We start from the raw sequence: 48,486 nt of genomic DNA on the forward strand, positions 1-48,486 counted from the left end.
CGGTCGCAGAGGTCCCGGGATTTCACAAAAATCAATGAGAACAACAGGTTTCACACAAAAAACTAAGGTAGGAGGATGCGGCTTTCGGGCCTCCTGTTGGCCAATTCCCAGGCAACGGCGAGTCCGATGATTCCTCCGCCTACGATGATGATCTCGACTCTTGATTCCATACTAGCTCTCCTTACGACAGACCCAACGCTTGAAGTCCGACACTCACGACCAAGGCGCCAACCACGGCGAATCCCAAGTTGCGCGTTCGCCAGCTAATCAGGCCGGCCGCTACGATGGCCGCCATGGCGGGGACGGTAAAATGGGCCAAGTCCTCGACCATAAGTGTAGCGAAGGCGGCGGGAGCGACGAACCGCAGCCACTGGACAACGGCTTTGGGCAAGGGATGGCGGCTGGCTAACATCCATGGAAGACTCCGCTGCGCATAGCCGAGCGCGCCGACAATGACCAACCAAGACCAGGGCATCAGCCGTCCTCCCGGCGCTGGCGGAACCATCCCATCGTCGCTCCGCCCGCGATAGCTATCACCGCATAGGCTTCAGGCCAATGCAGAACCCGTCCGATCAGCGCGACGACCAGCGCCGTACCGGCGGCAAATATGTCTGCCCGTGCCTTGATGTGGGGAATCAGCAAGGCGAGAAACAGTGCCGGCAACGCTAATCCCAGCGCCGGCAGCAAACCGTTCGGCACCAGACGGGCACCCAATGCACCTACGACCGTGCCAAAAATCCACCCGCCATACAAAATGAGGCCCAGCCCAAAAAACCCCCGCTGCGACACCTGGCCGCTAATAGCGGCCGCGTACAGTTCATCCGTGAGAAAGTAGCTCATCACCCATCGGTACCACCGCGGCCATTGAGGTCGTTCTGCCTGGAGGTGCGGTCCGTAGAGCATATGTCGGAGGTTTAATGCCAAGGATACAAAAAAAACCACCGCGAACGACGGATTGAGCACCATTAGACCTAACAGTGCGGACTGCAAGGCGCCCGAATAGATTACCAAGGACAGGCCCAAGATGAGAGTTAACGACCAATGCAGCGAGGCCGCCAAGGCGCCGATGGCAATGGCCGCGGGGATATAGCCGAATAGAGCGGCTGCCATCATGGCCGGACCGCTCCTTGGCGGATCGCCTGCCAGATAACCTGCCAGGCGGCTTGAGCTCCCTTAATCACGGCGTCCGAAACGAACCCCGGCCTCCAACCATGCGTTAATTCATCGCTGACCACCATCAGCGCCGCCACCTGCAACCCGAGTGCCGCACCTACATGAAAATAACAACTGGTTTCCATGTCTATCAACGCTGCCCCTTGGGAGCGAAACGCGGCGAGCTTGGCTGCGGTTTCGCGATAGATGGCATCTGTGCTGCAAATAGCCGCCGGGGTCTTATGCAGGTAAGGCTGAAGTTTTGCCAAGAGATTGGGGTTGGCGTGCCCCCAACCAAAGGCGCCATAGTGGCGGGACGTACCCTCGTCGCTCCATGCCCGGTCAATGAGCGCAACATCCCCCAGGTGAAAGAGGTCAGTGAGACTGCCGGCGTAGCCCAAGACCCAGATCCGCCGAGCGCCAAGCGCGTTGAGCTCCTCGATGACTGAGGCTACATGAGGGGCGCCAACCGGCCCGCGAATAATGGTGATGCGGCCGTCGGAAAGTACTGGCCGGGGAAAAATGGAGAGCTTGGGGGGCTCCAGGTCCCAGTCCGCGATGTTCTGGGGGAGGCCCGCGTAAGTGAGAATCACATCCTCACCGATTGCGAGATCAGCTCGGGTGGCGTGGCGCTCATTCAAAATGTAATCGATGAAGTGTTGGGCTGTAACATGAGTCTCCATTTGCGCAGGTCCTCCTTGTGTTGGGAGGATCCATTCTCCGGCCGATGTCCGGAATCCTTCGTTCCGGGCAGCAGGAATCCAGCGCCTTCAAAGAGAATGGCAAGCCCTGGGGAGGGATCGTGTGGCCCAGGCTCTTTTTCATGGATTGGCGCTGGCACTCGCACTGATTTTGCCGCTCGGGCCGCAAAATACTTTCGTGCTAACCCAGGGGGCCGCGCATTCACGGTATCGCGCAGTGCTTCCGGTGGTGTTGACTGCGGCCCTGTCCGATACGGCTCTAATTACCACGGCCGTGTTGGGGGTAAGCTTGGTCATTTTGGCGCTGCCGATTCTTCAGACGCTCTTGACCCTCGTGGGGGTAGGCTTTCTGGTTGTGATGGGGTACCACAATTGGCGGGACATGCCAAACGGCGCCGATCCGGAGGGATCAACCAGCGCCGCCTGGCCCCTTCGCCGGCGGATTCGCTACAGCCTTAGCGTATCCTTGCTAAACCCCCATGCCATTATGGACACGGTGGTGGTTATTGGCAGCGGAGCCGCCTTGTATGCGCACGCCTCGGAAAAATTGAGCTATGCGTTGGGGGCGGCGCTGGTGTCTTGGGTGTGGTTCTTTGGCCTTTCGCTCGCTGGTCGGCAAATCGGACGCTGGGGACGACGGGCCCGCAGCCTGTCCATCATGAACAAGGCGTCGGCGTTGATTATGTGGGTTATTGCCGCCAAATACTTGTGGCAATTAATTCAGATTGCCATGGGCAGCTAATAGTTGAAACCGCCCCAGCCACCATTACCCCATCCGCCGCCATTGCCGGCCCAGCCACCGGAACCCCAGCTGTAACTATAACCATATCCCATGCCGCCGCTATACCCTTCAGAGCCATCGCCGTATCCGTATCCGCCGTTTGAAGGCCAAGGCACGGTCGACGATCCGGGGTTGATTTGGATGGTTCCCGGGGCACTGCTTTCCCCCGATGAGGGCAGGCTGCCGTAGACGGTATTCACGGTGATGTGGTTTTGACCGGAAAAGCTGGCCGGCTGGGCCAACAGCTGCCCGTTCTGACTATAGAGCGCCACCGTTTGTAGTGAGGCCGGATTCATTTTGCTTAACGGCACTCCGTTGGCGCGAACCCCAGTCATGGTGGTGCCGGCGACCGGAGCCAGGGGAGCCACGCCGCTGTTGGTTGTGGGAGCCTCCGTAATCCAGTCTGCCGAAGTTTGGATATCGGCAGCTTGGGTGGCCGACAACGAGATGACTTTGTCAATCAACGGCTTGGCCTGGCCTTGTGCGGTCAGCAATAGCCGCCATTGGCCATGTCCCGCAGGTTCAATTTTTGCCGTTACTTGTGTCCCGGCCGGTACAGTGGCCGACTGCACGGCCGCCGACGGCAACTCTTCCCAGAACACCGTGGTGGTCGCTGCCCCTTGACGGTTGGGCGTGGTGATAGTGCCGATCTGAATCAGTTGGCTAGACTGCATGCCCCCGAGACCAATCCACTCGGCTACTGAGCTGTTGGGGTCAGATGCTGTCTGCGCAAACGTCGGGGCTTTCCAGGAAGCCTGGACGCTTGTCTCATGGCTTCCCTCCTGGACCACGCCCGCCCAATTGTAGGAGCTGGCGGTTGTGCCAGACGGGGCCGGGCTAGGAGGCCCTCCGAGGCCGGTCGAGCCGTCCTGACCCGTTTGTTGTGGGAGCGGAAAGATCTGGTTTGGCGACCAGCCCGTGGTGGTTGTGCGGACGGTAATCCGAGGCAATTCGGCAGTCCGGTAGTTTTGGATAATCACAGGCAGGAGGTGGGAAGATAGGCTGTAGGCGCCTAATGCAAGTGCGCCAAGTCCTGCCACGGTGATCAATCGACTGACTGGCATCAGCATCCCCGTCCTTTACATCCCTTTTGCCCTTTAGTAAACCACCAAATTGTTGCCAAATCGTTTCGGGATAGATTTTCCGTCGGTGGGCGTGAACGGGACAATGAGGGGAAATAGACGATCGAGTGAGGGAATGGTGAAATCTGGTTGGACCGTCGAGGGACAAAGGGGATCGAGCCGATCCAGTTCTTGGCCCGGGACGCCTAATAAAATACCTAGCCGGTGACTTCGCCGGGCAACCAGCACGTCGTGGAACAGCCGGTCGCCAACATGCGCCAAACCAGGGCTGACATCTGCCATGATGGCCGGCGATGGCTTGGCAAACCCTGCTCGGTCGGGGGTGATAATCGCGTCAAACCAATAGTTCCAGCCGAGGGCATCAAGATACGGTTTTTGAAAGCGCCATAAACCATTCGTGACCAATCCCAGTCGGATAGGCAGGCGGCGAAGCTGCATGAGGGTGGCCTCAGCGCCAGGAAGAACGAGTGGCCGCAATGCCGATTCTTGGGGACGTGGTGGATCAGGCAACGGGGTCAATCCCAAGTGGTTGGCAATGTCAACCCAGTCGAAGGACGCGACCCAATCTCCGGCGCGCCAGCGGCGCTCACCCTCGAGGCGAAACTGCCCCCAAAGCGACCGCCAGTCGGTACCTTGGCGTATGGCCTCTGCGTCCAACCAGGGACGGAAGTGAAGCCGCCAATAGGGGTTTTTCACCAAGGTGTTGTCAAAGTCAAAGGTGACCCACGGCGTCATGCGTCACGCCTCTGGTAATGGATTAGACCGTTTCTTTCAACGGCAAGGACGAGGCCCTGACCGGTTAAATACTCGAGGTGGGCTAGCGTTTCCCCAATGGCGAATCGGAGTTGGTAATCGTCCAAGGGGCGGCGTGAAAAGAGCCGAGGCGTGAGCTCAAAGGCGTTTTGCGAACCAGATTCCAACAACGCAAGTATCTGGGCGCTCCGCTTTTCATGGTGCTTCTCAAGTTCTTGGATGCGAGCTCGAACATCGGCAATGCGTTGTTCGTGGGCCGCCAATCCGATGACCGGTCCGAGTGTCTTCAATTGGCTCAAGGAGTGTAAATAGCGTTGCAATGGGTTCGGATCGGCCTCCGGCCAGAGGCTCACATTAGGCGTGATGCGGGCCAGCACCTGGTCGCCGGTGAATAATGTTCGGGCTTCCGGCAAGTATAGAACGCCCTGATGGTCGGTATGCCCGCCTTGCTCAATAAAGGTGAGCGTGGTGGAACCGATGGTTGTCGTTTCACCATCATGCAGCCGCTGGAACGACTCGGGCAAAACCAGCGTTTGACGCAATAGGTCATCTAGCCGCAGCCAACTATTGACCAACAAAGACGGCACCCCGTGGCGGCCGTAAAATCGGTGAACGATGTCTTCATGCTGAGCACCCGGATTCAGATAGCGTTCCGCTGTGTCGGCGTCGCCGGCCATCATGGCGACCGGGCACTCGAGCTGTTGGCTCAACCAGGCGGCTAGTCCTACGTGATCCGGATGGCAATGGGTGATGACGATGAGGGCGGTCTTGCCCCGGTCGAGCTGATGCTTAGCGATAGCGTCCGCCCACGCATTGCGGGCGTCGGGTGTATCCATGCCCGCGTCCACAATGACCCAGCCGCTTCCGGTGTCAATCGCGTAGCAGTTGGTATATTTGACCGGTAGAGGAACCGGAATCGGTATTTCAATGATGGTGGCGACATGGGAGTTAGACATCGGGCCACTCCTTTTGTTTGATCTCGTCAAATATATTTTAATACAATCGTCGGGACGATGGTGAATGAAAAAATTACGCATAAATATACAATAGTGTGGGGGCGAAAACGCGACATTTCTTCTTGATTTGTGTATAATTGTACTATTATCTCAGTTTCACCTAACTTTGGAACGAATTCGTTCCTTCCGCGACTCATCTGGTTCCTCATGACACGACATCAAGTCCAGCCAGTCGGCCGGATCTTTTGGCATATCGTTTTCGTGTCCCTTAAAAGGAGGGCGGCGCATGCTACAGCGTATTGTAAATCCTGTCGAATTTGACTCATGTGCGGTTTTCGCCGCCGTATTAAAAAGCCCTGGCGTTTCAACCCGCCCTCTTTGGATTCAAGCCCTACAGGCGTTAGAGACCATGGAGCATCGGGCCGGATGGATTGACGGTGCCTCGGACGGCACTGGGCTTCTCACGGAGATTCCTTGGCACGTGTGGAAACACCGCGGGGTTGGGAGAAGTGAGCGTCCTTTGCTGGTCAGTTTGGCGCTTTCCATGGGCGAGGAGCGTATGGCCCAGGAGGTCATGCAGCATCTGGCGCAAGAAGGGGGGCTTGTCTACAGAGGCGGTTGGTTGGATGTCGCAGACCAAGATCAGGGGTTATGGTCTTTCGCCTTGCTGCCTCGGTCTGGTGCAGAGGTCCATGCCACCGACTTCTTGGAACGGTTGGAAGAGCGTTTCCCCGGACAGGTGGCTGCTTTTGGCGATCGGTTGGCTGCCTTTAAGGGGCGCATGGCCAGCGCGGAGTTATACGCTAAAGCTGAGAAGTATTGGGGTGCTCAATTTCAGCCTCGTTTGGTCGTTGGACACAATCGCTTTTCAACCAACACAGCTACCGATCTAAAGCGGGTGCAACCCTTTTTGCGCCTAGCCCACAACGGCGAAATCAACACCATTGAACGGATGCGGCAAGAATTAGCCAGCCTCGGAGTGAATCCCGTCGCATCTGGCAGCGATTCACAGTCTCTAGATAGGGCCATCGCGCAATTGGGCGGCCTGTGGGAACTATCCTTGGCCGAGGTGGTTCGCCTGCTGTCGCCCCCGTCGCCGGCCATCACCCGGCGCTGGCCTTCTTCATGGCAGGCCGCATGGACTCGTCTTGAGGGACTCTGGCAACCGGTTGTACAGGGGCCACAAGGCTTGATTGCCACCGATGGACGCTCACTGGTGGCGGCCGTGGACGCCCTCGGGCTTCGTCCGCTTTGGGTCTTAGAGACGGCGGAGGCCATCATTTTGTCGTCGGAACCCCACGTGGTCGGACCAGAACGGTGGGTGAGAGAGCCATATATGGTGGGGCCGGGAGAGGTGTTGGCCTGGTCCTGGGAGGATGCTGGGGATCTTCAATTCGAAGATGGCGACACTATTTTGGAACGGCTGGTGGCCCGCACCGAACGTCTCTCTGGGCCAACGTTGTGGGATCCGGCTGATGCTCGAGGCAAAGCAGGGGCTTCGGCCTCGGGCCGCTTAGCTGCGGATGGTTGGACACGCGACGATCTGAGTTTTCTCAAGAGCATCCGGGAAACCGGGCAAGAGCCGATTGGGTCGCTGGGATTTGACGGACCGCTGGCCGCGCTTTCCGATGGTGTGCCCACCATCGCTGATTTTCTGCAAGAAACGGTGGCGGTGGTGACGAATCCGGCTCTCGACCGAGAGCGGGAATCCGAGCATTTCCGCATTGATGTCCGGATAGGGGCCAGACCACGCCATCCGAATCAATCATCGGGGCCGGCAGTCACATTGCCTCATCCTTGGCTTGACGAGCCGGACCTAATACGGCTTGAGCAGGTTTTTCAATCCGGCATGGCTACGCTGCCCCTGCTCTGGCGTCAAGGGACCAGCGAGCTGCACGCGGCCCGCGATTTAGCCCACAAGGCTTCCCTTTTAGTGCGGCAGGGGACTTGCGTGGTGGTGCTGGATGACCACGATGCCTATCAGGCGTCCGAGACGGTAGCGCTTGATCCCAGCCTCGCGACCGGGGCGGTGATAGCCCAATGGCGTAAGGAGGGGTTGTTGCGGCACGCCTCCTTGGTGGTGAGAAGCGGCATGATTCGCCATTTGCATGACGTGGCCACGCTGCTGGGGCTGGGTGCTGCCGCCGTGTTTCCCTATGCGCTGTGGGAGCAGTTGGGAACCAACGGAAGGATAGACGTTTTGAACCACGGCCTCGAGAAGATTATGTCAACCATGGGCACGCATTGGCTGGCTGGCTGGGGACGGAATCTCTCGGCCATTGGCTTGCCCTGGGAATATGCGGAAGTGCTTGGTGTGCCGACTTATGCAGCCCCACGGCTTGAGGACTTTGAACGCGGACGCCAAGAGCTATTTCACGTGCGGAGGAAACTGGTTGACGAAAATCTCGCGCCCCGCTTCATTCCGCGAGCCAACCCGCGTATTTATAAGCTGTTGCACCAGCTTGTCGACGGGCGGTTGGATCGGATCGGCTTTCATCGCGCCGTACGGGATTTGGAACGGCAAATGCCCACGCAAATCCGTCACCTCATGCGGGTTCCGCCTGGCGATGGGACGCGGTCGGGTCGTGCGTCGCTCGCCGTCGGGAACCACAGCTACCCGTTGTTGATATCCTCGATGTCCTTCGGATCGCAAGGGGAAACGGTGTTTCGGGCCTATGCGGAAGCCGCTCAGCGCTTGAATGTACTGGCAATGAACGGTGAGGGCGGAGAAATTCCTGACATGATTGGCCGCTACAAGCCGTGGCGCGGATATCAAATCGCCTCAGGTCGGTTCGGCGTCAATGCGGCCTTGTTGTCCGGGGCATCGTATGCGGAGATTAAGATTGGGCAGGGAGCAAAACCGGGGGAGGGCGGACACCTCCCTGGAAAGAAAGTGTCTCCGCGGGTGGCAGAGGCGCGTCGGGCACAAGAAGGGGTCGATCTGATTTCCCCCAGCAACAATCACGACCTTTACTCGATCGAGGACCTAAAGCAACTGATTGACGAACTTAAGACGGTTAATCCCGAACTGAAGGTGGTGGTGAAGGTTCCTGTCGTGCCGAACATTGGCACCATTGCCGTGGGCATTGTCAAGGCGGGGGCGGATGTCATTACCTTGTCCGGTTTTGACGGTGGCACAGGGGCGGCGCGGCTGCACGCACTGCGGCATGTCGGCCTTCCAGCCGATGTCGGAATTCCGCTGGTTCATCAAGCCTTGCTCGAAGGTGGCGTTCGAGACCGCGTGGAGATTTGGGCGGACGGTGGAGTGCGCACCGCTGATGATGTCCTTAAATACATTCTCTTGGGCGCCAATCGAGTGGGATTGGGCACCATGGCCATGGTAGCCTTGGGCTGCACCATCTGCCGACAGTGCCAGAAGGATACCTGCCATGTGGGCATTACCACCCAAATTGAGAGTCGCGAGGAAGCCCAATCGCGCGGCTTGAAGCGGTTTGAGCCCCAGGAGGGAGCAGTGGCGGTGGAACGCTTGGTCCGCTACTTTGAAGCACTGGGAGAAGAGTTGAGCGAACGGTTGGCGCAATTGGGCTTTGCACGAGTCGAGGAGGCGGTCGGGCAATGGCGCTGTCTCCGTCAGTGGGGCGCCCATGAACGCTTGGATTATCTCGGTTGGATAGAGTCCTTGACGTTTGGATCTGCCATGCTTCGGGAAGTGAACGGCGCTGAGGTGATGGTGGAGGGTGCAGGAAACTGGACCGCGTCCACGGAGCCGCGCACCCGTCTCGCCGGCGTGGCACTCGCCGGAAGGCGTCATTCTGCGCCCCACCGGCTAACCATTAACGGTGTCGCTGGCCAGGGATTTGGGGCCTTTTTGACTGAGGGCCTGTCTTTGATGGCATTGGGAGGGGCGCAGGACGGAGTCGCGAAAGGTGCGTCGGGAGGCCGTGTGTGGGTGATGAAGCATCGAGGCATGGGCGGACATGTCGGGAAGAGCTTAGCCTATGGGGCGCAAGGGGGAACAATTGTCGTCCAAGGATCTGCCGATGCCCGTGCTGGGGTTCGCTTGGCTGGCGCTCGCATCATTATCATGGGCGACGGCCTTCCTGTCCCAAAGGAAGGGCAGGGCTGGCGAAGCGCGGCTATTAAGGGGTTTGGGTTTGAGTACATGACCCGAGGACAAGGACTGGTGCTAGCCGATCCGGGCCCTTGGCTAGCTTCCGGGATGACCGGCGGGGTGATCTATCTGTACAAAGATGATGCCGCCGGACTGACCGAAGCATGGCTTCGATCCCGCCTTGCCCAGTCAGCTCGGGTATCGTTGACGCCGGTGGTCGAACAGGATGAGGCTTCCTTACGCGATTTGCTTGGAGAGGCTGAATCCGCCCTCCGCCATACCGAGCAGCATGAGCGGGCTGACATCATCCGGAGATTGGCAGGCGATCCCCTCGGGCACTTTCTGAAAGTGGTGCCAGAGGTTGCACAAACCGATCAGGAGGTGTCCACCGAATAGATTGCGGGTCTGCGGATCCGGTCACATGTCGCGGGTGTGTCCGGATCCGTAGGCGATGGTTTTCACGGTGGTGAGCGCCTCGGGACCCATAGGGCCGCGGGCATGAAGTTTTTGCGTGCTGATTCCCATCTCCCCGCCGTAGCCGAATTGAAAGCCGTCGGAAAACCGCGTGGAGGCGTTCCAATAGACGACGGCTGCATCCACTTGGGCCAAAAATCGTTGACCCGCCGAATAGCTGTTGGTGACGATGGCTTCAGAATGGTGGGATCCATAGCGGGCAATGTGATCCAAGGCATCATCCAGGCTATCGACCACTCGGGCGGCTAGGTGAAGCCCGAGATATTCCTCTTGCCAATCGGCTTCGGTGGCTTCCACGGCGTCCGGGACCAGGGCCATGACCTCGGCATCGCCATGCCAAACGACGCCATACGGGGACAAACGCTCATGGGCTTGAGGCACCCAACCATCTTTCACGGCCCGGTGAATCAACACGGTTTCGAGTGCATTACAGACGGCGGGGCTTGAGATCTTGCCGTCTTGCAAAATGTTGAGCGCCATTTCCCAGTCTGCCGCTTCATCCACGTAGAGATGGCAGTTGCCAACCCCTGTTTCGATAACGGGCACGGTCGCTTCAGACACCACACGCTGAATGAGTCCTGCACCACCGCGGGGAATCAACAGATCGAGTCCTTTCAGATGCATGAGCTCTTGTGCCAGGCTCCGATCGGGGTCATGCAGAAGGGTCACTAATGCTGAGGGCCATCCCACATCCTTCAGGGCTTGATGCCAAAGGGATGCCAAGGCCTCATTGCTGTTGTGGGCCTCGCGTCCGCCGCGAAGCAAAATCGCGTTGCCGCTTTTGATCGCCAACCCTGTCGCCTCTACGGTGACACCGGGACGGCTCTCATAGATGATGGCAATAACCCCCAGGGGCACACGGGTTTCTTGGAGAATCAAGCCTCGGGCCGTCTGCCAGCGACGGCCCGCCCCGAGTGGGTCGGGGGCTTGTCGCAGCGCCGCGAGACTTTCTCTCAGCCCAGCCAGCTTCTCCGGTGTAAGCTTAAGACGCGCAATTCTCGGAGGATCGAGATCGCGCGCCTGGGCTTCGTCAACATCGCGGGCATTGGCGGCCAGCACCTGGTCTTGATATGTAACCAGTAGATGTTCCATGGATTCTAAGAGGGCGTTTCGCTCCGCCAGTGGCGTCATCGCGAGAACTTGCCCAGCCTGTTTGGCGTCAGCTAATTGTGCCGTCAGCATGACAAAACTCCTTTCGTGCTTCGAAGCGGGTGGCCAGGTGGTAACGGCCTGTGCGCAACCAATCCCAGACCTCTGGATGGCGGCCACTGGTCAATATGGTTTCAATGCCAAACTCCTGGGCGAGTGCGGCCGCGGCCAACTTTGAGACAATTCCGCCCGATCCCAGTGGACCCGGGTTGCCCGGACCGAATTGAGACAAGTGGTGTTCGGTGACCCAGGCGAGGCGGGCAATGCGGCGCGCTTTGGGGTTGGTTCCGGGATTGTCGCTATAAAGGCCATCAACATCGGACAAAATGACCAGCTGATCAGCGCCCCATACGCGAGCCACGCGTGCGGCCAGCACGTCATTGTCGCCCACATGGCACTCCGTGGCATCATTGCCATTAATGAGCGGAACGATGCCGGCTTCAGTTAAATCGTCCAATGTGGAGGTGAGTTGAGTGGCGCGCCCAGTCTCCTCGACATCTGACCCTAGCAGCATTTCGGCACTGGGATACGGTAGCAGCGCGTCTTGGTAATAGGCCATGAGGCGGGTTTGACCGAGCGAGGCCAATGCGGATCGGCTTAGATGGCGGCTTTGCGGTAGCGTCCTCCCGAGAGCAACCGCCCCCGATACCACTAGCACCACACGTTGATTGTCCTGCATGAGTTGCTTGACCCCGCGGCTTATGGATACCAATCGATCGCGATCAACTTGCCCTTGAACATCCATTAAAGTCGAGGTGCCAATTTTGATGACGCGCCGCATCCCAATCCCCCTCACTATGATGAATAAATATACAATAGGTGGCATCAAATTGCTACCATGATCTTCGCTTCAGTCATGATTCCCGAAACTATGGGCGTCGGGTCAACAGCGGCTTTTGACGAGCACCCTCGGATTCGACGCTTTTTAGCGACACCGGCTGCCCACAGCCAGAAGGCGTTATCAAGCTGTTGACACATTCGCGGGCGGTTGCCTTGTTCTGACTGGTCCCTCGTGGACATACCTTAGTGGCGAGGATGGACAGGAGGGATTTCGTTGGCTGCCCTATGGCATACCCTGAAACCCGACGAGGCCGTAATCCAGCTTCGGTCGGACAGCGAACGGGGACTCACCCCCCAGGAGGCGGAACGGCGACTGGCGGAGTACGGGCCGAACGCCTTAAAAGAGGCTCATAAAACCTCGCCCGTAGAGATTTTTATCGCCCAGTTCAAGGACTTCATGGTGATGGTGCTGTTGGCCGCTACCGTGATCTCCTTTTTATTGGGTGAGACCGGCGATGGCATCACAATCGTGGCCATTGTGATTATGAATGCCATCTTAGGCTTTATGCAGGAATATCGGGCCGAGAAGTCCGTCGAGACGTTGCGCGCGCTGACCGCGCCTGAAGCGCATGTACTACGAGGCGGAGAACGTCAGGATATTCCCGCTCGTGATTTGGTACCGGGCGACATTATTGACTTAGAGGCTGGAGACCGGGTTCCGGCCGACTGCCGGCTGATTTTCCAGACAAGCCTAGAACTTGAGGAGGCGGCATTGACTGGGGAATCGACGTCGGTGAAAAAGATGGTGGCAGACATTGCGGATCCTAATGCACCGTTGGCGGATCGGACCAACATGGTCTTTATGGGGACCACCGTCTCCCGTGGGCGGGCGCGCGCGCTGGTGACGGCGACCGGAATGTCGACCGAGATGGGAACCATCGCCCATCTCATCCGCGAGGCGGTCGAGGACCAGACCCCGTTGCAGCGGCGCTTGGAGCAGCTCGGCAAAGTGTTGGTCATTCTTTCCCTCTTGATTGTGGGGGTTGTGGTTATTACGGGACTCCTGCGCGGCGAACCACTCTACCAAATGTTTTTGACCGGGGTGAGCTTGGCAGTGGCGGCTATTCCGGAAGGGCTGCCTGCGATCGTTACCATTGCCTTGGCTCTGGGGGTGCAGCGTATGATCCGGGCCCATGCCATCGTACGGCGCTTGCCGGCCGTCGAGACCCTGGGCTGCACGACCGTTATTTGCTCGGATAAAACGGGGACCCTCACCCGCAATCAGATGACGGTAACCGACGTGTGGGTCAACGGCCAGCGTATCGCCCGGGATGCGGACGAGGGAGTGTTGTCGGGTCCCGACGAGGCTACTAAGAAGGGACTGCACCATCTGCTGCGAGGCGCTGTGCTGTGCAACAATGCTCGCTTGGCGAAGGAGGATCGACCAGGGGATGGCACCGGACAAGGAGATCCGACGGAGTTGGCGCTGCTCTCGGCGGCCGTCGAGGCGGGCCTTAAGCCATCACAGCTCGCTCGACAGTTTCCTCGCGTTGGCGAAATTCCCTTTGAGTCGGAACGGCAGCGGATGGCGGTTGCGGTTAAGAATGCGGCCAACCAGTCTTTTGTGTATGTGAAGGGTGCAGCGGACGTGCTTTTGCCCCGCTGCCGATTCATTGAGTTGAATGGTCAGGTGCTGCCGCTTGATGATGTGCGCCGACGCGACGTCATGCTGGCCAACGATGCCATGGCCAGAGATGCTTTGCGGGTTCTTTTGGTGGCTTATCGTCCACTCCGTTTAGACGACGCCGAAGAGCACTGGGAGAGTGAACTGGTCGTGCTGGGATTGACCGGTATGATTGACCCACCGCGACCGGAAGCGGTTCAGGCCGTGGTCCAGGCCCACCGCGCCGGCGTCCAAACAGTGATGATTACCGGCGACCATCCCAACACTGCCGCCGCCATCGCACGACAGCTAGGGATGTTGGACGCCGGGGATCAAGTGGTGACGGGGCGTGAACTGGACGCCATGACCGACCAGGAACTAGATCGGCGGGTCGACCGGATACGTGTCTACGCACGCGTCTCACCCCCCCATAAGCTCCGGGTAGTGCGGGCTTGGAAGGCCCGTGGCCATGTGGTGGCAATGACGGGGGATGGTGTGAATGATGCCCCCGCGGTCAAAGAGGCAGACATTGGCGTCGCCATGGGACTGACGGGGACCGACGTGACCAAGGAAGCATCAGCCATGATTCTTACGGACGACAATTTTGCCACCATTGTGCGCGCCATTGAGGAAGGCCGTGCGATTTACGACAATATCCGTAAATTTATCCGCTACCTGCTATCCTGCAATGTGGGGGAAGTGCTGGTGATGTTTCTGGCCGCCTTCATGGGGCTGCCCTTGCCGCTCTTGCCAATTCAAATTCTGTTTGTCAATTTGGTGACCGACGGGCTTCCCGCAATGGCCTTGGGCATCGACCCGCCCGCCCCTGGCGTGATGGATCGTCCGCCCCGTCCCCCCAGCGAGTCCATTTTTGCACGGGGACTGGGGACCAAGATTGCGTTCCGTGGTATTTTAATTGGTGTCAGTTCCCTGATGGTGTTCGCGTTGGCGCTTGGCCCTTGGGGCCTTGGGCTGCGTGAGGCACGCAGCATGGCGCTCGCCACCCTTATCTTAAGTCAGTTGTTTCATGTATTTGATGCTCGCGCGGAGGATCGCAGCTTTTTGGAAGTGGGGCTGTTTTCCAATCCGTGGGCGGTGCTCGCCGTGTTGTCGTCAATTGCCATGCTGCTGGCAGTCATCTATGTGCCGTGGCTGAGCCAACTGTTTAAGACGGATCCGTTGGCGCTGGGAGATTGGCTTATTGTATTCGTTGCGTCCGCCTTCGTACAATTGTTGGCTGCCGTCCGGGATGTGCTCTTGAAGCCGCTGCGGCGCTTCAACCGGGCTACCGTCCGGTCATGAGGGCAAGTGTGGAAAGGGTGGTTTCGGGTGCGTTTGCGCTTTTGGAAAATGCACGGTTTAGGCAATGACTACCTCTATTTTGATCTGCGTGAGCCCATCGCCACCGCCGTCGATTGGGCCGCACTATCCCGTCAGATTTGCGATCGGCACTTCGGGGTAGGGGCCGACGGTATTATTCTCATCGGGGAGATGCCGGGCGTGGATGCGACCATGCGGATCTTCAACGCCGACGGCAGCGAATCGGAGATGTGCGGCAATGGCCTTCGGGCGTTGGCCAAGTGGTTGTATGACCGTGGATTGGCTGGATCAAAACAGGTGATAGCGACTGGCGCCGGCAACCTGGAACCCGAAGTGGTTGAAACTCAGGCGGGGCGGGCTACCCTGATACGGGTCAACATGGGGCACCCTAGCTTTGATGCTGCAAATTTGGGTGGAAGCCCGCTTATCGAGGACCTGCTCATCGGTGAAGACTACAGCCTCGTATGCAGCGCCGTATCTATGGGGAATCCTCACTTGGTGGTTTTTGGTCCCTTGTGGGACGATGACAGGCTCTACCGACTGGGCCCTGTACTGGAACGCCATCCACGTTTTCCGGACCGCATCAACGTGCACACGGTGGAAATTACGGGGAAAAATCAGCTCGCCATGCGGCATTGGGAGCGTGGTGCCGGTCCGACCTTGGCGTGCGGTACTGGCGTGGCGGGCGCCACGGCGCTGGCCGTGCGTTTGGATCGGGTAACCTCGCCTGTAACGGTTGAGGTGCCAGGCGGCCAGATTATGGCGGAATGGAATGGGCCGGGAACCCCGGTATACCTGACCGGCCCGGCGGAAGAGGTGTTCGAAGGGTTCTTTCCGTGGCCATAAAGGCGATGGTTACTCGGGCGACGGCGATTCCTGCCGTCGCTTTTTTCGTCGGTCGTACCAATACCAGAGCGCTGCCAGCACCACGAGGCCAACGATTACCGGGAGCTCGTAATGCTTGGTGGCGTTCAAGGCCTGCACCACGTGGGGGCCTAAAATGACGCCTACGGTGACGGCCAAGAGCGCCCAAATGAGCGAGCCAATCACGGTGTAAATGAGAAACCGCCAGTACGGCATGTTGAAGAGACCAGCGGGATATGAAATGACAGCTCGAACCCCGGAAATAATGCGGCCGATCAAAACCACGATGTCCCCGCGCCGTTGAAAGTATTGCTCCCAGTATTCCAACCGCTCAGGCGTACGGAAGAGAAAGCGGAAATACTTCAGCATCACCCGTCGTCCGCCCAGTCGAGCCAGAAAATAGGCACCGGTGGCGCCCAGCGTACTGCCCGCGACAGCCGCGATAATTACCACCGGATAGCTGAACCGGTGTGCGGAGACCAGGTACCCGGAGAAGAGAAGAATTATCTCATCAGGGCTGGGAACGCCGAAACATTCCACAAATAGCACCAAAAAGATGGCTGCCACACCCACGCTATGCAACAGATTGCTGACAGAATGGAATACGGTAAGCAAAGGCGATCTCCTTTGGTGACAGTATCTGGACTCGCGTGTAGAACGAATGAAGTCGCCCAAGTATAGCATACCGCGGAAGAGGAAAATTTTTCCCCGCCGAGTGAGAAATTGGATGCCCGGGTAAACTATGGACAGCAAAGGAGGCTCTCCCCATGGACCGAAAAAAATGGTATGCCATCGCTGTTCTGGCGGGCGGCGCGGCGGCGCTAACAATCTATCTCGCACCCTATGCTGAAGCCCGGCAGAGCTTGGCGCCGCTTGGTGTCAATGCCATTTTGACGAAGAGTTGGAGTTCGATGGAGAAGGTCTCTTTCGGTGAAACGTTGAGCTATCAGAATAGTCTTCTGCCCCCGGGCACGAATTTGGCAGGATTGTTTAATCTGCCCCTTCCCGGTGTAAGTGTCACGACCATCAATCTCTACCAAAACGCTCCGACCAGTTGGCGATTGGAGGAATTGAACCAAGGGGGAACGGTTGTGGGGGTGCTGGCCCGAAGCCACAACGCGTTGGTCACCTATCGAAGTGCCTCCAATGAGCGCACGATGAATCATCTGCCATCGTTCCTACGATCGCCATGGAGTGTATGGCAGATTCCCGAACCGACGGTATGGCAGAAGGAGTGGGTTGGCCGGGCGTCGCGCACCCGGGTAGCGGGGGTGCCGGCCTACCAGGTCACCTTGACCCCGAAAAATCACAAGACTCTCTGGGGCACGATTACCTATTGGTTCCAAGGTCAATATTTTGTGCCGCTAGGGGTGCAGGTGACAGATCGCCGCGGCGACACGGTGTTTGAAGCGAAGGCTACCATTTACACCCAAGGGGCGCCGGGTGCGTCAGCTCGTCCGCCGTCGGCCGGCCGGCTGGTTGATTGGCGGCCAACGCCAGCACTGGCCAACCTGTCGCATACCTTGAGCGGCCCTAAAGTCCCCTTCACCTTTCCACCGCAGTTAGGGTCGCTGGTGCGCGTCAGCCAGCGTCGCGCCGGCGGCAACGCGTTGGCTGTCTATGGAACGGGCCCGGGTCGCGTGGTGGTGTTAATTACGGTCGCCCGACCCTTTCACGGCAAAGACGCGTCCCGCATCTTAAAGCCGGTCGCAGGAGATCCCGGGTTTCGCGGGGTGACCGACGGCGTATTTAGCGTGGTGACGTTTCGGCGCCATCAGCACGAAATCACGCTCATCGGTAGCCGATCCCAATCTCAGTTAGCAAGGTGGGCAAAAGAAGAATGGCATTAGCGGTTGAGGTGCGAAACCTGTCGAAGTCTTATGGTCGGAAACAAGCCCTAGACCATGTTTCCTTCGTGCTCCCGCCAGGCGCCATGCTGGGTTTGGTGGGCCCCAACGGCGCCGGAAAGTCCACCCTGATGCGCATGTTGCTGGGATTGGTCCGGCCGACCTCCGGTTCCATCGTTTATAATGGGCGACCGTTGTGGCCTGACCCAACTCCCTTGATGCCGGCCGTTGGTGGATTTGTGGATACCCCTCAGTTTTATCCGTATCTCAGTGGGCGAGAAAACCTCGCGCTGTTGGCGGAAATGGCTTCGATCCCCGTAAGCCGCGTGGACGAAGTGCTGGAGTATGTGCATCTGCGCCAAGATGGTGCTGAGCGCGTGGGCGGCTACTCCCACGGCATGCGTCAGCGATTGGGCATTGCGGCCGCTTTGATGAAGCGACCGGGGCTACTCATCTTGGACGAACCCCAGGACGGCCTCGATCCCGCCCGGTTAAAGGAGATGCGGCAGTTGGTCGGGGCGGTGCGGCTGGAGTTCGGCTGCACGATCATCATGTCGAGTCATGCGATTGCCGACGTGGAACGCTTGTGCGACCGGATTGCGGTTTTTGATCAGGGGCGTGTGCGCTATGTGGGACCGGCCAGCCAACTGGGCGGCACACCGATTGAAGCGATTGTATGGGAGGCCCGGCCGATGGATCGCGCGCTCGACGAGTTGCAAGCCTTGGGCGTTAATGCCCATCCCATCGATGAGGGCCGCATTCTCGCACCCTTGGATGCCCGATGGGATTTGGCCGATATTAACGCAGCACTCATTGGACGGGGAGTGCGCATATTCACCGTAATGCGGCGTGCGGAAAGTCTAGAATCGCGCCTATTAGCGTATTTGGAGGATCAGCATGTGGACGTGCGTTAAATGGGAGGCGCGCCGGTTGGCCCGTCAGTCGCGCTTTTGGGGATCACTCGTGGCAGTGGCCGTGCTGGGCGGGCTCTTTTCCTACGGATACCGATTGATGCATGGCCAGGCCTTCGTGGTGCCAACGGTGGGACGGGGGCTGGCTAATGGGTTTTTCGTGCCAATTTTAGCCCTAACCCTCTCTTCCAGTGTCCTCTTGCCGTTTTTTGTGGCGCTGGTTGCGGGCGACAGCGTCGCGGGAGAGCGGCAGTCCGGAACTTGGAATACGCTGTTGACGCAAGGCATCAGTCCCTGGCGGTTATTTTGGGGTAAAGCCCTGGTGTCCTTCGGCTACGCCGCTCTCGCGACATTAATTTTGTGTGCATCGAGTCTTGCGGGAGGCTGGGTGATTTTTGGCCTGCATGGATCGGCGCTCCCATCCGGTGTGGTGGCGTCGACGGGTCAATTTTGGCGTCTCATAGTCATTGTCTGGGGATATGCCACTGTCAGTCAGATGGTGGTCGCCGCCTTTGCCCTGCTGGTAAGCGCCTTTAGCCGACACAGCGTCTCGTCCCTCTTGGTAAGCATGGGCACCCTAATCGTGCTGGCGATGTTAGGGGACATGCCGATTTTGGCAGCGGTACGCCGCCTTCTTTTCACCAGTTACTTTTCCCGCTTGGGAGACACCTTGACCTTCCCGCCAAACTGGATCGCTCTGACCCACGGCTTATTGGTTTATGGCCTGTACCTTATCCTTTTCTTGGCCGCGATTCTGTGGTTCCAGCCGTTTCGTGACTAATGGCAAATGGCGACACCTCGGGTGAATCTAGAGTATGGGGTGTGGCGCCCCATGGCGGTGTGCGCGGGCTCACCCTTTACACTACCGGTAAGTTGTGACTTCCACGAGATGGATTTTCGGGCCAATGATCTGATAGGTAAATTGCAACACCTGGGCCTGTCCGTCAACCGTCACATTGGGGGCCAGCAGAACTAACCCGGTGGGACGGTCAGACGCTCCTAAGGCCATCGTAAGCCTAACGGGTGCACGAAACGCGACCGATTTGGCGCCCCAAAAGGGGTCAGACGATGGGGCGACCGAGGGAATAATGGACCGAAGCCAAGACAATTGGCGGTGTTGACTGGTATAGCGATAAGCCTCCAGGAGGCGAATCGCTTGGGGGGTGATGTCCAGAGGTGCCGGGCTATGGACGAACAGCGCCAATCGTTCGGATAAGACGCCACGATAGTTGAGGGTGCCCATGGGCAGGGAGTTTTCGGAGAGCCACAGGGGATAGCGGCTGATAATCCAGGGAGGAATGTCGGCGTGATACGCGTCGGAGGACCGAGGCGCTGCACTGGCCAGGCTCTGGCTGGTGAGGCGGGCCGCCATCAGTTTGGCAAACACGACGTAGCGATAGGGCGTAAAGTAGCGTGCCATCTAAGAGGTAGCAGGTTTCTAAGGCGAGAGTGGGCGCGCTCGAGTCCGGAAGCCCTGGATTTGCCGGCACAATGGCGTGGGATGCGACGCGAAAGAGGAACACGCCTTGTTGGGTGGTGACGATGATGGTCTGCTAGGTGGCATTATGGGCAGCGATGACGGAAAGTCCCGGTTCGCCAGGCAGTACTGACGCCGTCCAGTGCCCCTGTACCATCAATAGCTGCGTGTCGAACGTGCTCTGAATGACGGCCACGTGAAGTCTCAATGAGGGAACGTCAAGCATCCGAACACATGTCCGTGGACGGCTCCGGCAGCGGGGGGGCGGCTAGGGGTCGGTTTGGCTGGGATGGCACGGGGGCCATGTTTGGGCGTGGGGCGGATGAAGCGTACTGAACCTGCTGCCATTGGTCGACGCCCCGCAGGGCCAGGGGTCTTTAATGGCATGGCTCAGCTCAGCCCCATGGCTTACGGGCGCAAGGGGGTTGGGAGTAACTGTGCCGGATGGGGAGACATGGAGATACTGGCTGCCGGAACCGATTTGACTCGAAGTTACGGTGGCGAGCACAGGGGCGTGGAACAACCCTACCAAGCTCCCATCAGACGTGGTCAGCACCTGAAGGCGCAAAATCGGTGACAACACTTTCTCCGCGCGCAATGCGGGCGGAAAACGACGGGGCTGGGCCCTGCAGCAATTCCACGGTGGTTGCAACGCTAAAGGCGTTGGACGTCAAGACAGCAAGAGAGTCGTGTTGGCTCCATACGACGCGCAATGTGTCTCAGGCTGGGGCAAGTGGTATTACGATAGAGCGGACATCGGTACCGACGGGTGCTCGCATGTGTTTTACCAAGATTCGCTGAGTCTAACGGTCTGGCCTAATCTCCCGCGGTGATCTCAAAGTCGCGGGGGCTGGAGATCTCGCGGGCTTGGAATTGACATTCCGAGAGCGATTCCGTACGATTACCAACGAGAAATGGCGAGACGCACCGCGTTGAGGGAGGTTCCTTTTGGACATCAAGCTGGTCAATATTGGCTTCGGCAACATTGTCTCGGCCAATCGCATCGTGGCAATCGTGAGTCCGGACTCGGCGCCCATCAAGCGCATTATCACGGAAGCACGAGACCGCGGGGTCCTGATTGATGCCACATATGGCCGCAGAACCCGCGCCGTGATTATGACCGACAGCGAACACGTGATTCTGTCGGCGGTGCAGCCGGAGACCGTCGCCAATCGGCTGACCAGTCGTCCGGCTGACAGCGACGATGAGGACGATGAGGAGGACGAGGATTAAAGGTGGCCCAGGCAGCCTCAGTGGAAGAATTGGTAAGTCAAACCAAGAGCAAGTATGCTCTGGTTGTAGCAGCGGCGCGTCGCGGACGCGCCATTATGGACGGATATCAGCCGCTGGTTCAGGTCAACGCGACTAAGCCCGTAACTATTGCGTTGGAAGAGATTCAGCGCGGCCTCGTATCCGTTGAAGTGCCGCCATCTGGCATTAAATAAATGCGTATCATTGTTGGAGTGGCCGGCGGGATTGCTGCCTATAAGGCGTGCGAGGTCGTGAGTCGGCTTGTTAAGGCTGGCCACTCTGTACGGGTCGTCATGACTCCGGCGGCGGCACAATTCGTGGCGCCGCTCACTTTTCGCGCCCTGTCGGGACACGCCGTGGGGATCGAAGCCGCGGACGAGCCGGCGGGTCCGCTTTCGCATGTCCAGTTGGCCCATTGGGCGGAGGCGCTGGTCATCGCCCCGGCCACCGCTTCGCTCATGAGCCGTTTAGCCCATGGACAAACGGACGATCTGTTGGGGCTGGTGTATTTGGGGATCCGCGGACCGGTTGTGGCGGCTCCGGCAATGGAGCCAGAGATGTGGTCCCATCCTCGAACCCAAGCCAATGCCAGCGTTTTAAGAGCGGACGGGGTGCGGCTGGTCGGTCCCGCCGTGGGGCGCATGGCGTCGGGGCAAGAGGGATTGGGGCGTATGGCCGAACCGGCAGAGATTGTGGCGGCGCTGGAGGACGCGCTGACCCCGAAGGATTTGGCCGGCACCACCATAGTGGTCACGGCGGGTGCAACCTGGGAGCATTTTGATCCGGTGCGAGTTCTGACCAACCCTTCCACCGGGCTCATGGGGGTCCTTATCGCCAATCAAGCGGCGCGCCGTGGCGCTGACGTGAGGTTGGTCACGGGACCGGCCGTCCCGTACGCTGTGGACGATCGAGTACGGCGGGAAACGGTGGTTAGCGCCGAGGAGATGCAACGGGCCGTGATTGCCATGGCACAAGACGCTGATGTGGTGGTTGGCGCGGCCGCCGTCTCGGATTTTCGCCCTCGCGAGCGACTAGGGTCCAAAGCCCATAAGGATGACGTCGGTCTGAACTGGGAGATGGTCCGAAATCCTGACATCATTCAGTCGATTGGGGAGCGCTACCAAGGCCAGAAGGTATTGGTGGGGTTCGCCGCGGAAACCGAGGATGTGCTGGCGCAGGCGGAAGCCAAGCGACGGAAAAAACATTTGGATGCCGTGGTCGCCAATCTGGTGGGAGTTGGGCGTGGTTTTGGCGCCGGCGAATATGGCGCTTGGCTGGTCACAGCGGAGGGTCCGCGGGAACTCGGTGGCAGTAAAGAGCACACGGCTGCCGCTTTGTTAGATTGGATTCGTGAGAGGCGGGCAGCCGGCCATGGCCATATTGGCTGAGGTTGTCATCGATCAGGTTGCGCCTGGTCTGGATCGGCCCTTTACCTACGTTGTTCCCGATACTTTCGAAGAACAGGTGGCCTTGGGCCAATGGGTCGAGGTGCCGTTCGGATCCCGGGTGCTCCATGGAGTCATCACGCAACTCGCCGCGGGAGATCCGGCGGAGGGCACCAAAGCTATCCATGCGATTGTTGATAGGAAGCCGGTGGTGACCCCGGTCCTTTTGGAGATGGCTCAGTGGCTTTCGGGGCGGTATCTCTGCTACGTGTCCCAAGCCTTGCGGTCCATGGTCCCGGCTTCCGTGCGGCGCCGTCAGTCGGCGCGCCCTAAAATGGTTTGGTACCGAGTGGTGGGTGCGCGCAGCGGGCGACCGTCCACGAAGCAGGCCATGTTTGAATTCGTGCGGGATCATGGACCGGTCGATCGGCGCACGCTCTTGGACCAGTTCAACAATGCCCAGCAAGCGCTGCGGGCCCTGGTTGCGGAAGAGGCGCTCGAGGTGCTGACCGATCCACCCCAAAGTCCGTTGCCCCAGGAGGCGCTCCACCAGCTGACGGCAGCTCAGCAAGCGGTCTTGCAGACTATGGAATCTGAACCGGGACGGGCCTGGCTTTTGGAAGGGGTGACCGGTTCGGGCAAGACCGAAGTGTACTTAGCGCTCATTGAGGCTCGGGTAGCGGCTGGTCGGCAGGCCCTGGTGCTGTTGCCGGAAATCGCACTTACCCCTCAGGTGCTGCTGCGTTTTCGGGAGCGGTTTGGGACCCGAGTAGCCGTTTGGCATTCCGGGTTAGGCCATGGGGAGCGGCGCTTGATTTGGGAGGCTGTACGCGACGGCCGGGTGTCGGTAGTTGTGGGGGCACGATCGGCGGTGTTTTTGCCCTTTCCTCGTTTGGGCGCCATTGTTGTCGACGAGGAGCACGAACCAAGCTACAAGCAGGAGGAGCATCCCCGTTATCATGCCCGCGAAGCGGCCTTGTGGCGTGGAAAGCGCGAGGGCGTGACCGTGGTTCTGGGAAGCGCGACCCCATCGGTAGAAACCCGATTCTGGGCTGAGCAAGGTGCAATCGGCCATCTGAGATTGCCCGAACGAGCGATGGGGAGGAGCTTGCCGGCGGTCGAACTGGTCGACATGCGGGAGGAACTGCAAAAGGGTAACCGTCAGATGTTTAGCCACGCGTTGACTACCGCCCTGGACGAGGTGTTAAGGCGCGGCGAGCAGGCCATTTTGTTTCTGAATCGGCGGGGCTATTCGACCTTTGTGCTCTGCAGGGCTTGCGGACAAGCTTTACAATGCCCGGACTGCGCCGTCTCCCTTACGTATCATCAGCGCGACAATCGCTTGGTCTGCCATTATTGCCTGAAGGAACAGCCGTTGCCGAAACGGTGCCCAGAGTGCGGCAGTGACAAAATCCGTTATTTTGGTGCGGGTACCGAGCGGGTAGCTGATGAGGTCGGGCGTCTCTTTCCCGGTACACGGGTGATCCGCGCCGACCGAGACACCCTGACGCGGCCCGATGACTACGCTGAACTTTATCAAAACTTTTTGTCGGGACAAGCCGATGTATTAGTCGGAACGCAAATGATTGCCAAAGGCATGGACTTTCCCCGGGTTACACTGGTAGGGGTGGTGGCAGCTGACACGGCGCTCCATCTGCCCGATTATCGTGCGGCAGAACGCACGTTTCAGTTGTTGGTGCAAGCCGGAGGGCGTTCCGGACGGGGAGATCAGGCGGGGCGGGTCGTGATCCAGACCTATAATCCGGATCATTACGCCATCTTTCACGCGTATCGCCATGATTATGCGGCATTCTATCAAGAGGAAATCAGCTTTCGTGAACAAGCCCATTACCCGCCGTATTCTGACCTCTGGCTACTGGTCCTTGAAGGATCGGAAGAGTCCGACGTGAAAGCCCGGGCGGACGGCGTGTATAGGGATTTGAGAGCTGTTTGGCCCAACGGAGAAATATTGGGCCCAGCGCCCGCTCCCTTGGCCCGTATTCGTGGACAATACCGCTACCATCTTTTGTTGAAGAGCACCCATAATGATGACTTGGCAGTGGTTCTCCGAACCTTGCAAAGCCAGCATCGCGGGGTGAGCATCACCCGGGATCCGTACTTTTTGATGTAGTGAGGAGGAGTTTATGGCCCGCATCCTCTTTATGGGCACTCCCGAATACGCCCGCCGTATTTTGGAGCGCATCTATCAACCCGACGACCAGTATCTGGTGGTGACTAAGCCGGACATGCCCGTGGGGCGCCGGCAAATTCTCACCCCCTCGCCCGTGGCGGTTTGGGCTGAGGCTCAGAATCTTCCGGTTATGAAGCCGGTGAAGCTCAAGGACTTTCGGGGAGCGTGGGAGTCGTTCAAGCCCGATTGGATTCTTACCGCCGCCTATGGGCGCATTTTGCCGCCTTGGCTACTCGCCTTGCCGCGCGTGGGCGCGTATAACTTACATGCCTCTTTGCTGCCGCGCTGGCGCGGGGCGAATCCCGTCGCTTGGGCGATTTTGAGCGAGGATTCGGTGACCGGCGTGACGTTGATGGCCATGGACGAAGGGATGGACACTGGTCCGATCGTTGCGACAGCCACAACGGCGATCGGGCCCGAAGATACGACCGGCAGTTTGACATTGCGTCTGGCCGAACTGGGGGCTGCTCTATGGCTTGAAACCCGTGACCGCTACGGCGTCAGCCGCTTCCCCAGCATCCCACAAGATGAAGCGGGGAGGTGTCTTGCACCCAAGTTTGACCGTACGGCTGGACGCATGAGGTGGGACGAGACCGCTCACGCTCTCGACGCTCAGGTACGAAGCATGACGCCCGAGCCCGGCGCCTATACTATGCTGGGTGATTTACGCATCAAAATTTTAGCTGCGCGGGCCCAAGGGGCTACTGGCTCGGGAACGCCCGGCACGGCACACCTGGATGGGGAGGACTGGACCGTCCAGACCGGTGAAGGCATTCTCCGGGTATCGCGCATTCAGCCCGCCGGCCGGCGCATTATGTCTCCTGGGGAGTTTGTTCGCGGGCGACGGGGGGAGGTAGAATGGACGCTTCAGTAAGTCGGGCGGGATTGGCCCGGGATGAAGCCTTAAAAGCGTTGGCCAGAATTCGCCAGGGTTACCCGGTGAGCGACGCCATTCAACAGGCGAAGGGATTGCCGGCTCGCGATCGGGCCTTGATGGCGACTTTAGTCTACGGTGTGCTACGCCATCTACGCTATCTTGACGCTTGGATGAAACCCTTTGTCCGCGGGGATTTGGAACCTGAGGTACAAGACATTCTTCGTATGGCCTTCTATCAGATGGGATTTCTTGATCGGGTCCCTGATTATGCGGCGGTGAATGCGGCCGTGGAGCAGACGCGAGCTCGCGCGCCGCGGGCTGTGGGCATGGTGAACGCTATTTTGCGCCGTGGACAGAGCAAGAAGCCTGAGCAACTCTCCCTGGGCGAACGCTATTCGCACCCGGATTGGATTGTGGAGCGTTGGCAGGCGCGCTATGGCCCCCGTTTGGAATCCATTTTGGAGGCCAACAATGCGGTGCCGCCGCTGACCCTGCGTGTGGATTTGGACCGCACATCTCGTGCTGAGGTGTTGGAGGAACTAGGGAATTTAGGCATTGATGCGGAACCCTCCCCGTATCTTCCTGAGGCGATTCGGGTGCGGGGATCCCTGTGGCTTGAGGACTTTGAGCCCTTTCGCCGGGGATGGGTGACGGTTCAGGACGAAAGCGGCATGTTGGTTGCCTGGGTGCTCGATGCCCAGCCGGGCGACGAGGTTTTGGACATGGCAGCGGGCCTCGGTGGCAAGGCGTTGCACGTATTGGAACGCTCCGGTGGGGCGGTGCGGCTTACCTGTCTGGATATTTCGCGTCCGCGTCTACGAAGGCTGGAGGAGAATCTTTCGCGGACAGGACGGGGTGATCAGGCCGCCATTAAGGAAGCCAATGCGGTCCAATTCGGCAACAGCCACCAGGGGAGTTTTGAGCGAATAATTTTGGATGCCCCCTGTAGTGGCCTGGGCGTCTTGCGACGGAGGGTGGATGCCCGTTGGAAGAAGCAAGCCAATGACTTGCCGGCATTTCACGAGACCCAAGTAGAGTTGCTGGACGCCGCTTGGCGGGCCTGTCGGGCAGGTGGAGTGATTGTGTACAGCACCTGCTCGACCGAACCCGAGGAAACCGAGGCGGTCGTTGACGAGGTGCTCGCTCGGCGTCCCGATTTGAGGCGGGAGGACGTCACCCCATATCTTCCGCATCCAGATTTGGCGTCCTTCGTCAAGAATGGCGCTCTGAGTCTAACCCCAGGTGATTTGGGAATGGATGGCTTTTACATTGCGCGACTACGCGTGAAAAAGGAGGCGGTGCAATGACGGCCAGCAAGTTTGCCTGGGGCGACGTCTTGTCCATGACCCCCAAAGAGCTCGCTGCCCTGTTGGAGTCGGAAGGGGCTCCCCGGTTTCGTGGGGCGCAGCTCTTTGAGTGGTTATGGCGCCACCATGCGGACCATTACCGCAATATCAGCGTGTGGCCGGAAAAGCTCCGCCAACACATGGCCGAACGCTATCCGCTGACGCGGTTGACACGGGTCGAGAGCCAAGTTGCCCACGACGGCACCACGAAACTGTTGTTGCGCATGGCCGATGGCCAGCGTGTGGAAACAGTGCTGCTTCCTCATCGTTATGGGTATAGCGTGTGTGTGTCGTCTCAAGTCGGATGTGCCATGGGTTGCAAGTTTTGTGCCTCGGGACTGAAGGGGCGGGTGCGTCAGCTGACCGCCGGTGAAATGGCGGACCAAGTGGCCTTTGGCAATCAGGTACTGAGCGAGCGGGGCGCCAAGATTAGCCGTATCGACGTGATGGGCATTGGAGAGCCGTTGGACAACTTTGATAATCTGATGCGGTTTTTAGAAATAGTGCATGATCCGGCGGGGTTTAACTTGAGCTATCGCCATATCACCGTATCGACCAGCGGATTGGTGCCGGCGATGAAGAAGTTGGCGGACAGCGGTCTTCCTGTGACTTTGGCCGTGTCACTGCACGCCCCCAACGATGCACTGCGGCTGCAGTTGATGCCCGTCAACCGCGCCTATCCGTTGGCCAAGCTTATCCCGATGTGCCGCTATTTTGTGGAAACCACCGGTCGGCGCGTGACCTTCGAATATTTGCTGTTAGACCACGTCAACGATGGAGAAGCGGAGGCCCACCAATTGGGGGAACTCGTACGGGGATTTCCGAGTCACGTTAATCTGATCCCCTGGAATCCTGTCGATGAGCATCCGTTCCAGCCGTCACCAAAGGAGCGTGTGCGACGTTTTCAAAGCATCGTGCAAGAATACGGAATTTCTTGTACCATACGGAGAGAATTAGGCCAGGAAATTGATGCGGCCTGTGGACAGTTAAGACTCCGGGAGGAGGAGCAGGTATCACCCTAAGAACCTTTGGGCGAAGCCATCGGGGGTTGAAACGGCCTAACAACGAGGACGCCTATTTGATGCGCCCGGTAGCGGGCGACGGATATCTTGTGGCGGTGGCGGACGGCGTGGGTGGTGGGCCCGCAGGACAGGAGGCCAGCCGTATGGCCTTGGAGACCCTCGATGATGCGGTGGGGTTGGAGATTCGGGACATCGCCCGTTTGGCTTCAGCGGTGTCAGCTGCCAACCGGCGTATTCACGAGTCTGGCCAGCGCGACGATGCGCTTAACGGAATGGGGACCACCTTGACGTCGGCGGTGATTTTTCCTAACCGGCTACTGGTGGCTCATGTCGGTGACTCGCGCGCCTATCACCTTTTGGATGATCATTTGGTGCGGCTGACGGTGGACCACTCTCTGGCCGCAGAGATGGAGCGGGCCGGTGGCTTAACACCGGAAGAAGCGGAACATCACCCCAACAAAAATGTACTGACCCGTGTCATCGGTCCTTTCGACCGGGTCCGCATTGATGTCGCCGAGCAGGCCTGGGACGGATCAGGACGGTTGCTGCTGTGCACGGATGGGTTAACCGCCGTACTTTCGGACGACGACATCTTTCTTGCCAGTCAAAGCCTTTCGGGATATGCGCTGATTGACCGATTAATCCAGACGGCGCTCGAGCGCGGCGGACCGGACAACATCACGGTGGTGCTGGTTGAGTCCGAGGCAGGTGACGGTCATGGTGGGTAGTATTCTTGGCAATCGTTATGAAGTTCTTGAGCGAATCGGCACCGGTGGCATGTCGCTCGTCTATCGCGCTCGCGACTTAACCCTCAATCGGTTGGTCGCGGTCAAGATATTAAAGCATCAGTGGGCTGAAGATGCAGAAGTGGTACGCCGCTTCGATCAGGAGGCGCGGGCGGCAGCCTCTCTGGTAGATCGCCATGTGGTGCAGGTTTACGATGTCGGCCGCGACGAGCCAGATATCCATTATATGGTTATGGAATTGGTTGCCGGCGAAACGCTACGCGCAAAAATCGACCGGGAAGCGCCGCTTCCGGTTGAGGTCGCCTTGGACATCGCCGACCAGGTCGCGCAGGGACTTGAGGTGGCGCATGCCCGCAAACTGGTTCATCGGGACATTAAGCCGCAAAATGTGCTCATTTCGCCAGAAGGCGTTGTCAAGGTGACCGACTTTGGCATTGCGTATGCGGCCACCACCGGCACCCTGGTGAATACCGGCTCACTGCTCGGTACGGTCCAGTATTTGAGTCCCGAGCAGGCACGTGGTCGCCTGATTGGTCCCCAGTCGGATCTCTATTCGCTAGGGGTTGTGCTGTTTGAGATGCTGACCGGGAAGTTGCCGTTTGAAAGTGAGAGTGCGATCGGTGTCGCGATCAAGCATCTGCAGGACGAACCCGCCCGCATCGATGAGCTGAGGCCGGATGTTCCGAAGGCGGTCGGCGATATGGTGGAGCGGGCACTCTCCAAAGATCCGGCCGAGCGCTATCATTCAGCCCATGCGCTGCGTCAGGACATCGCTCGGATTCTGCATCCTGAGGCGGCCAATGCAGGGCCGTTGCCAGCGCCGTTAGGCCGACGCGAAGAAGGTCCCGAACAACCGACCACACCCTCCCGGCGCCGGCGCTGGATCCCCTGGGCTATCGTGGCCGCATTGGTGGCGATTTTGGCCGGCGGCGGCGTCTATGCCTTTAATCGTTGGCTCAACCCGCCTATCATTAGTGTGCCCAATTTCAAAGGCATGGCCTTGAGCCAGGCTCGGGGGCGCGCCCAGTCGATGGGATTGAGTCTCGATGTGGTGGGCCATCAAAGCTCCACCAAGGTCGCCAAGAATCACGTGTTGACGGAGCGTCCGAGTCCAGGCACCCGCATTAAGGCAAGTCAGCCCGTGGATGTGGTAGTGTCCTCAGGACCCCGCAAGGAGACCCTGCCGGGCGTAACTAAGGAAACGCTCTACCAGGCCAAGCAGGAACTGGTCAACACCCTAGGTCTCCGTGTACGCGTGAGGCACGTGGCCTCCAGCCAACAGAGCGGGCTGGTGTTGCGCCAAAGTCCGGGCGCGGGAACCGTGGTGGCTGCAGGCAGCCGAGTGACGCTTTGGGTATCCAAGGGATCGAGCACCGCCGCCAATGTCATGCCGAACTTGGTAGGGCTTTCGGTGCCCAAAGCCGCGAGCCTTTTGGCATCCATGAACGTGACAATTGGCACGCCGAGCCCGATGTACTCGACCGAACCACCCAACACCATCATCGATCAAAGCCCTGCGCCTTTTTCGAGCCTTCAGGGCGTGACCGGGGTCAGTGTGACCACGTCTAATGGGCCGAGCCCGGTGAGTTCGTCCATGCCAAGAAACCGGAGTTTGGTGCGGTGGACCATTCCTTCGAGCGCCCGGCCTAAGTCGCTTTTGAAGGTCATTGTGACCGACCAGGCGGGCAACGAGGAAGTGTACTATCAACAAGTGAACCCGGGAGAACCGGTATCCTATGTGGTGATCTGGTATGGTACCCGTGGGGAGCTCTCGGCGTCGCTGAATGGCCAGGTGGAGCCGCCGCGAACGCTTCTGCCGAGCAACACCAGCAGTTCTACGAGTGCCCCATCTAGCGGGACTAGTGCGCCGTCTTCCGGACCATCTCCGTCCCCGAGTCCCTCGCCAAGCGGAGGCAATCAATGAGAGAAGGCCTGGTGGTGTTGTTGGAGGCTAACCGGCCCACGGTCGCCCTGCCGGACGGCACCACCTACCTCTGTTATCTAAAGGGGCGCATTAAGCGGGATGTGGGACGGATCATGGTGGGTGATCGGGTGTTGGTGGAACCGACCGACCCGGGCGAGGCCCGTATAGAGACGGTCTTGCCGCGGACCACCCAATTGCTGCGGCCGCCAGTTGCCAACGTCCAGGGTGTATTTGTGGTCTTTAGTCTTGAGTCGCCGGCGGGGAGTCTGGAACTGTTGGACAAGCGCCTGGTCATGGCCGCCCTTTCCGGTTTGGAGGCTGAGGTTGTGCTCTCCAAGGTGGATTTGGCGACCGATCAAAAACGGCTCGAACGGATTGCAAAAACCTATGGCGAGGCAGGATATCGGGTGTGGCGGACGTCGGCGCCACTCGAACTGGGGATTGAGGATCTGATTCATCGAGCCCGGCAGGGTATATGGGTGCTGACGGGGGAAAGCGGGGCCGGAAAGTCAACGCTGTTGAAAGCCATGATACCAACGGCGCTGGCGAATACTGGGGAATTAAGCCGCATTGGGCGGGGCCAGCAAACCACACGCTGGGTGCGGTTGTACGCGATCGACAATTACTGGTTGGCGGACAGCCCCGGCTATACGGCACTGGAAACGCAGGTTCAGTCTGCCCAAGACATTTTAGCCGCGTTTCCGGAATTGGCCGCCTTCAACTGCCGTTTTCATGATTGCTTGCATCGTCAGGAGCCGGGCTGCCTTGTGCATGGAGCGCTCGAGGCGGGCGAGATTGCCGATTGGCGATATCAGCATTATTTGTCGTTGCTGGATCAATGGATCAAACGCTATTAGAGGCGGAACAGGAGGAACTATGCTACAGATTGCTCCATCCATTCTCTCGGCAGATTTTGGGGCTCTTAGGGAAGCGGTCCAAGGTGTGTCGGCGGATGCTGACCTCTTGCATGTGGATGTGATGGATGGCCGCTTTGTGCCGAATATTACCATGGGTCCTCAGGTTGTCGAAGCGGTCCGAAAGGCGACTGATTTGCCGCTCGACGTGCATATGATGATTGTGGAACCCGATCGATACTTGTCCGATTTTCGCCAGGCCGGCGCCGACATGATTTCCGTGCATGTCGAGGCGTGTCCGCATCTCGAGCGCACCATCGACCAGATTCATCAATTGGGCGCGCTGGCGGGGGCCGCCATCAATCCCGCTACGCCGGTGGAGATGTTGGTCGACATTCTCCCGGAATTGGACTATGTGTTGATCATGAGTGTCAACCCGGGTTTCGGCGGGCAAAAATTTTGGCCTCGGGCGCTCGAGAAGTTGGCCCGGGTTCGGGATCTGCGCGGTGCCCGGGAACGGCCGTTAATCGAGGTCGATGGCGGCATCAATGCCGAGACTGCCTCCCAGGCTGTAGCCCACGGGGCGGAGATATTGGTCGCCGGGTCTTATGTATTTGGCGCTGAGGACCCGAAAGCCCGGATTCAAATTCTTCGTCAATCGTGAGGCACCTTTTGCCCCCGCCCTTCGTAGCATGATGATTGCCACATCATCAGTTGGGCGAAGGGGGTGGGGAAAATGCGGTCAGCCCGGTACGGTCTTCGCTTTCGGCGAAGGGGCCCGAATCGGCTATGGGGGGTCGCGGTCGCCATCGCCGGAGCCTTTGTGATTGTGAAAGTGCTGCCGCTGTGGATCTGGCCATTTGGCATTGGGCTTTGGCTTTTATGGGCAGGGTTAGGCCCGTTGGCGATTGGAGGAGCCCTAATTTGGATTGGTTGGCGGATCTTGTCAGCATCATGAAGAGATTTTGGGGACACCAGAAAGGATGACCAACATGCAGGTGCAAGTGGTGAAGGTGCCGCGGTTTGTGGGACGAATTCTGCAGGTGGTATTGGGGATTTGGAGCACCAAGTAGTTAACGGGGTGATATCAACGGATTATCGGATTCGGGCGACGGCAGCGGACGGGCTTTTACGCGCGGCGGCCATTTCGTTAACGGCCACTGCGCGGACGGCCCAGGAAATTCACCAGGCCTGGCCGGTGGCTGCCGCCGCCATGGGCCGGCTGATGACTACGGCGGGCCATGCTGGGAGGCGACTTGAAAGACCAGTACGGTCGGTTGACGGTCGACGTGCAGGGCGGGGGACCATTAGGCCGGGTGGTGGCCGAGGTGCTGGCTAATGGGGATATTAGAGCGCGTGTCCAGCATCCGGCGGTGGACTTGCCGCTCCGTGCGGACGGCAAACTGCCGGTGGGACAAGCTGTCGGCACCGACGGTTTTTTTCGGGTTTTGCGCCAAGAAGCCGACGGGCAATGGTACCAGAGCCAAGTGGAATTGAGGACCGGTGAAATCGGCGACGACTTTCTGCACTACCTATGGCAATCCGAGCAGGTATCGAGTGCCGTGTCATTGGGGGTGTTGGTTGGCACGGAAGGTTTAGTGGTGGGTGCGGGGGGCCTCATGATTCAGGCGCTGCCGGGATGTCCGGAAAGTCTGCTTGATCAGGTGGCTCGCGATTTTGAGCGACTGACACAAATAAGCCGTCGGCTGGCCGACGGCGAAACTTTAGAATCCTTCGTGAAAATGGTGTTGCCGGAACCGATTCGTTGGTACCCCAGAGAACCGCTGCAGTTCCGCTGTTGGTGCGATCGGGAGCGCATTGCGGATACCTTAAAAACGCTGCCCTATGCGGACTTGACCGACCTTATCAGCGACGGCGGCGCCGAGGTGACCTGTCACTTTTGCCGCCGTGCGTATCATTTCAGCCAAAATGAACTAGAATCATACCGAGGGAACGCCGCCACCTAGATGGCGCGTTCCACCCGGCCCGAACGCAGGCAACGCGTGCAAACATAAATGCGCTTGGTGCGGCCGTCGATACGGGCGCGCACGCGCTGGATGTTAGGCTTCCATACTCGCTTGGTCTTCTTGTGCGAGTGGCTCACGTTGTTCCCGTGAACGGTGTGCTTGTCGCAAATTTCGCATCGGTATGCCATTTTCGGACCTCCCTTCGACCCCGTGACATTCTTGTCTATGGTAACATAGTAGGCATTGACGCGCAAGTATTGAGGGGTGTAGATGGCGGTGGAAAAGCGCACCGAATGGGGGCAAACGATAATTCACGACGAGGTGCTGGCCGCATTAGCCTCACGGGCGGCACTCAGCGTTCCTGGTGTGGTGCAGATGAGTCAACATGGATTGGCCGACAACCTAAACAGTTTAGTGCGACATGACATCTTAGCTCGAGGAGTCCGGGTGGATGAGAGCGGGGACGGCCACTACGATGTGGATCTCTTTTTAATGGTTCAGTACGGGGTGAAAATTGCCCAAGTGGGTCGGCAGGTGGCGGATCGTGTCAACCAGGCTCTCAAAGAGGCGGTAGGATCCTATCCTGACCATATCGGGATTCATGTTGAAGGAGTTCGGACGATTGAGAACTGAACGAGGCAGCGTGCCGCTCTGGCGGTTGTCAGGAGAGTCATGGGCACTATGGATGGAGGGCGCCCTAACGGAGTTGTCCCGATTTCAAGACGTGCTGAATCAGGCCAATCTTTTTCCCGTGGCGGACGGCGATACCGGACATAATATGGTGAGGACGCTTGAAGCCGCCGTCAAGGCGATACGAGAGGCCGCCCCGGATCGTCTTGATGTGCTGGCGCGGGCCGCGGCCGACGGTGCCCTGATGGGGGCCCGGGGAAACTCTGGGGTCATTTTGTCCCAGTTGTTGGCTGGATTTGCGGAGGCGATGGAGGGGAAGGCGACGGCCGAGCCCTTGGACTTTCAAGAGGGGCTCGCCCGTGCCGCCGCGCGGGCTCGTCAGCAGGTGGCCAACCCAGTTGAAGGGACCATTCTTACGGTGGCAGACCAGATTGCAACCGGAATTCAAGTGGATGGCGATGTGGTCCAGGGATTGGAATCGGCGGTTGAGGCGGGGGAAAGGGCACTACGACAAACTACCGAAGTTTTGCCGGTGCTGCGGGGGACAGGCATGGTTGACGCCGGGGCAATGGGCTACGTTGCGCTATTGCGCGGCTGGCTCTTCGCCGCCCGAGGCGAGATAGTCCTCCCGGGCGTCGACCAAAAGATTTCGTCGGCCGAAAGCCCAGCCCACCCGGCGTTGGAGTCGCCGGAGAGCAACTATTACGACGTGGAAGCGCTCCTATATCATATCCGGCACCCTCACCCCGAGACCTGGCTTCGGGAAGCGCTCACCGCCATTGGCGATTCGGTGGTCATTGCACCGGGTCGGGATCAGATTAAGGTGCACGTCCACACCGAACAAGCGGTGCCCCTGATGGAAATTTTGACCCGGGTAGGCGATATTCGCCAGATGGAGTGGTTGGACATGCGTGCGCAAGTTGAGGCGCGCCATCCGGGGTCGAAATTAACGGTGGTGGCTCCCCCAGAGGCCGAGCCGCTGTTTGGGGAGCATGTGCGGGTGATGGACCCGACCGCGGCGGTTGATCAGTCCCATCTGATTTGGGTCAACCCAGACTTGGTGCTTGAGCAGGCGGTGGCGGTGGAATCGGTCGCGGAGGCTTTGCACGTCATGGTGGAATATGCGGACGACGAGGATTGGGAGACCAATCGTGCCCGTATGTTGGAACTTTTGAGCAAGACGACTCGCTACGCGGTGTTTCGCCAGCCGGAAGGCTTTTGGTTTGACGGCACATGCTATGCAGACCGCGAAGCGCTTCGCATGGGAGTGCAAGAAGCGCTTGAAAAGCTTGGGCCAGGTGTGGTGACTATGTATTTGAGCCACAAGGCCAGCGGGGAGGAGGCGGCGTTTTGGCAGGAGGCACTGGACGCCGAACTAGTTCCGGTTCCCCAGTCAAACCCTTGGATGGAGATCGTCTGGCAGCCCTAGCGCTGGGCGATTCCATCGGACGGGTTCCGGGGGTGGGGCCCAAACGGGCCCAAGATTTGGCAAAGCTTGGGGTCGACACCGTGCAAGACTTGGCCACGTTGTGGCCCCGTCGTCACTTGGATCGCACAACTCTCACACCGATACGCGACTTGCAATCTGGCACTGTAGCAACCATCAGGGGCCGCGTGGAGGCGCTGAACGAAAGATTCACGGGTCGCGGGCAGAGCGTACTTAAGGTGCGTATCGGCGATTCAAGCGGACATGTCGAAGCCACCTTCTTTCATGCCCGCTGGATTAAGCGTCAATTGGCTCCCGGGACAGAGGTGATGCTTTCTGGCCGCATAGAGTCATTTCGGGGACGACCGACCATGACCCATCCCGATTTGGATGTGCTGTCCTCAGGGGAAACACCCCGACTAGGCCTGGTGCCGGTCTATCCCTTGGCAGGCGACTTAAAACAACGGTTTATGCAGGATTTGCTGTCCCGCGTGATTCCCCATCTGGTTTACAAAATGGCCGATCCGCTGCCCGAGTCGCTTAAGGCGGAAGAACACCTGGCCGATCGCGCCTGGGCGATCTTGCATCAGCACTTCCCGGAAACGTTGGAGGATTTGGAGCGTTCCCGCCGACGGCTGGTATTCGATGAATTTTTGCGGATGTCTTTGGCGGTGTTGTGGTTGCATCGCGCCGACGGCCAGCATTATGCGCCAAAGCTTAATCCGGACAACCCCCTTTTGCGGCGGTTTCTTGAAGCCTTGCCATTTGACTTAACCGACGGCCAGAAAGACGCCTGGAGGGACATTCGCCGCGACCTAGGAGCGAGCAAACCGATGGCGCGTCTTTTGCAGGGGGATGTGGGCTCAGGAAAAACCATGCTGGCGGCGCTCTCGATGCTGACGGCCGTCGGAAGCGGCTATCAAGCAGCGATGATGGCCCCCACCGAACTTCTGGCAGAGCAGCATGCCCTTTCGTTGGAAAAGCTGATGGAGCCGTTGGGAATTCCCGTTCTGCTGGTGACTGGACGGCCGGGACGAGAGCGCGAAGTCACGTATTCCCGTTTGGCCTCCGATGAGCCCTTGATTGCCATTGGGACCCAAGCGCTGGTATCGGAAAGGGTGAGCTTCGGACGTCTCGGCGTGGTGGTGGTGGATGAGCAGCACCGGTTTGGAGTGCGGCAGCGGGCCGATTTAAGCCAAAAGGGGTTGTTTCCTCACATGTTGGTGATGACGGCCACGCCCATTCCCCGCACGCTTGCGCTGACCGTCTATGGGGATCTCGAGGTTTCGCAGATTCGCGGCCTGCCGCCTGGACGGCAGCCAATTCAGACGGTCCACGTCCCCATGAAGGAGCGCCGGGCGGCCTATCAAAAGGTGCTCGAAGCGGTCAAGGGTGGTCGGCAAGCTTATGTCATCTGCCCGTTGGTGGAAGAAAGCGAGGAAAGTCAAGGGCGGGCGGCCACGCTACTTGCGGAGGGCATGCAAAAGCTGCCTGGATGGCGGGTAGGTCTGATTCACGGCCGTATGAGCGCCCAAGAAAAGTCCACCGTGATGGAGGCGTTTCGCGAACATCGACTCGATGTGCTCGTGGGCACCACCATTCTGGAAGTGGGGGTGGACGTACCCAATGCCACGGTGGTTGTAATTGAGGGGGCGGATCGGTTTGGGTTGGCGCAGCTGCATCAGTTGCGAGGTCGCGTGGGGCGAGGCTCCCATGCGTCAGCCTGCTACCTCTTAGCGGATCCGGCGACGGCAGAAGGGGAAGCCCGGATTCAGGCAATGACGGAGACCCAGGATGGATTGATATTGGCCGAACGGGACTTGGAGATACGGGGGCCGGGAGAAGTGCTGGGTATGCGCCAGCATGGTGTGGCGGGATTTCAATTGGCCAATCCGCTAAAGGACTTGGCGCTGTTGGAGCGGGCCCGCGAAAGGGCTCGCCATATATTGACGGCGGATCCCGGACTGACCCATCCCGACCATGCTGGCCTGAAAAACTGGGTCTTTGAGGCATTGGAGGCAGCGTTGCCCAGTCATGTGCTACACTAGCGGCAAGCAACCGGACAGAGGAGCGGATGCCGAATGGCTTCACAGTCTCATGTCGCCGGGCCCCAATGGACCTTTTTGACCAATTACGCCCATGTTTTGGTACTAATGGCTGAAGAGCCGATGGTACGGACGCGGGATCTGGCGCTCAGAGTCGGAATTACCGAACGGGCGGTGCAGCGCATCGTGGCTGACTTGGTTGACGCGGGGTATGTGACCCGCCAGCGCATCGGACGGCGCAATCGCTACGTCATTCAGCGCGACCGCTCGCTGCGCCACCCTGTGGAGGCCGGATTTACTTTGGGAGACCTCCTTCAGTTTGTGGAGGCCAAGCGATGCGCGTCCTCTTGACAGACGAGTCCGCTCCTGTTATGGTAGCATTAATAATTCGACAGGCGATGAATGGGAAGAGTATCCGCGAGATAACCTGGAAGCGAGCTGGGGATGGTGTAAGCCCGGCAGGGGAGGCGCGGTGAATGGTCCCAGGAGCTGCTACCCGAATCAAGTAGGCGTAGCCGGACTCTTCCTCCGTTAACCAGGAAGGCGTATCGGATTGGCTTAGTCAGTCCCGTATGGCAAAGAGAGGCCTTTGGCCTAATTGGGGTGGCACCGCGGAGTAACCTTCGTCCCTTTGGGGGATCGAAGGTTTAATTATTTTGCGGAGGGAATAATTTGGAGACGTTGTTCGAGCGGTCGGGAGAGCAAATCTGGGATGACGGGAATACGGAACACGTGGCCGTAGTGCGGCGATATGCGGTGGATCAATTGACCCCCATTTCCGCATACCTGCGCCTGCGCCCGCTGGGTGCGCACACCTTGTTGGAGAGTGTCGAAGGGGATGACAAGATTGCCCGTTTTTCCTTTATTGCTGTGGGAGAATGGGCACGACTTTTAGAATCTGGCGGCCAAGGGGTATTAGTCAGTCAGAAGGGCACCGAGGTGGACGCCGATCCGCTCAAGCTGATGCGTAAGCAGCAGGAACGTCAGCGTATTGCGGTACCCCAAACCGTGGAGTTGCCGTTTGTGGGTGGCGCGGTGGGCTACTTTGCCTATGATTGGGTGCGGCTTTTGGAGCGGTTGCCGCGTCGTCACCAAGCGCGTGGCCCGGCTTGGGAGTGGGTATGGCCTAAGGCTGTGGCGGCGTTCGATCATCGCCGCCAAGAGTTGACGGTGATTGTTGAAACGTCCCGCGATCAGGTTGATCAGGGGCGTGCACGGCTTGAGATTTTGGTCGACGCGCTGCGTCAGCCGTTAATGTTGGCCGAACCTCAGGTGCGGGCACGCACTCCGGTTGAGTCCACCGTGGAGAAAGACCAGTATCTGGCTATGGTGGCGACGGCCCAGGAATACATCCGTGCGGGCGACATCTTTCAAGTGGTGCTCTCGCAACGGATGGGGGCGCGTATTACCGGGGATCCCTTCAATCTCTATCGGCGTCTTCGCCATGTGAATCCGTCGCCCTATCTGTTCTATGTGGACACCCCGCGTCGCATCTTGGCGGGAGCCTCGCCGGAGATGCTAGTTCGGGTGGAGCAGGGCGTGGCGATTAACCGCCCTATTGCCGGCACACGGCCGCGAGGCCGGTCGGCCGAGGAGGATGCCCGTCTTTGGGAGGACTTGTTAAATGACCCCAAGGAGCGAGCCGAACACGTCATGTTGGTGGACTTGGCCCGAAACGATTTGGGCCGCATTTCGGAATACGGTTCGGTCACAGTGGAGTCCTTCATGCAAAAAGAGTTGTACTCCCATGTGATCCATATGGTCTCCGAGGTGCAGGGGAAGATTGCGAAGGGCTATGACGCCTTGGATGTTTTGGCGGCGTCGTTTCCGGCCGGGACATTAACCGGAGCACCTAAAGTGCGGGCCATGGAAATCATTGAGGAGCTGGAGCCCACGGCTCGCGGAGCCTACGGCGGCGTGGTGGGGTATTGGTCGCACCGCGGCGATTTGGACGCGTGCATTACCATCCGCACCTTAGAAATTGAGGATGATGCCGCTTACGTCCAAGCGGGTGGCGGAATCGTGGCCGATTCCGACCCAGCTACCGAATATCAAGAGTCACTCAACAAGGCGGCGGCGGCGCTCAAGGTGCTCGAGCCTGGCGAGGAGGAATGGCTATGATTCTGGTTATTGATAATTACGACTCGTTCACCTACAACTTGGTCCAGTATCTCGGCCAGATGAGCCCGGTGACGGTGCGCCGCAATGATGCCGTGAGCGTGGAGCAGGTTGGTGCGCTCAACCCGGACGGTATTGTGATTTCCCCGGGCCCCGGCCGTGCGGAGGACGCCGGCATTTCGGTCGATTTAATCCGACAGTTGGGGGCTCAGATCCCCATTTTAGGGGTGTGCTTAGGCCATCAGGCGATAGCCGTAGCCTATGGCGGAAGGGTGGTTCCAGCTAGCCGTCTGATGCACGGCAAAGCTGACTGGGTACGCCACCAGGGGCGAGGACTTTTGAAAAATCTTCCCCAGCCGTTTTTAGCGGGCCGATACCATTCGCTCATGGTGGACGTTGCAGGAGTTCCGGATTTGGTGGTGGATGCCGACTCTGAGGACGGGACGGTAATGGCTATCTCACATCGAGACTACCCAGTGTACGGCATCCAATTTCATCCTGAGTCGGTGCTCACCGCCGAGGGAATGACCATTTTAGCTCATTTCGTCGATTGTACGGCAAAGATCGAGGGGGTGCATGCATGAGCGAGGCCATGATTGAAAGTTTAGAGCTGCTGAGTCGCGGTCAAGCCTTAACGGTCGACCAAGCATATCGTCTGATGGACGCCATTATGGCGGGTCAGGCGAGCCCGGCGCAAATTGGGGGTGCCTTGATGGCATTGCGAGTGCGCGGGGAAACGGTCGAGGAGTTGACCGGATTTGCCCGTGCTATGCGCGACCACGCCACCCCAGTAGCGGTACGCCAGCATCCCCTGATTGACACCTGCGGCACGGGGGGAGACCGTTCCTTCACTTTTAATGTGTCGACGGTGTCAGCCTTTGTGGTGGCGGGTGCCGGTCTTCATGTGGCGAAGCACGGCAATCGCTCAGCCACCTCCAAAAGTGGTAGCGCGGATTTGCTGGAAGCGTTGGGGGTGGAGCTAAGCTCGGAGCCCGATCGGGTCGCGGACTTGATTGATGAGGTGGGATTTGGATTTCTGTTCGCGCAACACGTGCATACCTCCATGCGGCATGCCGGTCCGGTGCGCCGGGAATTGGGGGTACGGACGGTGTTCAATCTCTTAGGGCCGTTGACCAATCCGTGTGCACCGGAGTACCAATTGCTGGGCGTTTTCGCCGCCGAATGGGTGCGGCCTATCGCCGAAGTGCTGGGGCAATTGGGGGTGCGCCGTGCCATGGTGGTGCATGGCCATGGCGGACTGGACGAGGTGTCCTTATCCGGTCCGACTCGCTTTTGTCTGGTGGAGGGCACTACGGTTCAGGAAGGGGAATTGACGCCCGAGGACTTGGGACTTTCGCGCTATGCGCCAGGCTCCTTTGTGGGGGGCGAGCCTGCCACAAACGCCATCATTTGCCAGAACATCCTGGGCAACGCGGCACCTGGACCGCATCTGGACATGGTGTTGGCCAATGCGGGCGTGGCGCTCTATGTAGGCGGTGTGGTCCCCTCTCCCAAGGATGGGGTGGCTTTGGCACGCCAGGTGATTCAAGAAGGCAAGGCACTTCACGTGCTGGAACAGCTGGTGGCGGCGTCGCACCTGCAGCAGCGGAGGGATGCGTAATGTTTTTGGATTCGATTGTCGGTCGCGTGGATGAACGGGTCAAGGCACTTCGGACTCAGGCTGAGCGTCTTGAGAAAGTGGCAGCCAGCATGACGCCGGTTCGCTCCTTGGCCCAGGCGCTGAGCGCATCTCCCGACCGGGTTTCGATAATCGCCGAGTGCAAGCAGAAATCCCCCTCTAAAGGATGGCTAACCCATCACTATGACCCCCAAGCTTTAGCGCGCCAGTATCAGGAGGATGGCGCCAGCGCCATCTCCGTTCTGACAGAACCCTATTTCTTTGCCGGCGATTTGGAGCATTTGAAGGCGGTTAAAGCGTCGGTGGACCTGCCGGTGTTGCGCAAGGACTTTGTCCGCGATCCGCTGCAGTTAGTGGAGGCGCGGGCTGCGGGAGCCGATGCCGCCCTACTGATTGTACGCATCGTCGATGATGTGGAGCTTCACGATCTCTATCAAGCGGCTGCGGCGCTCAACCTCGAGGTGCTGGTGGAGATTCATTCCCCGTCGGAAGCCGAGCGCGCCTTGAAATTAAATCCTCGCATCATCGGCGTGAATAATCGCGATTTAGACTCCTTTGAGACCCGTCTCAGCTTTTCAGAGGAGATGGCCCATGTCATTCCAGCCGATGTTATCCGGGTGAGCGAAAGCGGCATCCAGTCGGTTGAGGATTTGCACCGCATTCAGGATTGGGGATATCAAGCAGCCCTGGTGGGTGAGAGCTTAGTTAAGGGGAGCGGGTTGCTTCGTGGCTACCAAGATTAAAATTTGCGGAGTCCGCGATGCCGGGACGGCCGACGCGGCGCTGGCCCTCGGTGCGGATTTTATTGGTTTGGTGCTCACTCCGAGCCGTCGACAGATTGGCGTTGAGGCAGCACAACAGATTATTCGGGCCCTGCCTCAGGGGCGGTTTGTTGCCGTCGGTCAGAACGTGGATGAGACCCTCTTTGAGGAGATGTTGGGATTGGGCGTCTGGGGAGTGCAGCTGCATGGCAGGACGCCCCGCGATTGGGTGAGGCGAGCCCATCAACGCCAGATACGGGCGCTGGCGACCTGGCTTAACCCGGAGGCTGACGTTGTGCTTTTAGATGGAGTAGAGCCTGGGAGTGGGAAAACTCGGGACTGGCAGCGGCCCTCATGGCCCCGGGATGTGTGGATTGCTGGAGGCTTGTCGCCAGACAACGTGCGCCAGGTCGTGCGTGAGGTAGCGCCCAATGGGGTGGATGTCTCCAGTGGTGTGGAGGTTGACGGGACAAAAAGTGTAGTGCGGATTCAGCGTTTTATTGAGGAGGTGCGACATGGCGACGACGAAAAGCGTGCCTGATCGATACGGACGGTTTGGTCCCTTTGGCGGGCGCTACGTGCCCGAGACGTTGATGCCGGCGGTGGAGGAATTGGACCAGGCCTATCGGGCGGCCAAACGCGATCCGAGTTTTCGGCGCGAGTTGGACGAGCTCTTAAAAAACTACGTGGGGCGGGCGACACCGCTTCGACGGGCAGATCGCATGAGCGAGGCGTTGGGGTTCGAAGTGTTTTTGAAGCGGGAGGACTTGAACCACACCGGAGCTCATAAAATTAACAACACCCTTGGGCAAGTTTTGCTGGCTCGGCGTATGGGCAAATCGCGCATCATAGCCGAGACCGGCGCAGGCCAGCATGGGGTGGCGACGGCAACGGCTGCGGCGCTATTTGGTTTGAAGGCTGAGATTTACATGGGCGAAGAGGACGTCCGCCGTCAAGCCCTTAACGTCTATCGCATGAAACTCTTGGGAGCCGAGGTGCACGCCGTGCAGTCCGGCACGCGAACGCTGAAGGATGCCACCAACGAAGCGATTCGCGATTGGGTGACCAATGTGCGTGATACTTTTTACGTCATCGGATCAGTGGTGGGACCGCATCCCTATCCGATGATGGTGCGCGACTTCCAGTCGGTCATCGGCAAGGAAGCACGTCGTCAGATGTTGGCGCTAGGTGGCCTTCCCAGCCACATTGTGGCGTCAGTAGGCGGAGGATCCAACAGCATGGGCATCTTTTATCCGTTCCGCAACGATCCGGTAGCCTTGATTGGCGTCGAGGCGGCAGGCAAGGGATTGGAGACCGGGCTGCATGCAGCCAGCATTCAAGTGGCCGAACCCGGTATTCTCCACGGCAGCCTCAGCTATCTCTTGCAGGACGCGGATGGACAAATCAAGCCAGCCCACTCGATTTCGGCGGGGCTCGACTACCCTGGCGTGGGTCCGGAACATGCCTACTTTCACCACACCGGTCGGGCGCAGTATGTCGCCATCCGCGATGATCAAGCTTTGACGGCCTTTCACCAGCTGGCGCGCTGGGAGGGCATTATTCCCGCCTTGGAAAGCGCCCACGCCGTGGCTTGGGTGATGGAGGAGAGGGAGCGTCTTCAGCGTGCAGGAGCACGGGTGCTGATTAATCTTTCGGGCCGCGGCGACAAAGATGTGGATCAGGTGTTTCAGTATGAACAGGAGGGGCGCTTATGAGCACGCTGACTCAGGCTTTCCAAGCGGGCCGACCAGCCTTGATTCCGTATGTGACCGCCGGATATCCTGATCTCGGCCGTTTGCCGGGGCTAGTGCGGGCGCTGGCTGATGCAGGAGCCGATATCATTGAAATCGGCATCCCTTTTTCGGACCCGTTGGCCGACGGTCCCGTGCTGCAAAAGGCCGCCACGGAGGCGTTAGAACGTGGAACGCGGGTCGAGGCGATTTTAGAGATGGTGGCTAAGGTGGCCCCTGCTGCGCCGCCCTTAGTCTTTCTCACATATATCAACCCGGTGTTTCATTACGGCATAGAGCGCTTTGCCACCGATGCACGCGCCGCGGGAATTCAAGGGCTGATTATTCCCGATCTGCCTTGGGTTGAGGGACGTGAAATGCGCCAGGCGGCGGAGTCCAGCGGGCTTTCGGTGATTCCGCTGGTGGCTCCGACCTCGACCGATGCCCATTTGAAGGCAATTCGCTCTGCTCGTGGTTTTGTCTATGGCGTATCGGTGACGGGAGTAACCGGTATGCGCCAAAGTGTCGACCAAGGGGTGGAGCCCTTGGTGCGCCGCGTTAAGGCCGCCGTCAAGCTGCCGGTGGCGATTGGCTTTGGCATTTCCGGTCCGGAACAGGCGCATCGGGTAGGACAGGTGGCCGATGGCGTTATTGTCGGCAGTGCCTTGGTCAAAGCTATTCAGGATAACCCTGAGCGGGCCGAGGAGACTGCCTACACGTTCGTGCGGTCGCTGAGCACAGCGCTTCAAAATTTAGCGACGAAGGCTTGACACTACTTTCCGAGTAGTGTAACATGCGGAGAAATTCCATACCCTAAAGCGATGAACGGGAAGGGGTCCGGAGTACGAAAGCTCAGAGAGTCGGCGTTTGGTGCAAGCCGAACTTTCGTCCCGAGGCCGTACCCCCGGGAGTGTGCATCGAAATTGTCATCAAGAGTAGAGAATCCGGCATCCGGCCGTTATTCGGAGCAGCTGTGTTGGCAGCTGGCAGAGGGGGATCCCTACGGGGATTCACTTAGGGTGGTACCGCGAAGAAGCCTTCGTCCCTATTGGGATGGAGGCTTTTGTGTTGAGGGATGCAGTGAAGCCAGGAAGGGTGAGCCAGGTGGGAGCGACAGAGACAGCAGAAGCGGTGGTGTCCGCGCGTAAGCCATACAAGTTGGTAAGCCGGGATTTTCATCCCGACGATAGCGTCATCCAAGTAGGACCGGTGGCGTTCGGCGGAGACAAGGTAATTGTCATGTCCGGCCCCTGTGCGGTGGAAAGCCGTGAACAATTAATGATGACGGCTGAATTCATGCAGCGCGTCGGGGTGCCGGTGATGCGGGGCGGTGCCTATAAACCCCGCACCTCGCCCTATAGCTTTCAGGGCATGCGCTTGGACGGGCTGAAGATGCTGGCGGAAGCGCGCGAACGCTATGGGGTCCTAATTGTGACCGAGGCGGTTGATCACGAGAGCCTTGCCAATGTCGCCGAATGGGCCGATATCGTCCAAATTGGCGCCCGCAACATGCAGAACTTTGAGCTGTTGAAGGCGGTTGGCCAGTGTGGTCGGCCGGTCCTGCTCAAGCGTGGCATGGCGGCTACCATCGATGAGTGGCTGTTGGCGGCCGAGTACATCGCCGCTCATGGCAACCTCAACATCATTCTCTGTGAGCGCGGAATCCGCACCTATGAAACGAAAACTCGCAACACGCTGGACATCAGCGCTGTCCCGGTGGTCAAGCAATTGAGCCATTTGCCGGTGGTGATTGATCCTTCGCATGCCGCCGGACAATGGCAATGGGTGTTGCCCTTAGCCCGCGCTGGAGTGGCGGCTGGCGCGGACGGACTGATTATTGAAACGCATCCTAACCCTGCCGAAGCTCTCTCCGACGGACCTCAGAGCCTCAATTTCCGGCACATGGAGGAATTGATGGAGGAAGTCGGCCGAGTGGCACGAGCCGTTGGGCGTACGTTGTGAAGGTTGGCATTGTCGGGGCTGGGTTGATTGGCGGCTCAATGGCCCGGCGTTTGGCCGACTGTCGAGTGCCGCTGTGGCTTGACGATGGCGATCCGGCCACGCGCCAGGCGCTTGAGGCTCTCCACCTGGGGGAGGTGCGGCCATGGCAGGACTGGATTGCCGACGTCGATGCGGTCGTGTTGGCGGTGCCTACAGGCGTGGTGGGGCGTGTGGTGAATGCTCTCTTGCCCGTCATTAAGGACAACACCTGGCTTGTCGATGTGTCCTCGGTGAAACGCCCGGTGGCTGAGGTGTTGCGTACGGCTGGGCAACGAGTGCCGGTGATGGCCTTGCACATCATGGCGGGGCGGGAAACCAGCGGTTTTTCCGCGTCCGACGCGAATCTCTTTCAAGGACGGCCAATGGCGGTGGTCGATATTGGGCTGGGATTTCCGGCGCCCGAGGCGGTGGCTTGGTGGCAGGAGCGGCTGGGGACCGAGCCGGCCAGCTATTGGAGTCTTGAGCAGCACGATGAACACATTGCGTGGGTCAGCCAACTTCCCTATCTCGTGTCACGGGCGCTGCGAACGGTCGTAGAGACCCATGTTGGCGGCATGCCAGCCCTAGCGGGTCCGGGCTATCGGGACACGACGCGAGTCGGGGCCAGCTCCTTGAAAAATCTTGAGGATCTTTTGTGGGCCAATCGGGTCGAGTTGATGACGGCCCTGAATGTCATGGCATCGGAAATTGAAGGGTGGCGGGCCATCCTGTCTCGAGGTGAACGTGGTTGCTTCAACTAACTCCCTGGCCGGAGCACTTCAGCGCCTCCATCCGTGTTCCAGGCGATAAATCGATTACCCATCGCGGCATTCTCATGAGTGCCCTGGCCAACGGCGTCATGGAACTTACGGATTGGCTCGATGCAGCGGATACACGGGCTAGTCTTGGCCTGGTTCAGGCGATCGGAGTGGAGGTTCTGGAAGATCGGCCTGGCCTCCTACGGCTAAAGCGGAGCGGGGAGCTTCGAGAACCGCTCGGACCCATTGATTGTGGCAATTCCGGGACCACCATGCGCTTGGGTGCGGGGCTCCTCAACGGGGTGGCGGGTTTGTCTGTGCTGATTGGCGATGAATCCTTGAGCCGGCGTCCTATGGCGCGAGTCGCTGATCCCCTTCGCGAGCTTGGTGGCGTGATTTTTACCCGTTCGTCGGGCACGGCACCCCTGGCCATTGTGGGGGGGAGATTAAGGGGCGGGCATGTGCGCCTAGCGATTGCCAGCGCTCAAGTCAAGTCCGCGTGTCTATTGGCTGGTTTGACGGCTGAAGAGCCGGTTTCAGTGAGGGAGCTTCTGGCCACGCGGGATCATACGGAACGCATGATTCATGCCATGGGAGGACAAATCACGGTTCGGGGGCTTGAGGCCACGGTGCAGCCAGGGCGCCTTGAGGCTATAGCTTTTTCGGTGCCGGGTGATCCCAGTTCGGCGGCCTTTTGGGCTGCTATGGCCGCACTGCGTCCCGGGCGTCGGGTGGTGATTGAAAAGGTGCTCTTGAGTCCCGCTCGCACGGGATTTTTTCGGGTGTTGGCCAACGCTGGCGCAACCGTCGAGCTGGTGGAAGAAGGAACGGTTCCGGAATCCTGGGGGCACATCGTGGTAACCGGGAATACGCTCAAGGCCGTTCAAATCGATGCTCAGGATGTGCCGGCCATGGTGGATGAAGTCCCGCTCGTAGCACTATTAGCGACCCAGGCTCAGGGAATGTCAGAAATTCGGGGGGCTGAGGAGCTCCGCGTCAAGGAGAGCGATCGCATCCGGGTGACGACCCATATTCTTGAAACATTCGGGGCGGCCGTTCAAGAAAGGCCCGATGGATGGCGCATCGAGGGAGCGACTCCCTTGACCGGAGGTATGGTGGAGGCCGCTCAAGACCATCGGATGGCCATGTTGGCGGCGGTGGCCTCGACCGTGACCACCGGTCCCGTGTCCCTCTCGGGTGAGGAGAGCGTGGCGATTAGCTATCCAGAATTTTTTCGCCAGTTTTTGGCCGTGAAGGGTGCATAGGCGGATCCGCTCTGGATCATACTGATCGCGGCGCCAACTGCTCCCAACGGTTGGTACCTTCCGGTTTCTCCTCTCCCAAGTAGCCCGCTCCCCGGCGGGCTACAGCCCGTGGGAGGACATGGATAGCCAAAGGAGCCGCCAAGCCGACTTGCCGGGCAACCCGAGCCCAGAGGACGCGCACCATAACAAGCTGATAACACGCCCGGTGAACGAGATACAGCTAATTCGCCGCTCAAGGATAACCGCGTTAGTCTGCCAGGGATGGCGGGAGCCACGGGAAAGGCCATACTGCACCACCGTCAACGGATCCATGGTCACGAGGCCTGAATCCATCGTCTGTCCATAAGCCCAAGGCCCTAGGCAGATCAGCGGACAAATCCAACATCGTGGTGCTATGAGCGTGCGACGATACCCCTCAAAAGCATGCATCACCGTGGAGCTAGCTGGTAGGTAAAGAGGGGCCTCGGGGCTTGGCTGTGGTAGCGAGTGCCCCTTGAGCGCCCTCCTCCCCGTAGAACCGGACGTGCGCAATTTACGCATCCGGCTCCCCGATTTCGCACACGTTACACTGTCGGATGGACGACTCGCG

46 protein-coding genes and 1 other annotated feature are annotated in these 48,486 nt (G+C 59.1%); of the genes, 35 read left to right on the forward strand and 11 right to left on the reverse strand.

Features of this window, described 5'->3' with window-relative positions; genetic code table 11:
• Positions 1 to 181: 181 nt before the first annotated feature.
• Genes HIJ39_RS08455 through HIJ39_RS08465 form a run of 3 tightly spaced genes read right to left on the reverse strand, consistent with a single transcriptional unit; the run spans position 182 to position 1,835 of the window.
• Positions 182 to 475: an AzlD domain-containing protein gene (locus HIJ39_RS08455; protein WP_169098643.1), complete on the reverse strand. Its 294-nt coding sequence runs from the start codon at positions 473 to 475 to the stop codon at positions 182 to 184.
• Positions 475 to 1,113, reverse strand: a complete 639-nt coding sequence (locus tag HIJ39_RS08460; RefSeq protein WP_169098645.1) for an AzlC family ABC transporter permease — start codon at positions 1,111 to 1,113, stop codon at positions 475 to 477. Before HIJ39_RS08460 ends, HIJ39_RS08455 begins: the two co-directional genes overlap by 1 nt.
• Positions 1,110 to 1,835 carry a phosphorylase family protein gene (locus HIJ39_RS08465; RefSeq protein ID WP_169098647.1) on the reverse strand — a complete coding sequence of 242 codons (726 nt, stop codon included), beginning with the start codon at positions 1,833 to 1,835 and terminating at the stop codon, positions 1,110 to 1,112. The genes HIJ39_RS08460 and HIJ39_RS08465 overlap by 4 nt, the downstream gene beginning before the upstream one ends.
• A gap of 121 nt (positions 1,836 to 1,956) precedes the next feature.
• On the opposite strand from HIJ39_RS08465, the gene HIJ39_RS08470 reads away from it, so the two are divergent.
• Positions 1,957 to 2,595 carry a LysE family transporter gene (locus HIJ39_RS08470; protein ID WP_169098649.1) on the forward strand — a complete coding sequence of 213 codons (639 nt, stop codon included), beginning with the start codon at positions 1,957 to 1,959 and terminating at the stop codon, positions 2,593 to 2,595.
• Here the strand turns inward: HIJ39_RS08470 and HIJ39_RS08475 are convergent.
• From HIJ39_RS08475 to HIJ39_RS08485, 3 genes are read right to left on the reverse strand one after another with little or no spacing between them, the layout of a single operon-like run.
• On the reverse strand, positions 2,592 to 3,698 hold the full coding sequence (locus HIJ39_RS08475; protein ID WP_169098651.1) for a G1 family glutamic endopeptidase: 1,107 nt from the start codon (positions 3,696 to 3,698) through the stop codon (positions 2,592 to 2,594). The two genes, HIJ39_RS08470 and HIJ39_RS08475, sit on opposite strands and share 4 nt — an antisense overlap.
• 33 nt (positions 3,699 to 3,731) lie before the next feature.
• Complete coding sequence (locus HIJ39_RS08480; RefSeq protein WP_169098653.1) at positions 3,732 to 4,451, reverse strand: HAD family hydrolase; 720 nt, start codon at positions 4,449 to 4,451, stop codon at positions 3,732 to 3,734.
• A complete protein-coding gene (locus tag HIJ39_RS08485) occupies positions 4,448 to 5,425 on the reverse strand; it encodes an MBL fold metallo-hydrolase (RefSeq protein ID WP_169098655.1) in 978 nt (325 codons plus the stop codon). Before HIJ39_RS08485 ends, HIJ39_RS08480 begins: the two co-directional genes overlap by 4 nt.
• A gap of 286 nt (positions 5,426 to 5,711) precedes the next feature.
• Here HIJ39_RS08485 and HIJ39_RS08490 point away from each other — a divergent pair, with 286 nt between their 5' ends.
• Complete coding sequence (locus tag HIJ39_RS08490; protein WP_169098657.1) at positions 5,712 to 9,893, forward strand: glutamate synthase-related protein; 4,182 nt, start codon at positions 5,712 to 5,714, stop codon at positions 9,891 to 9,893.
• Positions 9,894 to 9,914: 21 nt separating this feature from the next.
• Here HIJ39_RS08490 and HIJ39_RS08495 read toward each other — a convergent pair whose 3' ends face one another.
• Both HIJ39_RS08495 and proB read right to left on the reverse strand, forming a co-directional pair.
• On the reverse strand, positions 9,915 to 11,153 hold the full coding sequence (locus HIJ39_RS08495) for a glutamate-5-semialdehyde dehydrogenase (protein ID WP_169098659.1): 1,239 nt from the start codon (positions 11,151 to 11,153) through the stop codon (positions 9,915 to 9,917).
• Complete coding sequence (proB, locus tag HIJ39_RS08500; RefSeq protein ID WP_169098661.1) at positions 11,131 to 11,901, reverse strand: glutamate 5-kinase; 771 nt, start codon at positions 11,899 to 11,901, stop codon at positions 11,131 to 11,133. The genes HIJ39_RS08495 and proB overlap by 23 nt, the downstream gene beginning before the upstream one ends.
• A 273-nt stretch (positions 11,902 to 12,174) precedes the next feature.
• Here proB and HIJ39_RS08505 point away from each other — a divergent pair, with 273 nt between their 5' ends.
• Positions 12,175 to 14,865, forward strand: a complete 2,691-nt coding sequence (locus tag HIJ39_RS08505) for a calcium-translocating P-type ATPase, SERCA-type (RefSeq protein WP_169098663.1) — start codon at positions 12,175 to 12,177, stop codon at positions 14,863 to 14,865.
• A gap of 27 nt (positions 14,866 to 14,892) precedes the next feature.
• Positions 14,893 to 15,729: a diaminopimelate epimerase gene (dapF, locus tag HIJ39_RS08510; protein WP_338055117.1), complete on the forward strand. Its 837-nt coding sequence runs from the start codon at positions 14,893 to 14,895 to the stop codon at positions 15,727 to 15,729.
• 9 nt (positions 15,730 to 15,738) lie between these two features.
• On the opposite strand, the gene HIJ39_RS08515 is transcribed toward dapF, so the two are convergent.
• Positions 15,739 to 16,362: a DedA family protein gene (locus HIJ39_RS08515; RefSeq protein ID WP_169098665.1), complete on the reverse strand. Its 624-nt coding sequence runs from the start codon at positions 16,360 to 16,362 to the stop codon at positions 15,739 to 15,741.
• Positions 16,363 to 16,514: 152 nt separating this feature from the next.
• Here HIJ39_RS08515 and HIJ39_RS08520 point away from each other — a divergent pair, with 152 nt between their 5' ends.
• The 3 genes from HIJ39_RS08520 to HIJ39_RS08530 are packed head-to-tail and all read left to right on the forward strand — an operon-like array spanning position 16,515 to position 19,286.
• Positions 16,515 to 17,597, forward strand: a complete 1,083-nt coding sequence (locus tag HIJ39_RS08520) for a LolA family protein (RefSeq protein WP_169098667.1) — start codon at positions 16,515 to 16,517, stop codon at positions 17,595 to 17,597.
• A complete protein-coding gene (locus HIJ39_RS08525; protein ID WP_169098669.1) occupies positions 17,588 to 18,508 on the forward strand; it encodes an ABC transporter ATP-binding protein in 921 nt (306 codons plus the stop codon). The genes HIJ39_RS08520 and HIJ39_RS08525 overlap by 10 nt, the downstream gene beginning before the upstream one ends.
• Positions 18,492 to 19,286, forward strand: a complete 795-nt coding sequence (locus HIJ39_RS08530; RefSeq protein ID WP_169098671.1) for an ABC transporter permease — start codon at positions 18,492 to 18,494, stop codon at positions 19,284 to 19,286. The genes HIJ39_RS08525 and HIJ39_RS08530 overlap by 17 nt, the downstream gene beginning before the upstream one ends.
• A gap of 81 nt (positions 19,287 to 19,367) precedes the next feature.
• On the opposite strand, the gene HIJ39_RS08535 is transcribed toward HIJ39_RS08530, so the two are convergent.
• Positions 19,368 to 19,925 (reverse strand): hypothetical protein, encoded by a 558-nt coding sequence (locus HIJ39_RS08535; protein WP_169098673.1) that lies wholly within the window; start codon positions 19,923 to 19,925, stop codon positions 19,368 to 19,370.
• Positions 19,926 to 20,930: 1,005 nt separating this feature from the next.
• On the opposite strand from HIJ39_RS08535, the gene remA reads away from it, so the two are divergent.
• From remA to HIJ39_RS08600, 14 genes are all read left to right on the forward strand, one after another.
• Positions 20,931 to 21,215, forward strand: a complete 285-nt coding sequence (gene remA / locus HIJ39_RS08540; protein WP_169098675.1) for an extracellular matrix/biofilm regulator RemA — start codon at positions 20,931 to 20,933, stop codon at positions 21,213 to 21,215.
• 2 nt (positions 21,216 to 21,217) lie between these two features.
• Positions 21,218 to 21,427, forward strand: a complete 210-nt coding sequence (gene rpoZ / locus HIJ39_RS08545; protein WP_169098676.1) for a DNA-directed RNA polymerase subunit omega — start codon at positions 21,218 to 21,220, stop codon at positions 21,425 to 21,427.
• Positions 21,428 to 22,621 (forward strand): bifunctional phosphopantothenoylcysteine decarboxylase/phosphopantothenate--cysteine ligase CoaBC, encoded by a 1,194-nt coding sequence (coaBC, locus tag HIJ39_RS08550; protein ID WP_169098678.1) that lies wholly within the window; start codon positions 21,428 to 21,430, stop codon positions 22,619 to 22,621.
• Complete coding sequence (gene priA / locus HIJ39_RS08555; RefSeq protein WP_169098680.1) at positions 22,605 to 24,749, forward strand: replication restart helicase PriA; 2,145 nt, start codon at positions 22,605 to 22,607, stop codon at positions 24,747 to 24,749. The genes coaBC and priA overlap by 17 nt, the downstream gene beginning before the upstream one ends.
• A gap of 13 nt (positions 24,750 to 24,762) precedes the next feature.
• Positions 24,763 to 25,683 carry a methionyl-tRNA formyltransferase gene (gene fmt / locus HIJ39_RS08560; protein WP_169098682.1) on the forward strand — a complete coding sequence of 307 codons (921 nt, stop codon included), beginning with the start codon at positions 24,763 to 24,765 and terminating at the stop codon, positions 25,681 to 25,683.
• Positions 25,668 to 26,993 (forward strand): 16S rRNA (cytosine(967)-C(5))-methyltransferase RsmB, encoded by a 1,326-nt coding sequence (gene rsmB / locus HIJ39_RS08565; RefSeq protein WP_169098684.1) that lies wholly within the window; start codon positions 25,668 to 25,670, stop codon positions 26,991 to 26,993. The genes fmt and rsmB overlap by 16 nt, the downstream gene beginning before the upstream one ends.
• Positions 26,990 to 28,054, forward strand: coding sequence for a dual-specificity RNA methyltransferase RlmN (gene rlmN, locus HIJ39_RS08570; protein ID WP_243239455.1), 1,065 nt, complete (start codon positions 26,990 to 26,992; stop codon positions 28,052 to 28,054). The genes rsmB and rlmN overlap by 4 nt, the downstream gene beginning before the upstream one ends.
• Positions 28,045 to 28,782 (forward strand): PP2C family serine/threonine-protein phosphatase, encoded by a 738-nt coding sequence (locus HIJ39_RS08575; protein WP_338055118.1) that lies wholly within the window; start codon positions 28,045 to 28,047, stop codon positions 28,780 to 28,782. The genes rlmN and HIJ39_RS08575 overlap by 10 nt, the downstream gene beginning before the upstream one ends.
• Positions 28,748 to 30,724, forward strand: coding sequence for a protein kinase domain-containing protein (locus HIJ39_RS08580; protein WP_243239457.1), 1,977 nt, complete (start codon positions 28,748 to 28,750; stop codon positions 30,722 to 30,724). Before HIJ39_RS08575 ends, HIJ39_RS08580 begins: the two co-directional genes overlap by 35 nt.
• Positions 30,721 to 31,581, forward strand: coding sequence for a ribosome small subunit-dependent GTPase A (gene rsgA / locus HIJ39_RS08585; RefSeq protein ID WP_169098686.1), 861 nt, complete (start codon positions 30,721 to 30,723; stop codon positions 31,579 to 31,581). Before HIJ39_RS08580 ends, rsgA begins: the two co-directional genes overlap by 4 nt.
• Before the next feature lie 19 nt (positions 31,582 to 31,600).
• Positions 31,601 to 32,242: a ribulose-phosphate 3-epimerase gene (gene rpe, locus HIJ39_RS08590; protein ID WP_169098688.1), complete on the forward strand. Its 642-nt coding sequence runs from the start codon at positions 31,601 to 31,603 to the stop codon at positions 32,240 to 32,242.
• 72 nt (positions 32,243 to 32,314) lie between these two features.
• Positions 32,315 to 32,536, forward strand: coding sequence for a hypothetical protein (locus HIJ39_RS08595; RefSeq protein WP_169098690.1), 222 nt, complete (start codon positions 32,315 to 32,317; stop codon positions 32,534 to 32,536).
• 123 nt (positions 32,537 to 32,659) lie between these two features.
• Positions 32,660 to 32,917, forward strand: coding sequence for an Hsp33 family molecular chaperone HslO (locus HIJ39_RS24580; protein ID WP_338055119.1), 258 nt, complete (start codon positions 32,660 to 32,662; stop codon positions 32,915 to 32,917).
• The gene (locus tag HIJ39_RS08600) at positions 32,835 to 33,545 is read left to right on the forward strand and encodes an Hsp33 family molecular chaperone HslO (RefSeq protein ID WP_275107291.1); all 711 of its coding nucleotides are present in this window, start codon (positions 32,835 to 32,837) and stop codon (positions 33,543 to 33,545) included. The genes HIJ39_RS24580 and HIJ39_RS08600 overlap by 83 nt, the downstream gene beginning before the upstream one ends.
• Here HIJ39_RS08600 and rpmB read toward each other — a convergent pair.
• Positions 33,542 to 33,733 (reverse strand): 50S ribosomal protein L28, encoded by a 192-nt coding sequence (gene rpmB / locus HIJ39_RS08605; RefSeq protein WP_169098692.1) that lies wholly within the window; start codon positions 33,731 to 33,733, stop codon positions 33,542 to 33,544. The genes HIJ39_RS08600 and rpmB overlap by 4 nt on opposite strands.
• 82 nt (positions 33,734 to 33,815) lie before the next feature.
• On the opposite strand from rpmB, the gene HIJ39_RS08610 reads away from it, so the two are divergent.
• The 14 genes from HIJ39_RS08610 (at position 33,816) to aroA (ending at position 47,897) form a co-directional block, all read left to right on the forward strand.
• On the forward strand, positions 33,816 to 34,178 hold the full coding sequence (locus HIJ39_RS08610) for an Asp23/Gls24 family envelope stress response protein (protein WP_207711558.1): 363 nt from the start codon (positions 33,816 to 33,818) through the stop codon (positions 34,176 to 34,178).
• Positions 34,168 to 35,604 (forward strand): DAK2 domain-containing protein, encoded by a 1,437-nt coding sequence (locus HIJ39_RS08615; RefSeq protein WP_169098694.1) that lies wholly within the window; start codon positions 34,168 to 34,170, stop codon positions 35,602 to 35,604. The genes HIJ39_RS08610 and HIJ39_RS08615 overlap by 11 nt, the downstream gene beginning before the upstream one ends.
• Positions 35,526 to 37,649, forward strand: coding sequence for an ATP-dependent DNA helicase RecG (gene recG, locus HIJ39_RS08620; RefSeq protein WP_169098696.1), 2,124 nt, complete (start codon positions 35,526 to 35,528; stop codon positions 37,647 to 37,649). Before HIJ39_RS08615 ends, recG begins: the two co-directional genes overlap by 79 nt.
• Positions 37,650 to 37,682: 33 nt before the next feature.
• On the forward strand, positions 37,683 to 37,997 hold the full coding sequence (locus HIJ39_RS08625; RefSeq protein ID WP_169098698.1) for a helix-turn-helix transcriptional regulator: 315 nt from the start codon (positions 37,683 to 37,685) through the stop codon (positions 37,995 to 37,997).
• Positions 37,998 to 38,035: 38 nt separating this feature from the next.
• Positions 38,036 to 38,280 (forward strand) — a binding site (T-box leader).
• A gap of 38 nt (positions 38,281 to 38,318) precedes the next feature.
• A complete protein-coding gene (locus HIJ39_RS08630) occupies positions 38,319 to 39,767 on the forward strand; it encodes an anthranilate synthase component I family protein (RefSeq protein WP_243239458.1) in 1,449 nt (482 codons plus the stop codon).
• Complete coding sequence (locus HIJ39_RS08635) at positions 39,764 to 40,348, forward strand: anthranilate synthase component II (RefSeq protein ID WP_169098700.1); 585 nt, start codon at positions 39,764 to 39,766, stop codon at positions 40,346 to 40,348. The genes HIJ39_RS08630 and HIJ39_RS08635 overlap by 4 nt, the downstream gene beginning before the upstream one ends.
• Positions 40,345 to 41,385 (forward strand): anthranilate phosphoribosyltransferase, encoded by a 1,041-nt coding sequence (gene trpD, locus HIJ39_RS08640; RefSeq protein ID WP_169098702.1) that lies wholly within the window; start codon positions 40,345 to 40,347, stop codon positions 41,383 to 41,385. Before HIJ39_RS08635 ends, trpD begins: the two co-directional genes overlap by 4 nt.
• Entirely contained in the window at positions 41,385 to 42,146 is a 762-nt protein-coding gene (trpC, locus tag HIJ39_RS08645) for an indole-3-glycerol phosphate synthase TrpC (RefSeq protein WP_169098704.1), read from the forward strand. Before trpD ends, trpC begins: the two co-directional genes overlap by 1 nt.
• Positions 42,130 to 42,705, forward strand: coding sequence for a phosphoribosylanthranilate isomerase (locus HIJ39_RS08650; RefSeq protein WP_169098707.1), 576 nt, complete (start codon positions 42,130 to 42,132; stop codon positions 42,703 to 42,705). Before trpC ends, HIJ39_RS08650 begins: the two co-directional genes overlap by 17 nt.
• The gene (gene trpB / locus HIJ39_RS08655) at positions 42,680 to 43,879 is read left to right on the forward strand and encodes a tryptophan synthase subunit beta (RefSeq protein ID WP_169098709.1); all 1,200 of its coding nucleotides are present in this window, start codon (positions 42,680 to 42,682) and stop codon (positions 43,877 to 43,879) included. The genes HIJ39_RS08650 and trpB overlap by 26 nt, the downstream gene beginning before the upstream one ends.
• The gene (trpA, locus tag HIJ39_RS08660; protein WP_169098711.1) at positions 43,876 to 44,664 is read left to right on the forward strand and encodes a tryptophan synthase subunit alpha; all 789 of its coding nucleotides are present in this window, start codon (positions 43,876 to 43,878) and stop codon (positions 44,662 to 44,664) included. Before trpB ends, trpA begins: the two co-directional genes overlap by 4 nt.
• A gap of 298 nt (positions 44,665 to 44,962) precedes the next feature.
• On the forward strand, positions 44,963 to 45,856 hold the full coding sequence (gene aroF / locus HIJ39_RS08665; RefSeq protein ID WP_243239459.1) for a 3-deoxy-7-phosphoheptulonate synthase: 894 nt from the start codon (positions 44,963 to 44,965) through the stop codon (positions 45,854 to 45,856).
• Positions 45,853 to 46,635, forward strand: a complete 783-nt coding sequence (locus tag HIJ39_RS08670; protein ID WP_169098715.1) for a prephenate dehydrogenase/arogenate dehydrogenase family protein — start codon at positions 45,853 to 45,855, stop codon at positions 46,633 to 46,635. The genes aroF and HIJ39_RS08670 overlap by 4 nt, the downstream gene beginning before the upstream one ends.
• Positions 46,623 to 47,897 (forward strand): 3-phosphoshikimate 1-carboxyvinyltransferase, encoded by a 1,275-nt coding sequence (gene aroA, locus HIJ39_RS08675; protein WP_169098717.1) that lies wholly within the window; start codon positions 46,623 to 46,625, stop codon positions 47,895 to 47,897. The genes HIJ39_RS08670 and aroA overlap by 13 nt, the downstream gene beginning before the upstream one ends.
• The last annotated feature ends 589 nt before the right edge of the window (positions 47,898 to 48,486 follow it).

Source organism: Sulfobacillus harzensis (genome assembly GCF_012933365.1).
Classification (GTDB): Bacteria; Bacillota; Sulfobacillia; order Sulfobacillales; family Sulfobacillaceae; genus Sulfobacillus_B; species Sulfobacillus_B harzensis.

Coding starts and splice junctions, on each gene's coding strand:
- HIJ39_RS08490 (WP_169098657.1), top strand. CDS start 5,712: ATGCTACAGCGTATTGTAAATCCTGTCGAATTTGACTCATGTGCGGTT.
- trpD (WP_169098702.1), top strand. CDS start 40,345: ATGAGCGAGGCCATGATTGAAAGTTTAGAGCTGCTGAGTCGCGGTCAA.
- HIJ39_RS08595 (WP_169098690.1), top strand. CDS start 32,315: ATGCGGTCAGCCCGGTACGGTCTTCGCTTTCGGCGAAGGGGCCCGAAT.
- trpA (WP_169098711.1), top strand. CDS start 43,876: ATGAGCACGCTGACTCAGGCTTTCCAAGCGGGCCGACCAGCCTTGATT.
- HIJ39_RS08530 (WP_169098671.1), top strand. CDS start 18,492: ATGTGGACGTGCGTTAAATGGGAGGCGCGCCGGTTGGCCCGTCAGTCG.
- HIJ39_RS08625 (WP_169098698.1), top strand. CDS start 37,683: ATGGCTTCACAGTCTCATGTCGCCGGGCCCCAATGGACCTTTTTGACC.
- priA (WP_169098680.1), top strand. CDS start 22,605: ATGGCCATATTGGCTGAGGTTGTCATCGATCAGGTTGCGCCTGGTCTG.
- trpB (WP_169098709.1), top strand. CDS start 42,680: ATGGCGACGACGAAAAGCGTGCCTGATCGATACGGACGGTTTGGTCCC.
- HIJ39_RS08455 (WP_169098643.1), bottom strand. CDS start 475: ATGCCCTGGTCTTGGTTGGTCATTGTCGGCGCGCTCGGCTATGCGCAG.
- rsmB (WP_169098684.1), top strand. CDS start 25,668: ATGGACGCTTCAGTAAGTCGGGCGGGATTGGCCCGGGATGAAGCCTTA.
- HIJ39_RS08535 (WP_169098673.1), bottom strand. CDS start 19,925: ATGGCACGCTACTTTACGCCCTATCGCTACGTCGTGTTTGCCAAACTG.
- HIJ39_RS08635 (WP_169098700.1), top strand. CDS start 39,764: ATGATTCTGGTTATTGATAATTACGACTCGTTCACCTACAACTTGGTC.
- trpC (WP_169098704.1), top strand. CDS start 41,385: ATGTTTTTGGATTCGATTGTCGGTCGCGTGGATGAACGGGTCAAGGCA.
- HIJ39_RS08460 (WP_169098645.1), bottom strand. CDS start 1,113: ATGATGGCAGCCGCTCTATTCGGCTATATCCCCGCGGCCATTGCCATC.
- HIJ39_RS08610 (WP_207711558.1), top strand. CDS start 33,816: ATGGCGGTGGAAAAGCGCACCGAATGGGGGCAAACGATAATTCACGAC.
- HIJ39_RS08465 (WP_169098647.1), bottom strand. CDS start 1,835: ATGGAGACTCATGTTACAGCCCAACACTTCATCGATTACATTTTGAAT.
- proB (WP_169098661.1), bottom strand. CDS start 11,901: ATGCGGCGCGTCATCAAAATTGGCACCTCGACTTTAATGGATGTTCAA.
- rlmN (WP_243239455.1), top strand. CDS start 26,990: ATGACGGCCAGCAAGTTTGCCTGGGGCGACGTCTTGTCCATGACCCCC.
- HIJ39_RS08475 (WP_169098651.1), bottom strand. CDS start 3,698: ATGCCAGTCAGTCGATTGATCACCGTGGCAGGACTTGGCGCACTTGCA.
- HIJ39_RS08520 (WP_169098667.1), top strand. CDS start 16,515: ATGGACCGAAAAAAATGGTATGCCATCGCTGTTCTGGCGGGCGGCGCG.
- rsgA (WP_169098686.1), top strand. CDS start 30,721: ATGAGAGAAGGCCTGGTGGTGTTGTTGGAGGCTAACCGGCCCACGGTC.
- HIJ39_RS08480 (WP_169098653.1), bottom strand. CDS start 4,451: ATGACGCCGTGGGTCACCTTTGACTTTGACAACACCTTGGTGAAAAAC.
- fmt (WP_169098682.1), top strand. CDS start 24,763: ATGGCCCGCATCCTCTTTATGGGCACTCCCGAATACGCCCGCCGTATT.
- rpe (WP_169098688.1), top strand. CDS start 31,601: ATGCTACAGATTGCTCCATCCATTCTCTCGGCAGATTTTGGGGCTCTT.
- coaBC (WP_169098678.1), top strand. CDS start 21,428: ATGCGTATCATTGTTGGAGTGGCCGGCGGGATTGCTGCCTATAAGGCG.
- HIJ39_RS08485 (WP_169098655.1), bottom strand. CDS start 5,425: ATGTCTAACTCCCATGTCGCCACCATCATTGAAATACCGATTCCGGTT.
- HIJ39_RS08495 (WP_169098659.1), bottom strand. CDS start 11,153: ATGCTGACGGCACAATTAGCTGACGCCAAACAGGCTGGGCAAGTTCTC.
- rpmB (WP_169098692.1), bottom strand. CDS start 33,733: ATGGCATACCGATGCGAAATTTGCGACAAGCACACCGTTCACGGGAAC.
- HIJ39_RS08525 (WP_169098669.1), top strand. CDS start 17,588: ATGGCATTAGCGGTTGAGGTGCGAAACCTGTCGAAGTCTTATGGTCGG.